This is a genomic window from Shewanella sp. Koi 1, assembly GCF_052907445.1.
In genome coordinates, this window is record NZ_JBREJM010000001.1 from 2,130,152 (window position 1) to 2,187,822 (window position 57,671).

The window sequence follows — 57,671 nt, forward strand, 5'->3', positions numbered from 1 at the left end:
ATACTCACATCAGGTAACTTACCAATATCTTCAGCAGAAATCGCTTCAACGATAGAAGAAGATGACATTTTTAAAGATTGGGATTCTTGCAAGCTACGGCGAATACCAGTCACCTGAATGACTTCTATATTTTCGTCTTTGGTTGCTGTCGATTGTGCAGTAGTATCATCTGCTGCGTAGGTGTGCATACTGGCGCCTGCAGCAACGAGTGCTAAGGTCAGCAAGCTGGGTTTAAATCGCATCATTTCTATCTTCCCCTTGAAGTCGCTTTTTACCGCTTATGTAGAGCGTTTTATCGTTATTACCGCATTGTTTATGCGGCCTTTTTTGGTATTTCGGCGCTTAATTGACTGCATAAGTGCTGCGTTTATGACCAAATTGTTATGCAACGGTGAAGATACTACTCCCGCTAATCTTGGGGTCACAATATTGTGCATACGTATTCAATAGGTCATTGGCCTGCCAAAACCGGCATTTCGGCCAAAAAAACTCCGATTTTATCTCTGGCTATTTCAACGCAACCTTATGTTAGTAAAGGGTTAATTTTATCTTTGTCAGACAAGTCTAATGATAGTCCGTTTTGCATACGTATGCAGGCGTATTGAACCTTATTTCCCTGTTCACGTATGCTCGTTGTCACTAATACAAGCCGTAGCGCCTTTACTCCGCAGTAACATGATTGTAACTGCTCATGTGAGAGTTTTTGGGTTAGCGCGCTGAAGAATAAGGATAAAGGGGCAATATGAGTGAGTTAACTTGGTGGCGTGGAGCCGTGATCTATCAAATCTATCCACGTAGCCTTTTGGATACTAATGGTGATGGCGTTGGCGATCTGCGCGGTATTATCACCAAGTTGGACTATATTGCCAGCCTGAATGTGGATGCCATTTGGATTTCGCCGTTCTTTAAATCGCCCATGGACGATTTTGGTTACGATATCAGTGACTATCGTGAGGTCGATCCCTTATTTGGTTCGATGCAGGATTTCGATGAGCTGATTGAAAAAGCCCATCAACGCGGCATTAAGGTCATTATCGACCAAGTGCTAAGCCATACCTCAGATCAGCATGCTTGGTTTTGTGAGAGCCGCGAGAGCCGCACCAATCCTAAGGCCGATTGGTATGTGTGGGCCGATCCTAAGGAAGATGGAACGGCGCCAAACAACTGGTTAGCGATTTTCGGTGGTTGCGCCTGGGAGTGGGAACCGCGCAGACAACAATATTATCTGCACAACTTTTTACGCAGTCAGCCCGATATAAACTTCCATAATCCTGAAGTGCGTCAAGCCGTGTTAGATAATGTGGAGTTTTGGTTGAAGAAGGGCGTCGATGGTTTCCGCTTAGATGCCATTACCTTCTGTTATCACGATGAGCAGCTGCGGGATAATCCGGCAAAACCTAAGGATAAACGCCAAGGTCGCGGATTCAGTGAAGATAATCCCTATGCCTATCAGTACCATTACTACAATAATGATCGTCCGCAAACAATTCTATTTATTGAAGAATTGCGCCAGTTGATCAATCGCTATCCGGGCGCTGTGACCTTAGGCGAAGTCTCTGCTGAGGATTCTCTCGCGGTGATGGCTGCCTATACCAAGGGTGAAGACCGCTTACATATGGCCTACAGTTTTGAGCTGCTGACCGATGACTATAGCGCCGCTTATATTCGCCAAACCGTCGAAGCACTGGAAGCGAGTATTGGTGATGGTTGGCCTTGTTGGGCGATTGGTAACCACGATGTGCAGCGCGTCGCCAGCCGTTGGGGACGGGGCAAGCAAACCCACGACATGGTGAAAATGCTTAATGCCATGCTCAGCTCACTTCGCGGCAGTGTTTGTAGTTACCAAGGAGAAGAGCTTGGCTTAACCGAGGCGCCAATTGAATACCATGAATTGCAGGATCCCTTCGGTAAAACTTTCTGGCCAATGTTTAAGGGCCGTGATGGTTGCCGTACTCCGATGCCGTGGGAACAGCACGCCGATTTTAGCGGCTTTAGCCAAGTGACACCTTGGTTGCCTGTGGCGGATGCACACAGAGCACTAGCGGTCGATGTGCAGGAGGCCGATCCCGCTTCAATGCTGCAGGGCTATCGTCAGTTCCTCGCGTGGCGCAAAGGCTATCCTATTTTAATCGAAGGGGAGATTGAGTTCCTCGACGCGCCAGAACCCTTATTGGTATTTGTGCGCACGCTCGGTGAGCAAAAGTTACTGGTGTGCTTCAATCTGTTAGATCAGGAAATTGAATGGTCACTGAAGGAGCTCAACCTACAGCAAGAAATTACCGGTCACGGGTTGAAAACTGCGCAAAGGGTCGCCGACACATTGACATTTTCGGCCTACGCCTGCTTTTATGCGCTGTTGAACTAGTTTTCAACCGCGCATAACATCACTTCGGATGGGCAGCACAAATTCATTGTGACTGCCTGTCGTGGAACGAAAACGCCTAAGGGACATTCCCTTTAGATAATAAAAACATGATTAGAGAGCACAACTATGGCGTCATCTATAAACACCAGCAGCCACACGAGCAGCGTGAGTGAGGCGAGAAACGGTAATTATCGTTTTGCGTTAGTCTCATTGACCTCACTGTTTTTTATGTGGGGCTTTATTACTTGTCTGAACGATATTCTGATCCCCCATCTTAAGGCGGTGTTTTCACTCAATTACACCCAAGCGATGTTGATCCAGTTCTGTTTCTTTGGCGCTTATTTTCTGGTGTCGATCCCGGCGGGGCAGTTAGTGAAACGACTCGGTTATCAAAAAGGCATAGTCACAGGGTTAGTGATTGCGAGTATCGGCTGTGGTTTGTTCTATCCCGCCGCGTCCTTTGCGACCTACGGATTGTTCCTCGGTGCGCTGTTTGTCTTGGCCGCAGGGATCACGATTTTACAAGTGGCGGCTAACCCCTATGTTAACGCGCTAGGTAGCAGCCAGACGGCATCGAGCCGCTTAAACCTGACGCAAGCCTTTAACGCGCTAGGGACTACAGTTGCGCCATTTTTTGGCTCGATTTTGATTTTGTCCGTTGCAGCCACGGCATCCTCTGAATTAGCGCAAGCCAATGCCGAGGCGGAAGTGGTTAAGTTGCCTTATTTACTGTTAGCGACTGCGCTTGCAGTACTGGCGGTGATTTTCGCTAAGTTAGATTTGCCAGTGATCCGTGAACACAGCGAAGCCGCTGCGGGCGAAGTACAAACCCATTTAGGCAAGACCAGTGCGCTGCAAAGCACCCATTTAGTGTTAGGTGCGGTGGGGATTTTTGTTTATGTGGGCGCAGAAGTGTCGATTGGTAGCTTCTTAGTTAACTTCCTTGGCGAATCACACATCGTCGGCATGCCAGAAGAGCAAGCGGCCCATTACATCGCCTATTACTGGGGCGGCGCTATGGTCGGACGCTTTATCGGCTCGGCGGTAATGCAAAAAATTCCTGCTGGCACAGTGCTGGCTTTCAATGCCTTGATGGCGGCATTGTTGGTGCTGGTGGCGATCACTAGCAGCGGCACGCTGGCGATGTGGGCGATTTTGGGCGTGGGATTATTTAACTCGATTATGTTCCCCACAATTTTCAGCTTAGCGCTGCGTGACCTAGGTCCGCACACGTCGCAGGGTAGCGGTATTCTCTGTTTAGCCATTGTGGGTGGTGCGATTGTGCCATTATTACAAGGCGTGTTAGCCGATAACTTAGGCATTCAATTGGCCTTTATTCTGCCAGTAGTGTGCTACGGTTTTATCCTGTTCTATGGAGCGAAAGGCTCTAAGATGTAACGGCTTTGACCGATTCGATAAAAGCGATCCCCATGGATCGCTTTTTTATTGGACTTTTTTGCCTCTAAAAGGCAACTGGGCATCAGTTTACTTGCGTATTAGTGCCTGACCTCCTATGATCCCCCGGTTTTATTACTCACGGTGACCTGTAAATGTTGAATTCTCCGCTTTCTGCCAGCTCGAATGAATTAGTGATCAGTATCTTAGCTATGGTACTGAGCGAAGGAAAACCCTTAGACCGGGCCTATTCTCAGCATTTTTCGGGGTTAAAGTTAGTACCCGCCGAACAGGCGCGTATTGCCACTGTGACGGGCGATATTTTGCGCCGGTTAAATCTGTATTGTTTCTTAGCCGAAATTAAGCCAGAAGAAATGGAGCGTTTAGGCTCCAAGCTGCTTAATGTGTGGCATTTATTCCACAAGCTAGAACTGCCTAAAATGCAGTATTCCTTGCCTGTCGATGCCGAGCGTTTAGCCGAGCGTATCGAGCAGGCGCAGCGCCAACCCGTACTTTGGGACGGTTGCCCAGAATGGCTAGATGCTATGGGTCAAGCCCAACTTGGTGCATCTTGGGAGAAGGAGCGCGCCGCCTTAAGCACTCCGCCAAAACGTTTCCTGCGGGTCAATGGTCTTAAAGTGAGTCGTGATGAGCTAGCGCAAAAACTGGCGGCCGAGTTTGTCACTACCCAAGCGGTGGAGGGCGTTGATTCTGCCCTTGAAGTGACCTCTGATTCTGCGCTGTTTCGCACGAACTGCTTTAAAGACGGTCTATTTGAGCAGCAAGATGCGGGCTCACAACGTGTGGCCGCCGCGCTTGATGCCAAACCGGGAATGCGAGTGATCGATGCCTGCGCGGGAGCGGGGGGCAAGACCCTACATATCGCCGCTCAGATGCAGGGCAAAGGCCGTTTATTGGCGATGGATGTGGAGCAATGGAAACTCGACAACCTCAAGGAACGCGCCCGCCGTAATGGTGCCCACAATATCGAAACCCGATTAATTGTCGGCTCAAAAACCATCAAACGCTTAAAACTCAGTGCCGATCGTGTGCTGCTCGATGTACCTTGCTCTGGCCTTGGGGTATTAAAGCGCAATCCCGATGCCAAATGGCGTGATACCGCCGAGCGTTTGCCAGTACTGATGGAACTGCAAAAGCATATCTTAAGCAGCTATAGCCGCATGGTGAAGGTTGGTGGCATTGTGGTATACGCGACCTGCTCAATTTTTCCCTGTGAAAACCGTGGCCAAGTGGATGCTTTCTTAGCGGAAAACCCCAATTTCCGTTTACTCGAAGATGAAACCATCAGTCCCGCCGAAACGGGTTTCGATGGCTTTTATTTAGCAAAACTTGAGCGAATTCAAGAATAAACCCGCATTTTATCTCGCCACTAAAGCACGTTTTCATCCATCATTGAAAAGTTGCTTTAGTGCGACTAAATACCTAAAATTCACCCCTGATTTACAAAGATTGTTCATCTTAGTAAGGTCGTTAACTTAAGCGCTAAATGACTAAGGGATGTATGGACGAAGGAATTGCGGTTACGGGCAGTATCGGCGAGATTAATGCTCAGTTTAATCAAAGCGTTAGCTTAGAATGCTATAACGGCATCTTGTCTATGCTGCTCAATGGTGCTCCATTAGCAGAAATCCTCCATGCTTTAGTGTTAAAAATTGAAGATCAGCGTTTAGGCACGCATGCCTCCGTATTGCTACTGAGCGAAGACGGCAAAAAGCTGCTCACGGGGGCTGCGCCACATTTACCCGATAGTTATAACCAAGCCATTCATGGGGTCGAAATTGGTCCTGGGGTTGGCTCCTGTGGTACCGCGGCGTTTACTGGTCAACGGGTGATTGTCGATGACATTGAACATCATCCCTATTGGGCACTGTATAAAGAGTTTGCATTAGCCCACGGGCTTAGGGCTTGTTGGTCTGAACCCATCAAAGATACTCAAGGCAAGGTCCTAGGTAGTTTTGCCATGTATTATGAGGAGGTTAAATCGCCGACTGCCGCGGATTTAACCTTGATAGCCGAGGCGGCGAGACTGGCGAGTTTAGCGGTAGAGCGCAGTCGGTCACTCGAGTTTCAGCGCCTTGCGGTGAAAATATTTGATCGCCTACCTCTGTCGTTAGTCATCACCAATGCCAGCCATTCCGTGCTCTATGCTAACGATGCATTCACCCAGATGGTTTATCCTGAAACCACTGATATTCATGATTTTTGCCCCGAACACTTTTTCTCTCCCTCTGAGCCCCACGAAATCGATTCGCTGTTTCAACATCTGTCCGAGGGCAAAATGTGGCAGGGTGAGTTGATTGGCCTGCGCAATAACGGTGAAACCTTTTACCTCGATTTAACCGTGACCGTGTTTCGTGAGCCCCATAGCAACGAGAATGGTTTTGCTTGGTTATTTTCTGATATCAGTGAGCGTAAAAAGGCAGCGCAGTTAATTAAGTATCAAGCCAACAATGATTCCCTCACTGGGCTGGCAAACCGTAATGCCTTGTTTAGACAAATCCAAGAGCTGATCTCCGCCGACAGCTTAACCCCGGGTTTCAGCTTTATGCTGATGGATTTGGACAACTTTAAACAAGTGAACGATACCTACGGCCACGACAAAGGGGATGCGCTGCTGGTGCAGGTCGTGGAGCAGATTAAGACCTGTTTGAATGATCAAGCGGTATTCTCACGCCTTGGGGGCGATGAGTTTGCGCTGCTGCTGCCGGGCCTTGTGACACAAAGAGAATTATCACAACTGGCGGAGAAAATTAATCAGCAGGTTTATCGCCGTTATGAGCTGTCCCAAGATAAAGGGGTGTATAGCTCTGTGAGTATTGGGATTGCGCGCTTTCCCGAGGATGCGCTGGATTTGGAGCAGCTGTTGAACTGCGCCGATCAGGCCATGTATATCTCCAAGGCGAATGGCCGTAACCGCTATCATTTTTTCACCGAGCAAATGCAGCAGAATGCCGAGCGCATTGCGAATTTACATACACTGCTGAAACAAGCCTTAGAGCAAGAAGCCTTCGAGCTGTATTTTCAGCCGATTGTGGATGCGACAACTGGGCTGGTTTTGCGCGCCGAAGTACTACTGCGATGGCAGCACGAGGGGCAGTTTATTTCCCCCGATGAGTTTATTCCTATCGCCGAGAACAGCGGTTTAATCGTTAATATTGGTCGCTATGTACGCAAATCCGTGATGCAAACCATCATCGACATGCAAGCATTGGGCTGGCCAATCAATTTAGCGGTGAACGTATCGACCTTCGAGTTTTGGTCCCACGAGTTGCAGGATGCGTTTTGCGACTCCTTCGCCGATATTATCGAAGAGCTGGGGTTAATTGAGTTTCCCTACGAGCTTATCACCTTAGAAATCACCGAATCGTTGCTGATGAAACAGCATGTGCATTTAATCCAAGTGCTGAACGAGTTACGCGGCCGAGGCATTAAAATCTCCCTCGATGATTTTGGTACTGGCTATTCCTCTTTATCCTATTTGGCGAATTTCCCGATCGATCAAATCAAAATCGATAAGAGTTTTATCGATAGGTTGGATGAAGGGGAGCGCCACCTCGCATTGATTGAGGCGATTGTGCGTTTAAGTCATGCGCTGAATTTGAGTGTGACGGCAGAAGGGGTCGAAACCGAGGCGCAGCTTAAGGTGATGATGGAAAACCATATTCAAGAAATTCAAGGCTATATCTTTTATAAGCCCATGCCCAAGGCGGCATTTTTTGAGTTACTTGCCGAGCAAGCTGCGGCCCATCACCATTCATGATGAGTTCAAACTAACCTCAAAAAAGAAGAGCGCCATAGGCGCTCTTTGTTTATCACTTAGCCGCTAACTGGCCGTTAATCACCAAACTTAAGTATTCGGTAAAATCATGCCCATGGTTTTGTAACATCTTAGGGAACATCGAAATCGGCGTCGAACCCGGGAAGGTATTGATTTCGTTGAGCAGGATTTCATTATCTTGGGTTAAGAAAAAGTCGATACGTGACAGATGGCGCAGCTTCATGCCCTTAAAGGCTTTAATCGCATAGGCGCGGATCTGCTCGCTGATGTCAGTTGGTACGTTTTGCGCGACCACATCGGTGCGGGCCTTACTGCTCTTGGCGTATTTTTCATCGAAGGTGTAGAAGGTATTGCTATCGCAGATGATTTCGCCCGGCAGAGTCGCAACCACTTCGCCTTGATACTCATAAACGGCGACTTCAAGCTCACGGGCTTTAATGGTTTTTTCGACAATCACATAGGGTGCATAACCAAAGGCATCTTTTAACACGCCTGCGACTTTGCTGCTGTCATCGACTTTATAGCAACCCACAGAAGAACCTTGAGATGCGGCTTTGACGAAAATCGAACCCCAGTTTTCGAGCGCGGCTTGGGTTTGGGCAATCGCTTCATCATCGTATTGATTTAAGAAGATATAAGGTGTGTTAGGAATGCCTAAGGCACTGAACCACATCTTAGCGGTGATCTTGTTAAAACAGTTGCTGCTGGCTTCGGATTCGCAACCAAAGTAGGGCAGTTGGATAAGGTTAAAGTACGACTGAATGTCGCCTGTCTCGCCCGGATAGCCGTGAATACAAGGGATCACATAATCCACAGGCCAAGGCGCCTTGGTCTCATCACGGAAGCGGATTTCGCGGTTATTGGTCAGCTCACAGTCATCGCCAGCGGCGGTTTGGTATTGGCCAAACTTGTCCAGTACTACGCGCAGTACATTAAACTGCTCGGATTTTGCTAATGAGGTTTCAAAATAATTAGCCGACAGTAGGGAAATATCGTGTTCCGCACTTCCACCGCCGCACAGCAAAAGTAAATTGATTTTTGACATTGTGATTCCTCGATTGAGCAAAATGCTGTTGAGTTGCCTTTTGCAACTCGCTTACTAACGACAACTTGGTGGCTTCCTGCCACAGGGCTGTTATTCGCGACTCGCACATAAGTTAGCCGCAGCCATCTTAGATTTCTTGCCCCCTAAAGTGCAAGGACTCAGGCAAAGGAGTTTGACCGAGTGATGAATTTTAACGCATTTTTTATTGGGCAATAAAAAACGCGCCGAGGCGCGTTTTAAAGGATCTGTCTTTTAACGGACAAATTAGAAGTTCGCAGTGCGTGGCGCGCGTGGGAATGGGATCACGTCACGGATGTTCGATACGCCCGTCACGTAAGACACTAAACGCTCGAAGCCCAGACCGAAACCTGCGTGTGGCACTGTACCGTAACGGCGCAGATCGCGGTACCACCAGTAATCTTCTTTGTTCAGATCCATTTCTTCTAAACGCATATCCAGTACGTCTAAACGCTCTTCACGTTGCGAACCACCGATGATTTCACCTATGCCTGGGGCTAATACGTCCATCGCGGCAACGGTTTTACCGTCTTCGTTGAGGCGCATGTAGAAGGCTTTGATATCTTTTGGATAGTTCTTCACAACCACAGGGGCTTTGAAGTGCTCTTCGGCCAGATAACGCTCGTGCTCAGAGGATAAGTCGATACCCCAAGACACAGGGAATTCGAACTCACGACCACATTTTTGCAGGATCTCAACCGCATCGGTGTAATCCACTTGGGCGAAATCACTCGATACGAAAGATTGCAGACGCTCAATCACGGTTTTATCCACGTGCTGGGCGAAGAATTGTAAATCGTCCATACGCTCAGCTAATACGGCGTTAAAGGCGTATTTCAGCATGCCTTCGGCAAGGCTTGCGATATCGCTTAAGGTCGCGAAGGCCACTTCAGGCTCAACCATCCAGAATTCCGCTAAGTGGCGGCTGGTGTTTGAGTTTTCAGCACGGAACGTCGGGCCAAAGGTATAGATTTTTGACAGGGCACAGGCGTAGGTTTCGCCGTTCAACTGGCCCGATACGGTTAAGAATGCCTCTTTACCGAAGAAGTCTTTGTCATAGTCTACTTTGCCATCGCTGGTGCGTGGCAGGTTTTCCATATCCAGTGTGGAGACTCGGAACATTTCACCCGCGCCTTCACAGTCTGATGCGGTGATCAGCGGTGTAGACACCCACACGAAACCATTTTCGTGGTAGAAACGGTGAATCGCTTGAGACAAACAGTTACGTACGCGGGCAACGGCACCAATGATGTTGGTACGTGGGCGTAAGTGGGCCAGTTCGCGTAAATGCTCAATAGAGTGACGCTTAGCCGCCATTGGGTAAGTGTCTGGATCTTCAACCCAACCCGTCACTTCAACTTGAGTGACTTGCAGCTCGTAGGCTTGGCCAGCGCCAGGAGATTCCACAATCTCACCGGTTACGATCACAGAGCAGCCAGCTGTCAGCTTTAACACTTCGTTGTCGTAATTTTCTAAGCTATTTGGCACAACACCTTGGATAGGATTAAAGCAGGAGCCGTCATAGACAGCTAAAAAAGAGATGCCAGCTTTCGAGTCACGACGGGTTCTGACCCAGCCACGGACTGTGACTGTCGAACCAACTGCGTGCTCACCTTTAAATACAGAAGCGACCGATGCAATGCTCATTGTTGCTTAGTTCTCCAACGAAACGTTTTATATGAAAATTTTTGGAGGTTTATATTACCTTGCTGGTGGCTTTTCTCAAGCTGAAAAAGGTATCCTGAGGTTAATATTACTAATATTGAGTGATAGGGTGCCTTAAAACTTGGGAGGCGGTATGCGGAAAGTCAAAATATTTCAGATGATCCTCGCCACATTATCCATTCTGGGTTGGACCTTGGCGGTGTACGCGCTGATGGTGTTTGGCGAGGCTCGCCCCGAACGAGAGGTCGGATCCTACTTGAGTCGCGGTGAAACCTTCAGACATTATTGGGACCCAAGCGAAACCGAATTACTGCAATACATCATTTGGGGTTGCGGTGCGATAAGCCTGATAAGTCTGGCGTTTAATTACTATGTCGCCCACCACAGCAAACTGGGTTATTGGTTTAATATTCCCTTGCTGCTGCTAACCTCGTTAGTGGCGGGCTTATATGTGCATTTTGTGATTTGAATTATCCAAATGAGCAATGCGGGTTTACAGCATCTCCTCGGGAAGACTCAAATGCCGACAGAGGTGATCGATAATCGCCGCCGTCGCGCCCCAGATAAAACGTTGCTGATACGGAATAAAATGCACGCTGTAATAACGCCCTTGGCGTAAAAACTGTTTGCGGTGGCGATTTTGCGGTTCGATAAAAAAGCTTAAGGGCACGGTAAAGCAATCGGCGACTTCACCGGGATCGAGCCTTAAGGCAAAATCCTGCTTAATCATGCCCACCACTGGGGTGATTTCAAAACCGGTAAAGGTGTTATGGGCGGGGAAAGTGCCTATCACTTCAACATTTTCCCGGCAAAGACCAATTTCTTCTTCCGCTTCCCGCAGCGCAGCCGTAATGGCACTGCTGTCACTGGGTTCAATCTTGCCGCCAGGAAAGCTAATTTGCCCAGGGTGCGCCCTAAGGTGCATCGGCCTTTGGGTTAAAATCAGATTGAGCTCGCCCTGGATTTCCTGCAAGGGAATAAGTACCGCAGCTTTACGCAACCCTAGGTGAGGGATAGCCGCCGGATCTTGCGTGGCTAAAGGATGCAGATTAAATCTGAGTCTAAATTCCGCTTGATCCATAGGCTTCCTATTCGTTTCCTGACGCTTATTGAGGGCTATCGAGTAAGGGTAAGATGCGGCTTATCTTATCGAAGCTTTCTTGGTACTCGGCATCGACATTGGAGTCCGCGACAATACCGCCGCCCGCCCAGCAATAGAGTTTACCTTGCTCTGCCACAATAGTGCGGATGGTGATACTGGTATCCATTTGCCCATCTTGGCTGATATACCCCATGGAGCCACAATACAGACTGCGGCGTGAGGGTTCCAGCTCTTCAATAATTTCCATGGCGCGGATTTTAGGCGCTCCGGTAATCGAGCCGCCAGGAAAGGCCGCCCGCAGCAAGTCACAGGCGTGGTATTGTGGGTCGAGTTTGGCGGTGATGGTACTGACTAAATGGTGCACCGCAGGAAAGCTTTCGACGGCAAATAGATGTGGCACTTGCACAGTGCCGGGCGCCGCGACTTTACCTATGTCATTGCGCAGTAAATCCACAATCATCACGTTTTCGGCGCGATCCTTGGGCGAATGGGCAAGGGCTTGCGCTGCTTGCTTATCTAGCATCGGGTCGCTATGGCGCGGCAGCGTGCCTTTAATCGGTTTGGTTTGAATGTCGTCACCGCGCAGCTGAATAAAACGCTCGGGCGAAATCGATAAAATCGCGTTGGCATCAAGCCGCATAAAGGCGGAGAAGGGCGCCTGATTGGCACTTCGTAATTTGCAGTAAGCACGCCATTCATCACCTTGATACTCTGCACTAAAGCGCTGGGTTAAATTAATTTGATAGCAATCGCCGCTATGCAGATACGCCTGTACTTGATTAAATTTTGCAGTGTACTGGGCTTTGGTCAGCTGCGCCGACCAAGGGCTTGTGAGACGAAATTCGGCCTGTTTTGTGGTATTGGCTATTTTAGATTCAATTATTTTCAATTGAGTATCGAGGGCGGCATCCCCTAAATAGTGCACCATAAACCAGCTTTGCTGCTGATAATCGAAAATCAATGCCCAGTCGTAAAAGCCAATATTCATCTCGCCGAGGTGAATATCCTGCGCCGCAGTGCAGGGGAGCTGTTCAATTCGGCGGCCTAAGTCATAACTCAAGCTGCCCATGGCGCCGCCACTAAAGGGCAAATCGCAGGCAAAAGAGTGTGGATACCAATGGCGCAGCAGCTGTTTGACCAGGGTAAAAGGGTCATCCTGCGGGCTGAGGTGAGTCGGTTTGGTTAATTCAGGCTGATGAACTTGAATGTCAGTCAGCTCGCCTTGGGTGATGAGGGTGGCAATGGGATCTGCGCAAATCATATCGAATTTAGCGTCCTGATGGGGCGCATTGGCTGAATCGAGCAGTATCGCCCAAGGTTCTGCCGCAAAGTGTTCGAAGATTGCTGCTGTGCTGAAAGTCCAGTCAAGTTGGCGTACTGCCAGCGGTAATGCCGCCCTATTTGCCATCAATTAACCCTATCTAAAAATGTGATGTAGCCCAAAAAGATGGGAAAGAGTATCATATTGGCCCAGAAAGAATTACACAAAAAACAAGTAAGGCCCTAAAGGCTGCTGGAGCGCACCTACTATGTCATCTCACCATGAAACGTCTGAAAATGTAGTGATTAAACAAGCCGACTTTATTGAAAGTGTGGCCGATGCCCTGCAATACATCTCCTATTATCATCCCAAAGATTTTGTTGATGCCATGAGCGAAGCTTATGAGCGTGAGCAAAGTGCGGCGGCGAAGGATGCGATTGCGCAAATTTTGATTAACTCGCGTATGTCTGCCGAAGGTAAACGCCCACTGTGTCAAGACACGGGTATTGTGACCACCTTCGTTAAGATTGGTATGGGGGTTAAGTGGGACAAAACCGATATGACCGTGCAACAAATGGTCGATGAAGGTGTGCGTCGTGCTTATACCAATCCAGATAACCCACTGCGTGCATCGATTGTGGCTGATCCTGCTGGTAGCCGTAAAAACACCAAAGACAACACGCCATCTGTAGTGCATATCGATATGGTGCCAGGCAATCATATTGAAGTCGCTATCGCGGCCAAGGGCGGCGGCAGTGAAAACAAAGCCAAGATGGTGATGTTAAACCCATCTGATGATATCGCCGCTTGGGTTGAAAAAACGCTGCCAACCATGGGTGCGGGCTGGTGTCCTCCAGGTATGCTCGGCATCGGTATTGGCGGCACCGCTGAAAAAGCCGCGGTGCTGGCGAAAGAAGCCCTGATGGAAAGCGTGGATATCCATGAGTTAATGGCGCGCGGTGCAGAAACCAGCGAAGAAAAACTGCGTTTAGACATTTTCGAGCGTGCTAACAACCTCGGTATTGGTGCGCAGGGTCTTGGCGGTTTAACCACAGTGTTAGACGTGAAAATCAAATCTGCACCTACTCATGCAGCATCAAAACCTGTGGTGATGATCCCGAACTGCGCGGCAACTCGCCACGTACACTTCCATTTAGATGGTACGGGCCCTGCTGATCTTGCACCACCATCACTGAGCGACTGGCCAGAAATCACCCGCGAAGTGGGCAGCGATGTGCGCCGTGTTAACTTAGACACAGTCACTCAAGCCGATATCGAGCAGTGGAAGAGCGGTGAAACCATTCTGTTAAGCGGTAAAATGCTCACCGGCCGTGATGCTGCCCATAAACGTATCCAAAGCCTGATTGAAAGCGGCGAAGGTTTACCAGAAGGCGTCGACTTTACTGGCAAGTTTATCTACTACGTGGGCCCAGTTGACCCAGTAGGTAACGAAGTCGTGGGTCCTGCTGGCCCAACAACTGCGACTCGTATGGACAAGTTCACCGATCTGATGCTGGATAAAACTGGCCTGATGGGCATGATTGGTAAGGCTGAACGTGGTCCTGCGACCGTTGAGTCTATCAAGAAGCACAAAGCTGTGTACCTGATGGCAGTGGGCGGTGCGGCTTACTTAGTGTCGAAAGCCATTAAGAAATCCCGCGTGGTGGCCTTTGCCGATTTAGGTATGGAAGCAATTTACGAGTTTGACGTACAAGATATGCCAGTGACTGTAGCGGTGGATTCAAACGGCGTGAATGCCCATGAAACTGGCCCTGCGATTTGGAAAGTGAATATCGCTAACGCCAAAGCCTAAGCAAATGGCCTAAGCGAATGTCCTTCTTGCAAAAATGTCGCTTTTTTAAGCGGGATTTGAGCGGGAAAGGGCGGCGAGTGGCGCTCAATGACGCCATTCGATGCTGACTGACAATTTGTCACAAAAAAATACGCTCAAGTACGCCTTTTGGCTTGCTTGAGCGTTTTTGTTTCGTTAGTGTGGCAAACTTATCTTCACAAAGACGATTGATGATCGTTTTGACCGTTCATTCGGTACAACTACCGAATGTATTTAACAAAAGATGGATATAACAATGAAAATAGCTCCTCTCCTATTGGCGCTTGGCGCGGCAGGTTTGGCCTGTTCAGCCCACGCGGCCGATCCTAAGCCTTTTACTGTGCAACAGCTGGTTAAACTCAACAAATTGCATTCAGCCGCGGTGTCCCACGATGGCACAAAATTGGTCTACGGCCTGAAAACCGTTAATGACAAGGGAGAGGCGAGCTCAGATTTATATATTCTCGATTTGACGCAAGCGGACGCTAAACCGATGCAGATCACTTCTGCTGCCGGTACTGAGCACGATGTCAGCTTCGCAAACGATGACAAATCGATTTATTTCCTCGCCAGCCGCAGTGGTTCAAGCCAACTGTTCCAACTGCCATTAACGGGCGGTGAAGCGCAGCAAGTTTCTGATCTGCCATTGGATATTGATGGTTACAAACTCTCTAACGATGGTAAGCAAATCGTGCTTAGCATGCGTGTATTCCCAGAGTGTAAAGACTTAGCTTGTTCAAAAGACAAATTTAAGGCCGAAGAAGAGCGTAAATCGACGGGCCGTGAATACAAACAGTTGATGGTGCGTCACTGGGATACTTGGGAAGATCATGCCCGTAACCACTTATTTGTGGGGGCCCTTAACGGCGAGAAGCTGACCAAAGTGGTGGACATCACCCAAGGTTTAGACACAGAAACCCCACCTAAGCCATTCTCAGGTATGGAAGAAGTGACCTTCACTCCTGATGGCAAATATGTGGTGTACAGCGCCAAAGCGCCAAGCAAAGATCAAGCTTGGACGACAAACTACGATCTGTGGCAGGTGAGTGTAAACGGTGGCAAAGCCACTAACTTAACCGCCGATAACATCGCTTGGGACGCTCAACCAACATTCTCCAGCGATGGTCGTTACATGGCGTACCTCGCGATGACTAAACCCGGCTTCGAAGCTGACCGTTACCGCATTATGCTGCGTGATACCAGCACTGGGCAGTCGAAGGAAGTGGCACCGCTGTGGGACAGAAGCCCAAGCTCGCTGATGTTTGCACCGGACAACCGTACTCTGTATGTGACGGCACAAGACATTGGCCAAGTGTCTATTTTCAAAGTGAATACTCAGTTTGGTGATGTGCAGTCTGTCTACAGTGACGGCAGCAATAGCCTGATTGCGATCGCCGACGATCAACTGATCTTCGACAGCAAAACCTTAGTTGAGCCGGGCGATCTGTATCGCATCAACACCGACGGCCAAGGCCTGAAACGTCTGACTGAAGTCAACAAAGACAAACTGGCCGAAATCAAATTCGGTGAATTCCAACAATTTAGCTTTAAAGGTTGGAACAACGAAGATGTTTACGGTTACTGGATCAAACCTGCCAACTACCAAGAAGGCAAAAAGTATCCGATTGCATACCTAGTCCACGGTGGTCCGCAGGGGTCATTTGGTAACGCCTTCAGTGGTCGTTGGAACGCCCAGTTATGGGCTGGCGCGGGTTATGGCGTTGTGATGGTGGACTTCCACGGTTCAACCGGTTACGGCCAAGCCTTTACCGATTCTATCAGCCAAGATTGGGGCGGTAAGCCATTAGAAGACTTACAAAAAGGTTTGGCAGCGGTGAGCCAACAACAAAAATGGCTCGATCCACAAAATGCCTGTGCTTTGGGTGGCTCTTACGGCGGCTACATGATGAACTGGATCCAAGGCAACTGGAACGATGGCTTTAAGTGCCTCGTTAACCACGCGGGTCTGTTCGATATGCGCTCTATGTACTATGTGACCGAAGAAGTATGGTTCCCAGAGCATGAGTTTGGCGGCACTTACTCAGATAACAAAGCCTTATATGAGAAGTTCAACCCAGTAAACTATGTGGAAAACTGGAAGACGCCAATGCTTGTTATCCATGGCGAGAAGGACTTCCGCGTGCCTTATGGCCAAGGTTTAGCCTCATTTAGCTATATGCAACGCAAGGGAATTCCATCAGAGCTGCTGATTTTCCCTGATGAAAACCACTGGATCTTAAAGCCAGAAAACCTCGAACAATGGTACGCGAACGTGTTCCGTTGGATGGACAGCTGGACGAAAAAGTAACCGAGGATGATGGACTTAAATCCACTGGATATTAAGTCCCGTTAACCAGTTGCCAAAGCCAGAAACCTGTTCTGGCTTTTTAATACTAGGATTGTGAATCTAAGTCAGTTACACACTGGACTTATCAAGGAATGAAGATGCTGATCAGAGCGGCGACGACAACAGATATTGAGGCGATAAGCGCATTAATCACGCAGCTTACACGAGTTTATATCGCTCCCACGTGCACTGATGTGGGCGCTGAAACCTTAGTCAACGCCATGTCTGTTGAGTCAGTGGCTCATTATTTTGCCTTAGGTTATCAATATCATGTTGCAATTAATGAGACTGGCGAACTTGTCGGTGTGGTGGGGATGAAGGATAACAGTCATCTTTATCATCTATTTGTGGCGGATATTGCCAAGGGGCAAGGCCTGTCGCGTCAGCTGTGGGAGCTTGCCAAAGCTGAGTGTCTTGCTAAGGGAAATCCAGGCACTTTTACCGTTAACTCGGCGGTGAATGCGCTGCCTGTTTATCAGCACTTTGGCTTTGTTGCACAAGGTGATATTCGCGAGCGCGGTGGGATCCGCGATATTCCAATGCAACTCGTGCTTTGATGTATAGCGATCTTTAACCATAAGACCAAAACATAAAATCAGAAGAAGAGAACCTATGGCGAATGTGAGTTTTTACCCAATCGGGACTGTCGGTGAAAAATGGGGCGATGAAGAAAAGGCCGCATGGTTTGCTAGCACGCAAATTAAACGTTCTTACCAAGACAATGTTGTCACGCCACTAAAGGCGATGGCGTCACAACTGACCGAATTAGGGCTGAGTGTGGTGCAATATGGCGCCTTATCGATTGACTCTGCGCGTTATCCCTTGTTTGCGGTTAAATCTGCTACGTTCGATCCGAACAAGAAAACCGTCTTAGTCACAGGTGGCGTACACGGCTACGAAACCAGTGGTGTGCATGGCGCCATGGCTTTTTTGGCTAACAACGCGGCTTACTATGCGAACCGGGTAAACTTAGTGGTGGCAGTGTGCGTGAGCCCTTGGGGTTATGAGACCATTAATCGCTGGAACCCGAAAGCTATCGATCCAAACCGCTCGTTTTACGCTAATAGTCCAGCAGAAGAGTCGGCAGCACTGATGGCACTGGTGGCAAGCGTCCCACAAGGTTTTGATGTGCATGTGGATTTACATGAAACCACCGACTCGGATGAAGATGAATTTCGTCCAGCCTTGGCCGCGCGTGATGGCAAAGACTTTATCCCCGGCACCATTCCAGATGGATTTTACGCCGTAGGCGATACCGAAAATCCGCAGGATGCCTTCCAAAAGGCGATTATCGACGGGGTGAGCAAAGTCACTCACATCGCGCCCGCCGATGAAAAGGGCGAGATTATCGGCTCGACTGTGGTGCAACACGGGGTGATCAACTACCCATTGAAAGCACTAGGTTTATGCAGCAGTGTGACGGGCTGTATTTATAACACCACCACAGAAGTGTATCCCGACAGCCCATCGGCCACGCCCGCAGAGTGCAACTTAGCCCAAGTCGCAGCAATCACCAGTGCCATCGACTATGTGTTAGCGTTGAACTAATTGAGTTTGTTTGATACTTGGCTTGAACAATTGTAACGCTAGCATGGCGTGAACAATTGATTTTTCTTAAGTTTCATCAATAAAAAAGCCCTCAAACGAGGGCTTTTTTATGGTCGTTATCAACCGCTGTTGCACTGTACTAATGGTTACTTTAGTGGATACATTTTAATCGTATATGTACCACCATATACATTTCTAAATCTGGCAGATTCTTATATTCAAGAATAGTTTATCCAATAACTTGTACGCTGAGCGGATACACATATCGCTTTGGATTTACCGTACCGCACAGATAATTCAAGGTGAGGATTGTTAAAATCATTCATCAACAGTAAGTTAGTGATACTTGATGGAGAGGTTTAAACGATTAATTGGCGTTAGTGGCGATTGCCAAACAGCGGTTCACATAAAGGAGTTGTGATGAGAAAGATAAAACAAGTGGCGTTACTGAGTCTACTCTTGTTGGGAGGCTGCGCTTCCTACACTACGCCCGGTGGCAGTGTGGTTATTGGTAGTTTGGCGGAATCGGATATTAATACGCTGATGTCAGTCCAAGCGGCTGCCACATTCCCCGCACATATTGCTGTTGCACGTATTCAGGCGCCGGGTTATGCATCCTATCGTTTAAGCAGTTTTGGGACTGGGCGTTACAGTGTGGTGACAACCCGTGAAGTCGAAACAGAAGCCGATTTTACTCAGCTAGCCAAAATGCCGCAGGTGGCAGGGATTGCACCGTTAAACCGTATTTTATTGCCGGAGCAGTTAGATTCTATCAAATCACTGCGGGAAGCCGCGGCAAGGCTCAAGGCGGATATCTTACTTATTTATACCTTCGATACCTCTTTCCATGCGGGTGAGCAGCAATTTGCGCCGTTAAATGTCATTTCCCTTGGGCTATTAAAGAATAAAGAAGTGAGTGTGACGACAACCGTATCGGCGGCTCTGTTTGATGTGCGCACCGAATATTTGTATGGATTAGCGGAGTCGACGGCTAAGGAGAGTCGAAACGCGTCGGTATGGAGCACCTCTGATGCAGTCGATGATTTGCGTAGGGTGACCGAAAAACAGGCGTTTTCGCAGCTTATTCCTGAAATTGAAAAAACATGGGCAGGAGTGATTGCCGAATATTCGAATTCATCAATGAAGGTGACGAACTAAACTTTGATGCGTTTTCAGATAAACAAATGCCGCGCTTAATCGTTTAGGTTTGAACGGTTAAGCGCGGCATGACAGTGTTAAATCGTTAAGTCGATTATCAGCTTGAGTGGATTAACACTCAACAATGTTCACTGCGAGGCCGCCTTTGGCGGTTTCTTTGTATTTACTGCGCATATCTTTACCTGTATCCATCATGGTTTTTATCACTTTATCCAGTGATACCTTGTGGTTACCGTCGCCGCGCAGCGCCATGCGTGATGCGTTAATCGCCTTGATTGCACCCATCGCATTACGTTCAATACAAGGAACTTGTACTAGGCCGCCTACGGGATCGCAGGTCAAGCCTAAGTTATGTTCCATGCCAATTTCAGCCGCGTTTTCAACATGCTCGACTGTGCCGCCCATGATCTCGGTCAATGCGCCGGCCGCCATTGAGCAGGCTACGCCAACTTCGCCCTGACAGCCGACTTCTGCGCCCGAAATCGAGGCATTTTTCTTGTACAAAATACCAATCGCAGCAGCGGTTAACAGGTAACGGGCGCAAACATCGATATCGACTTCTTGCACGAAGGTATCGTAGTAGCACAGCACGGCAGGGATAATGCCCGCGGCGCCGTTTGTTGGTGCGGTGACAACGCGATCGCCGGCAGCGTTTTGCTCGTTAACCGAGAGGGCGAATAAATCGACCCAATCCATTGCGGTTAACGGATCGACGTTGTTACGGCCTTCTGCTTTGAGACGACGATAGAGTGCAGGTGCGCGGCGACGCAGCTTTAAACCGCCAGGCAGAATACCTTCCTTCTGATAACCCCGTTCGATACAGGTTTTCATGGTTTGCCAGATATTCCACAGTTTTGCTTTGACTTCTTCTTCGCTGGCGAGGCTAAGCTCGTTGGCCATCATCAGGGAAGAAATGCTCAGGCCATGCTCAGTACATAAATCAAGTAATTGGGCGCTGCTATTAAAATCGTAAGGTGCTGATTCAATTTGCGATGCTGGTGAGGCATTGCGCTGATGGATTTCATCTTCGTCTAAGATAAACCCGCCACCGACAGAGTAGTAAGTGCGTTCAAAAATACATTCGCCTTTGCTGTAGGCATACAGTGTCATGGCGTTGGCATGGGCGGGGAGCGTTTTACGTCTGTGGTAGGTAATGCCGTCTTCACGGGTAAACTTAACTACTTTGCCGCAGCTCAGGGTGAGGGTCTCGTTTTTAGACACTTGCTCAAGAATGCCATCGATGCTGTCGGTGTCGACGGTTTCTGGATCTTCACCCATTAAGCCTAAAATAACGGCTTTCCCCGTGCCGTGGCCTTTACCGGTTTGGCCGAGTGAGCCAAACAGTTCTGCTCTTAATTCATCCACTTGGGCAATCTGGCCCGAATCAGCAAGGTGCTGCATAAAAATTTTGCCCGCTTTCATTGGGCCAACAGTGTGTGAACTCGAAGGGCCAATGCCGATCTTGAACATATCGAATACGCTAATCATGATTGAAGTCCTGTTGTGTCTCGATTTTTATTTTAGTCTGTGCGTGGAAGATCTTTGCAGTTACCGCGCCAATACGCTGGTTTTTATGTCGTAAACTCTGGCAAACTGCAGGCATCAACCACACAAAATGTGCTTGTGTGATACGTTTAAGGTCAGTATCCCACAGTTTAGTATTAAGATTCACATTAGTTTTTTTGATTAGAAAGACTTCGGATAAGCTGAGCTTAATTAGCTTATGGTGAATGTCGAATTTATCGGCAACATAATTGCTTTGTGGCAAAGTCTGACGGCGAATGGCTCGCTTTTCGGGGATTTTTGTGAACCCAGTGGTCAGTATCGCTATGGTTATTTTTTGAGTATGAATAAGAATTTTTAGGGAGAAATATGAGTTATCTAATGTTGGATCTGCTGTCTTTAGACGTTAGCGAAGCTGAAGCCGAGATGCTGCGCCATCCGCAGGTGGGTGGTTTGATCCTGTTTTCCCGCAATTTTTCCAGCCGTGAGCAGTTAATTCGCTTAGTGCAACAGATCCGCCAAATTCGTCCCGAGATTTTGATTGCCGTTGACCATGAGGGCGGGCGAGTACAGCGTTTCCGTGAAGGCTTTACCCTGATCCCGGCCATGGGTGATATTTTGCCAGCGGCTAAGGGCGATATGGTTCTCGCTAAACGTTGGGCCTGTGAATTAGGCTTTTTAATGGCTATCGAATTACTCGCCTGTGATATCGACTTAAGCTTTGCGCCCGTGCTCGATCTTAATGGCATTAGCCAAGTGATCGGTAAACGTAGTTTTAGTGCAAAGCCCGAGGAAGTGATTGCATTAGCGCAGAGTTTTATTGAGGGTATGGCCGAGGCGGGCATGGGCGCTGTGGGTAAACATTTCCCCGGTCATGGTAGCGTGGCGGCGGACTCCCATATCGCGCAACCTATCGATGAACGTGAAGCCGAGGCGATTTTTAATCAAGATATTTTGCCGTTTAAAGAGTTGATTGCTAAGGGGCAATTATCGGGCATTATGCCAGCCCATGTCATTTATCCTAAAGTTGACCCTAATCCTGCGGGCTTTTCAAGCTACTGGTTAAAGCAGATCCTACGCAAAGAGCTGGGCTTTGAAGGAGTAATTTTCTCCGACGATCTGGGGATGAAAGGCGCTGCCTTTGCAGGGGATTATTTAGGCCGCGCTGAAGCTGCCTTGGATGCGGGTTGCGATATGATTTTGGTCTGCAACGATAATCCGGGCGTTATGTCACTGTTAAATGGCTTTGTGTGGCCCGCCGCGGCGCCACAACATCCGGCGAGTTTACTCAAACCCAATGCTGCGCAGACAGCTATCGCATTAGAAAACGCTAGCCGTTGGGAAAATGCCAAGCAGCTGGCTGAGCAAATCCAGCTCGCACAACAGGCAAAAGTTTGATGTAGCGCAAGGTTCTGCAATGAATATTTGCTAGGGTTAGTAGCATGCGCCGTGTTTGGCAGATTGTTAAAAGGTCTCAATATGATTTTTTATCTTCATGGATTCGATGCAACTAGCCCTGGTAATCACGAAAAAATGCGTCAGTTGCAGTTTATTGACCCTGATGTGCGGCTTATCAGCTACAGCACTTTGCATCCCAAGCATGATATGCAGCATTTATTGAAAGAAGTCGCCAAGCAAATGCAGTATTGCGACGATCCCGCACCGTTAATGGTCGGGGTCGGCCTAGGGGCGTATTGGGCAGAGCGAATTGGCTTTTTAAACGGATTAAAGTCAGTGTTAATCAATCCCAATCTTCATCCCGAAGAGACGATGCAAGGGAAAATTGACCGCCCGGAAGAGTATGCCGATATCGCCAATAAGTGTGTCTCTGAATTCAGGTTGAAGAATACCCACAGAGCCATGTGTATTTTGTCTCGTGTGGATGAAGTGCTCGACAGTGAGGCGACGGCCGAGGCGCTTAAGCCTTATTACACCATCGAATGGGATGAGACGCAGCCCCATAAATTTCCGCAGTTAGCCGCCCATTTACCTAAGATAAAAGCTTTTAAGTTGGGTTAAATCGTTATTCGCTTATCTTTTCGTTAAAGAGGCTTATCGCGGAATATTCTGGCGATAAGCGCTTTTGCATCTGTTTATGTTTTCCCCTTCAAGAAGCATCCTATTTTCAAGCTGTTGGTGTTTGGTTACCTCGTATGAGTGAAGCCAGACCTGCGATGAAGTTATGCTGTTATTTGGAATTGTAGACGGTATATATGGTTGGTTTAGCTGGTTATTTCAGCAAAAAGCATTAAATAGACTCTGTTTGTATGGCTTTATCTATCATTTTGTTGAAATTAATCATGAATTGTGTAAAGTAGCCCCTCTTAATAGTTTGTTACAAAATGCTACAAACTTTTATGCCAATTTGTCCATTCATGGATAACCTTTTGCGTATGTCGCCCGACACAGCTAACAGCGGTCTCGTTAGCTGTTTTTTTATGCTTGTTTTTTACTCTTAAATCCATTACTTAGCAAAACTCTCCCTCATCGCAGCTGAAAACTCGGCTATGCTTAGGCTGGAATCGTTTTTACGTGAGCGACGCAAAGACGCATGATAATAGCCGCATGATAATAACCGCATGCTAATAACAAGGCTCACCTTACAGGGGAGGCGCAATGAAACGGGTGCTTATTCAATTAACGGGAAAAGTGCAGGGCGTGGGCTGCAGACATGCGACCCTAACAAAGGCTCGTACGCTTGGTGTCACAGGTTATGTGACTAACTGCGCCGATGGTAGTGTTGAAATTCTTGCCCAGGGCAGTGATCCTGCGGTGGATAGTCTTATCGCCTGGTGTGAGGTCGGAGTACCTTGTACCGATGGACTGAGGGTGACGGTGAATGAAGACCAAGGTGATGATATTTATTTGGATTTCTCGATAGTACGCTAATTTTTTACGCTTTTCGGCGTCACCTGAATGGCTGTTCACCCCTTAGGCAATAAAAAACCTTAGGTAATAAAAAACCTTAGGCAGTAAAGAATCCACCTTCTGAAGAAGGTGGCTTTGTTTTAACCCCCTAAAAGGGGGCCTTTATTCAAGAGCAAGTTGACCCTGCTCTTGCCGCTCTACTTTCTCTTGATGCCTAACGTATCTACGGATTATTTCCTCGTTAATTCCAATCGAATCGACGAAGTATCCTCTCTGCCAAAAATGATTTCCCCAACGTTTATTCTTACGTAGGTAAGGAAATTTACTGAATATTTTCAACGCTATCTTACCTTTTAACGCCCCCATTAAATTCGATATAGATATCTTCGGAGGTACCTTCACCACTAAATGGACATGGTCAACTTGAACATTTAGCTCCATGACTATGCACCCCATTTGATGGCAATAAACCTGAATGCATCGATAAACCTCTTTTCCGACATTACCTTTCAATATCCGAAAGCGGTACTTTGGTGTCCAGACTATATGATATTGACATCGCCAGAACACATGCGATGCTTGCTCGTATCTACTCATGTTATTTGCCTCTTTTGACTTCGCTAAAAATCAAAGATGCATTTAACATGGGTAGGTATACAGGCAAAGCCTCAAATGATGATAACCACCTACTGAAGTAGGTGGTTTTGGGCTAAAAATAAAAAAGCGGTATGCATTGCATGACCGCTTTTTTATTCGAGCAGGGCTAATAGGTTTTAAGCGTTAGGTTGCGCCATCTTACGGATTTGGATCACCATGCCCATTTCAGGATGATCGAGATAATGGATCTCATCACTTTTCACTCGACGATTTTGCTCCAACGGAATAGACATTAAGTAAGGCGTCATCACTTTAGCTGGGGCTACGGCAGTACTTGTTGCTGTGTTCATGCTCGCTTCATCGGCTGCCACAGGCATCAATTTGCGGCCTTCTTTACGCAAATTGAGCGCGGTTTCGATATACAGATAATGGCTAAGATAAATATTGAGCGTGCCATCGAGTTGCCACACGGGAGAGGGCAGTAGTGGCGTAGATGTTTCAGCCATCATGCCGTTAGCACCTAGCATTGAGGTGGCCATGGCTTGCTGCACAATTTGACGACCATCGAAGTGATAACTGGCGGAATAATCTTTACCCGCAAACAGGCGAATGGGCACTGAGCCACTCTTACCCATCATAGGTTGTTGCCACGTCATATGCAGTAAGCTGCGGTTACCACGTTCTCTCGATAGGCTATTGATGATGCTTGCAAATTGGCCTTGGCTGCTGGCGAGTAATACTGGGCCACTGCCTTGAGACGCGTAGGCTTGGCTACCACTGCCGATTTCCGATGGGATCACACTCGGGTAGCGATAGCTGGTCACCGCATTTGAGCTTGCAGTGCTTGGGCCTGAAATGGCTAAGGCGCCGCCGTTACTCATCCCGGGAGTGGCGTCCGTATTCGTACCTGTGCTCATGTTTTCAGCGCAATGGCTATTAGCATCGGCGTCATACACTAAGGTGCAGGGTGCGGATTCATTGCTCATGGAGACCACAGCTTGACCCACAACCGGTGAGATCAGATCGATAGCGCGGTTGGTTTTGGTCTCAATTGGCGCCATCGGCCATTGTTCAGTCGACTGGCTTTGGCGTTCAAAAATATAGACTTCAACCTCGAACCAAGCTTCAGCACGGGCAAGTGAACTGTGTGAAAGTGCAATAAGTGTAGCGATAGAGACCGCGAGTTGACGTAACACTATTTATCTCCAAGACGATGTTGCGATAGTTGTTCGAGCAAGAGTTTGACCAAAGCGAGCCTATCTTTTGCCGTTTCGGCATTGAGGATGAACTTTAACTTATTCGGCCCATCCATTCGATAGATTTGTGGCTGACTTTGCAGTAATCCGATGATAAAGCCGGGATCAATCACATGATCATCACTAAATTCGATGCTGCCGCCCTTGGCATGTACCTCAATTTTAGTCGCGCCCAGCCGAGTTGCCTGATGTTTATATAACGTCATTTCCATCAGGTTTTTGGTGGCCTCGGGTAGCAGACCGAAGCGGTCGATAAGCTCAACCTTGAGTTCATCTAAAGCTTCTTCACTGTCACAACTGGCGATGCGCTTATAGAGTGACAGGCGAATATTCACATCACCAACATAGTCTTCGGGCAATAGCGCAGGGATCCTTAGCTCCATCTCACATTGCTGATTGAGCATTTGCGCCAGCGATGGCTCTTTACCCTGTTTGAGCGCCTTGACCGCCGATTCCAACATTTCCATGTAGAGACTAAAGCCAATTTTAGAAATATGACCGCTCTGCTCATCGCCCAATAACTCGCCCGCGCCGCGAATTTCTAAGTCTTGGGTCGCGAGCATAAAGCCAGCGCCTAAATCCTCTAGGGCGTCGATGGCTTCGAGACGTTTGCGGGCATCACTGGTCATGCGTTTAGGATGCGGCGTCATCAAATACGCATAGGCTTGATGGTGAGAGCGTCCGACGCGGCCACGCAGTTGGTGCAACTGGGCTAAGCCGAAGGTGTCGGCGCGTTCGATAATAATCGTGTTAGCACTAGGGACGTCGATACCGGTTTCGATAATAGTGGTACAGACTAACACGTTGAATCTTTGGTGATAAAAGTCCGACATCACCCGCTCAAGATCCCGTTCACGCATTTGGCCATGGGCCACAACCACCCGCGCTTCGGGTAGCAGGGTACTAATATCTTGGGCGCATTTCTCAATGGTTTCGACATTGTTGTGCAAATAATACACTTGGCCACCACGGAGGATTTCACGCAGTATGGCCTCACGCACGGTGGCGGGATCGGATTCGCGCACAAAGGTCTTCACCGCCAAGCGCTTAGCGGGAGGAGTCGCAATAATTGATAGGTCGCGCATCCCCGACATCGCCATGTTTAAGGTGCGGGGGATCGGAGTGGCTGTGAGGGTCAAAATATCCACGTTGGCACGTAGCGCCTTGATTTTCTCTTTTTGTCTTACGCCGAATCTGTGTTCTTCATCGATGATAAGCAGGCCTAAGTTTTCAAATTTTGCCTCGGATTGCAGCAGCTTATGGGTGCCAATGACGATATCGACTTTGCCTTCTTCGAGTAGTTTCAGCACTTGGGTCTGCTCTTTGGCGGTTCTAAAGCGGGACATCACCTCAATTACGACGGGCCAGTCGGCAAATCTGTCCTTAAAGTTTTCGTAGTGCTGCTGGGCGAGTAGCGTGGTGGGCACTAGCACAACTACCTGTTTACCCGCATTCACCGCCACAAAGGCGGCGCGCATCGCGACTTCAGTCTTACCAAAGCCCACGTCACCGCAGACGAGGCGGTCCATGGCGACGGGGGATTGCATATCGGCAAGTACGGCATGAATTGCGCTTTCCTGATCGACGGTTTCTTCAAAGGGGAAACCTTGGGCAAATTGCGCATACTCTTCATCGTTGATGTCGCAGCTTTCGCCGGGACGTGCTTGACGGCGAGCGTAGACATCGAGCAGCTCGGCAGCCACATCGCGGATTTTCTCAATCGCTTTGTTTTTTGCCTTGGCCCAAGTGTCGTTACCGAGTTTATTGAGGTGAGCCTCACCATCGGCGCCGACGCTGTAGCGGCTGATCATGTGCAGGTTAGACACGGGCACATAGAGTTTATCGCCGCCCGAGTATTCCAGCTGTAGGTATTCGGCCACTAATCCGCCGGTATCTAAGGTGACTAAGCCTTGATACAGCGCCACACCGTGCTCTAAGTGTACAATCGGCTGACCGACTTTGAGCTCGGCTAAGTTTTTGATCAGGGTATCGTTGCTGATCTGGCGTTGTTTTTCGCGGCGGCGCTGCTGGGAAATGCGATGACCAAAGAGTTCGGTTTCGCAGATGATGCTGACGGCGGTTTGCTTTCCTAGCCCGAGTAAACAACCACGGGAGAGGGGAGAAACGATTAAACCCAGTTTGGCATCACTTTGAATAAACTCATCGAAATGGCTGAATAACACCGGTTTTAACTGGATTTTACCTAAGAGTTCGAGCAAGGCTTCGCGGCGGCCTTCCGATTCGGCACTAAACAACATCCGCGGCGCACGCTCGGCGTAATCTTGCAGCGCAATCAGTGGTTGCTTTAACTTGTGATTAGCGCTTACCTCGGGCAATACACTGGCATCAATTTGTACTGCGCCAGCGACGGCATCGGGTTGCGGCGTAATAAACTGATAGCGAGGCAGCGGCTTAAAGGCGGCAAATAATTCTTCTATCAGTAAATACAGCTCTTTGGGTGCCAACAGCGGCCGCAATGGGTCGACCCGTCTGTCCTCATAACGGGTTTCCACCTCTTGCAAATGAGCACGGGCGGACTTTTCGATATCGCCTAGGGTGACTAACTGAGTGTCCTTCGGCAGGTAATCGAACAGTGTCGCAACCTCATCGAAAAACAGGGGCAGATAGTTCTCAATGCCGGCGGGCATCAAATTGCGGCTCACCAGTTGATAAACTGATTCAGGCTCTTTGACTATGACCTCAAAGCGTCGGCGATAACGTTGCCTAAAACCTTCGATGGCGCTGCTGTCGGTAGGGAATTCCTTGGCGGGTAATAGGCGCACCGCATCGACTGGAGTGGATGAGCGTTGGGTTTCAGGATCGAAATGGCGAATGGTCTCGACTTCATCATCGAACAGTTCGATACGCAGCGGCATATTCACGCCGGTGGGGAAGATATCGAGAATCGAGCCACGAATGGCAAACTCGCCATGTTCGTAAACCTGTTCGACCAAGTGATAACCCGTGTCAGTTAACTGTTGGCGCACATCATGCAGCTGATATTTATCGCCTTTTTTAAGCACAAACACATTAGAGCTTAAATAGGATTTTGGTGGCAGGCGCATCATCAGCGTTGTCACTGGCACTATCACTACGCTGTGCTCGGCTTGGGTGATTTGCGACAGGGTTTCTAAACGCTGGGAAATCAAATCCTGATGGGGCGAAAAACTGTCGTAGGGCAGGGTTTCACGGTCAGGGAACAGTCGCACCTTAATCGCACTTTTAGCCAACAAATAGTTGAGCTCTAACTCGATACTCAATGCCGTCGGCGTATCACTGGTCACAATCAGTGTTGTGCCCTTGTGTTGGCGAACTAGGCTGGCAAGGGTAACGGCTTGACCAACCCCGGCGAGACACGACAGGGTTTGCATTTGAGTTCCATTTTTGACAACGGGCGGTGTTAGGGCTGAAATTTGTGTCATTGGCGTGGGATAAACTGATTCATTCACAATAAGTTGCGTTCATTGTAGTGACTTGGGCGCTAGGGTGCCAGCAAAAACGCTAGCCTTTATTGGCGCTCGTCACGGGCCTGTTTACGCAGTTTAAGTTGTTTTTGTTGCACATTGAGGCTCGCTTTGACCAGTTGCTCGACATCTGCATCCAGTATTTGACTAAACTCGAGGTCAACGAGATAGGGCAATGCGGCGTTGGGGCTCTGTACTTGCCCATCGGATTGGCCTTCCTGCGAAACTAAACAGGCCGTGACCTTGGCAAAACATAAAATGGCGACCAATTCTTCGTGGATAAATAAGGTCACTTTATATTGGCGGCCAAGGGGGAGGGCCTCACTGCTCATCAGGCGAATACCACTGCCACCAAACTGACAACCGCTAAACTTCTCGCCTTCTTGCACTTCTTTTTCGAGCACATGCTGCAGGACTAAATCGACCTTGCGAGATTGGAGTTTGAGAAAGTCCACCACTACCTTGGCTTCGTTGTCTAAATGCCGCAGTTGCAGCAGGCAACTGGCCTCGAGGGCTTTGACTTCGCTCAGTAGCTGGATCCCTAAGGATTGCATTGATCTTAAAGCCATTTCACTGGGTAGTGGCTGGTTTTCGTCCCAAAGGCTTAAGTAAGCGGTGAAGGGATGAGGCACACTAAAATACGGATTGGTGTCAGTGAACAAGGCTTGCCTCTTTATTTATAGGACCTAAACCCCTATTATCGTGCCCATCTTTATGATTTAGCAAGTTCAGCACACAGGACGCAGCCCTCTTTCAATGGATCTTCGATTTCCTCTCTACGTTGGTTACCGTTATTGGCGGGCCAGAAAAGCAAACGCCTTTGCTTCTTTTATTACCTTATTTGCCGTTTCGGGCATTTTTTTAGGGGTGGCGGCCTTAATTGTGGTCAGTTCGGTGATGAATGGCCTCGAAGGACAATTAAAACAGCGCATTCTAGGCGCCGTCCCCCAATTAACCGTGGTGACTGAGGCGCCCTTAAGCGATTGGACCATTCCAGCGGACAAACTTAAAGCCTTGCCGGGCGTGCAGGGCGTGACGCCGAGTGTGTCGACTCAAGCCATGGTGCAGTCGGCGGCGAATATCCGCGCCGTGCAAGTCTTTGGGGTGTTTCCAGAGCTTGCCGAAAAACTCTCTATGGTGGCGCAGCATACTTATTCGGGCGCGTTTAACGAGCTAACTAGCGGCCAATATAAGGTCATCTTAGGCAGCGAGCTTGCGCGCCAATTAAAGGTGAGCCCGGGTGATACCGTGCGCCTGTTAAGTGGCGATGGGGTAGTGTATTCGCCGCTCGGCCCAGTCCCGAGCCAACGTAAGTTTTTAGTGTCTGCCGTGTTTGAGATGGGCTCACAGGTGGATGCGGGCGTTGCCTATATTCATTATCAAGATGCCAAACGTTTAATGCGTCAACCGAGCGATGAAATCAATCAATTAAGACTGTATTTGAGCGATCCTTTTATGGCGCCAGCACTGGCTAAGGATGTAAAGCAGGTTCTTACTCAGCAGGGCATTGAGGCGACGACCAGTGATTGGCGCGACACCTATGGTCATCTGTTTAGTGCCGTGAAGATGGAGAAAAACATGATGTCGCTTATGTTGAGCCTGATTGTGGCCGTAGCGGCGTTTAATATAGTGTCAGCGCTGGTGATGATGGTGGTGGATAAAACCACCGACGTGGCGGTACTCAAAACCCAAGGCTTACGTACCTCGGCGGTGATGGGCATTTTTGTGGTGCAAGGTTTATTGAATGCGGTATTAGGTTTAGTGCTGGGGCTGGTGGTCGGCATACTGCTCACCCTTAATTTGAATGGCATTATGGCGACCCTAGGGATTTCCATTTTAGGCACTGGGCAAGTGCTGCCGGTTAAATTGGAGCTGGAGCAATTGTCGATGATTATTGTCGGCACTTTAGTCGTGACCTTAGTGGCGACCCTTTACCCCGCATTGCGAGCGGCACGGGTGCAACCTGCCACGGCGCTGCGTTACGAATAGCTGCGATGTAACAAATTACAACGTCGCTCCCATGATGAGAGACGTGTTTGGACATGGGGTTTATCCATGTCATTTAGAATCAATAGCGAGAATCTCAATGCAAGACGTGTTACTGCAAGTGCAGGCGGTGAGTAAAAGTTATCACGATGGCGATGTGACCACTCAAGTGCTGTCTGAGGTAGATTTACAGGTATTTAAGGGCGAGCAACTGGCGATTGTCGGTACCTCTGGCTCGGGCAAGAGTACGCTGCTGCATATTATGGGCACCTTAGATAAACCTTCTGCCGGCAAAGTATTGTTAGCGGGTGAGGATTTATATCAGGTGAGCAGTGCCCGTCAGGCGCAGATCCGCAACCAAGATTTAGGTTTTATCTATCAGTTTCATCACCTTTTGCCTGAATTTAGTGCGCTGGAAAACGTCGCTATGCCAGCGTTTATTCAAGGCAGAGATCGCGCTCAGGCGCAGTCCGATGCAAAAGTGTTGCTCGAAAGAGTAGGGCTTGGGCACAGAATGAGCCATATTCCCGCCGAGCTTTCGGGCGGCGAGCGTCAACGGGTGGCAATTGCCCGGGCGCTGATCAACAAACCCAAACTCGTACTGGCCGATGAACCGACGGGCAACCTCGATGCCAAGAGCGGCGAGGCGGTGTATGAGCTGATCCGCGAATTAGCCAATCAACTCGGAACGGCGTTTGTGGTGGTGACCCACGATCCCAAATTGGCGGCGCGGATGGACAGACAACTCACCATGAAGAATGGTTATCTGCAAGCTGTTGCGGAACATGCCCAATGAAAGGACCATTAGCCCTCTCCATTGGTTGGCGTTTTTATCGTGCGCGCCAATCCAATAGTTTTATTAGCTTTATCTCCTTTGCATCGACCGCGGGCATTGCGCTAGGGGTTGCAGTGCTGATTGTGGTGCTCTCGGCGATGAATGGCTTTGAGCGTGAGTTAGAGCAGCGTCTGTTAGGCGTGATCTCCCAAGCCGATGTGGTTGGCGTGAATGAGCCGATTGCCGACTGGCGTGCGGTTGAGCAAACCGCCATGCAGATTGAAGGCATTACGGCGGCGGCACCTTTTATTCGGATGCAAGGATTAGTGCAAAAGCCCGGTGGTTTTCAGGGGCTTGCCGTTGTGGGAATCGACCCTGAGCAAGAAGCAAAAGTCTCGACCCTCTCGCAATTTATGTCGAAAGAGACTTGGCAAGGCTTGAGCGAGGAAGACAATCACATCGTTCTCGGGGAGAGTCTGCTGAAAAAGTTAGGCCTCGAAGTTGGCGATACCCTCGCTCTGTATGTGCAAGATCTTGATCCTGAACATGCCGGCAGTTTACGGGCGGCCAAGAGCCATCGTTTTGTGGTGTCGGGTGTGTACCGTTTAGGCGGCGAGCTTGAGTTAACCACGGCGTATATTCCGATGCGCTATGCGGCGAATATCCTGAATTTACATCAAGGTGTCACTGGCGTGCGGATCAGTGTGGCGCAGGTGTTTGATGCGCCAGCGAAAATTCGCGAGTTGGGTTATGCCTTAAACCAGTCAGTTTATATCAGTGATTGGACGCGTACCCAAGGGCATTTATACCAAGATATTCAATTGGTTCGCACCATTATGTATCTCGTTTTGGTGTTAGTGATTGGTGTGGCCTGTTTCAATATAGTCTCAACGCTAGTCATGGCGGTGCGGGATAAAGCCAGTGAAATCGCCATTCTGATGACCATGGGGCTAAGCCGTCTCTCAGTGATGGGGATTTTTATGGTGCAAGGCGCGTTAAATGGCCTTGTGGGCTGTGCTCTTGGCGGCGTGATCGGGATTGCGACCGCGGTGAATCTCAGTGGTATTGCCCGTGGTATTGAGCAGCTGCTTGGTATTCAACTCCTGTCTGCCGATGTGTATTTTGTGGATTTCCTGCCGTCAGAGCTACATATGACGGATGCTGGTTTAGTGATTGCTACGGCGTTTGTGATGAGTCTTATCGCAACTCTGTATCCCGCGTGGAAGGCGAGCCAGATTGGCCCTGCGCAAGCATTGGCGGGTAGATAGAAAGTCTTGAGCCGATAAGCGCTTAGCCAAAGCGCGGAATAGCTAAAACAGAATAACGAAAGCAGCAAACAAAAAGGCCAGTGAATTCACTGGCCTTTTTAATATGCGTTACGCTTGAAAGGGCGTGATTAACGCTTTAAACCTTCGTTCAGCAAAGGACGCATGGTTTTCACTAACTCAGTGGTCACTTTCGGTGAACCCGCAACGATGTTGCCAGAGATCAGGTAGTTATGACCGCCAGTGAAATCGGTGACTGTGCCACCCGCTTCGCGGCAGATTAAGTCGCCAGCGGCGATATCCCATGGCTTTAAACCGATTTCGAAGAAACCGTCTAAACGGCCAGCCGCCACATAGGCTAAATCTAATGCGGCAGAACCTGCACGGCGTAAGTCAGAACACTGACCGAACACTTCGCCAAAGATTGCCATGTAGCTTTCGGTGTGTTGACGGGCTTTGAATGGGAAACCTGTACCGATAATGGTTGGAGCCAGTTCAGTCACGTTAGTTACGCGGATACGGAAATCGTTTAATTTGGCGCCTTTACCACGGATAGCGGTAAATAGTTCTTCACGCACAGGATCGTACACTACGGCAACTTCAGTTTTGCCTTTGTGTTGCAGTGCGATAGAAACCGCGAAGTGGGGAATGCCTCTAACGAAGTTGTTAGTGCCATCCAGAGGATCGACTATCCATACATAGTCTTTATTTTCGCCACGGTTTTCGCCTTTTTCTTCACCCACGATGGTGTGATCAGGGTAAGATTTGCGAATTTGATAGGTAATGGCGGCTTCTGCTTCCTTATCTACACTGGTAACAAAATCGTTGACACCTTTAGCACTGACTTCAACTCGGTCAAGTTCAGTGTAGGCGCGCATAATAGTTTGGCCGGCCGCGCGGGCAGCGCGAACAGCAATCGTCAGCATCGGATGCATTGCAATCCCCTGGATGTTAAAGAACGTTAAAAATAGCGGGCGGCATTATACTCGATTTGAATGTTATATCAAATACCGATTTTCATATAAGCATTCACGCACGCCTGTGATAGTATTCGCTCCCTGTGTTTTGTGAATTAAATTAAGTCGTTTCATGCTAAGTAATATTCGTGTGATTTTAGTGGGGACATCGCACCCCGGCAATATTGGCTCGACCGCCAGAGCGATGAAGACCATGGGGTTATCGACCCTGTATCTTGCCGAACCAAGATGTGAAGTAGATGGTCAGTCCATTGCCTTGGCGGCTGGTGCGTCTGACATCTTAAAGCATTTGGTGAAAGTGGATTCCTTAGAAGAAGCCATCGCCGATTGCAGTTTAGTGATTGCCACCAGTGCTCGCAGTCGTACCTTAGATTGGCCAATGCTCGATCCGTGTGAAGCGGGGCAAAAGCTGGTCACTGAGGGCTTATCAGGACCTGTTGCCATTGTCTTTGGCCGTGAAAATCATGGTTTGACCAATGAAGAATTGCAGCAATGTACATATCATGTGGCTATTCCTGCTAATCCTGAATACAGCTCGTTGAATTTAGCGCAAGCAGTGCAGATCATTTGTTATGAGACGCGTGTGGCACACTTAGCGCAAACTGAGGCGCCGCAAGTGGAGGAAGAGTATCCGCTTTCTGCCGATCTTGAGCGTTTCTTTGTGCACTTAGAAAGCACCTTATCATCGACAGGTTTTATTATTAAAAACCACCCCGGCCAAGTGATGACTAAGTTACGTCGTCTGTTTAGCCGTGCACGTATCGAAAGCCAAGAGATGAATATTCTTCGAGGCATTCTAACTTCGATAGATAAAGTGGTGGGTAACAAACAAAAATAGCCAAAACACATTTGGCATATAACGCTAATCGCGAAGGATTGAAGCATGGGTGTGATAGCTAGGCTAAAAGAAGACATTGAATCTATATATCACCGTGATCCTGCGGCGCGCAGCGCCTTTGAGATCTTGGTCAACTATCCTGGCATGCACGCCATTTGGCTGCACCGGATAAGCCATAAGTTATGGAAGCGTGATTGGCGCTTAATGGCCCGTTGTTTATCGACTTTTTCGCGCTGGCTGACGGGAGTGGAGATCCATCCGGGTGCCACCATTGGTGATCGTTTCTTTATCGACCATGGTATGGGCGTGGTGATCGGTGAAACCGCCGAGATTGGTGATGACTGTACTTTGTATCACGGCGTGACACTCGGCGGCACCACTTGGCAAGCGGGTAAACGCCATCCCACACTAGGCAATAACGTGGTCGTGGGCGCAGGGGCTAAGATTTTAGGTCCTATCACTATGCATGATGGGGCGCGTGTCGGCTCTAACTCTGTGGTGGTGAAAGATGTGCCTAAGGACACGACTGTAGTCGGGATCCCTGGGCGCGTAGTGGCTACTCCCTCGCCACAATCGAAAGAGAAGTCTGAGCGTCGCAGCGCCATGGCCAAGAAATATGGTTTCGATGCGTATGCTGTGTCTCCTGACAATCCGGATCCCGTCGCGAACGCTATCGGTCAAATGCTGGACCACATGCATTTAATGGACTCAAAAGTGCAGGAATTGTGTCAAGCCATTCAGCGTTTAGGTGGCGATGTATGCACCGAAAGATTGCCAGAGCTGAATGTGGGTGAGTTTAACGACGCCGAAAAAGCCGCCGCCGACAAGCGCCAGAGTGCACTCGACGAGTTTGACCCCAGCATTTAACTGAGGCGTGTGGCGTAGTGGCGTGTAGATGTTAATCCACACGCTTTGCCACCGATGATTGCAGTTCAATTACTACTGTGGTTGCACGGTTTTTAAACAGAGTGGACCTAGGTGGCTAGCTTTCATTCCAAGAGAGTGCGTTAGATCCCGATATGGGGGCGATTAGGACGATTAATTGCCCCTTTAGCATTGAATCTTAGGGCAGAAAAAGGTTAAATACCCCACCAAGATGAAAGGGTATTGGTTCACTGCACGCTTATATACCTGAGTGTTTTACTAGGTTTTATACTTGACTGAAATACTCAGGTATGTTGAAATAACCCCATACCTGTTTGGGAGCTATGGTAGTTATGAAACTTACATCTAAAGGTCGTTATGCAGTAACCGCAATGCTCGATGTGGCCATCCACTCGGCTTCGGGACCGGTTCCCTTAGCGGATATCTCTGAAAGACAAGGGATTTCGCTTTCCTATCTGGAACAACTCTTCGCAAAGTTACGTAAACATGGCCTAGTGGCTAGTGTCCGAGGTCCAGGTGGTGGTTATCGCTTAGGCCTCGAAGCTAATGATATTTCTGTTGGCATGGTTGTCCATGCCGTGGACGAGTCTGTCGATGCGACTCGTTGTCAAGGATTAGGCAATTGCCAGAGTGGAACTCGCTGCTTAACGCACTCGCTCTGGGGCGATTTAAGCAAACAAATTTCAGATTTTTTAGATGGTATCAGTCTTGCTGGCTTAATGCAGAAACGAGATGTGCAGTTTATCTCGCTTAAGCAAGACACTATGCAAAAGGAGCAAAGAGTCAGCTTATAGGCTTTTTGTTATACGATAAAAATTATTTTTGTACGTTGTATGTAGCCTCGGCAGAGACTGCTAAGTACGGAGTGTGTTATGAAGCTTCCTATCTATTTAGATTATGCCGCCACCACGCCAGTTGATCCGCGAGTCGCGGAAAAAATGTTCCAATACATGACGATGGATGGCATCTTCGGTAACCCAGCATCACGTTCTCACCGTTATGGCTGGCAAGCGGAAGAAGCGGTGGATGTGGCGCGCAGCCAAGTGGCTGATTTGATCAATGCCGATCACCGTGAAATCGTGTTTACCTCAGGTGCAACTGAATCAAACAACCTGGCGATCAAAGGCGTAGCGCATTTCTACAATAAGAAAGGCAAGCACATCATCACCAGCAAGACTGAACATAAAGCGGTACTCGATACCTGCCGTCAGCTTGAGCGTGAAGGTTTTGAAGTCACTTACTTAGAGCCAGATGCCAACGGCATCATTCCGATGGAACGTTTAGAAGCGGCGATGCGCGATGACACCATTCTTGTCAGCATCATGCATGTGAATAACGAAATCGGCGTGATCCATGATGTAGATGCCATCGGCGAATTATGCCGCTCAAAAGGCATTATCTTCCATATGGATGCTGCACAAAGCGCGGGCAAATTACCTATCGATGTACAAACGACTAAGGTTGACCTGATCTCTATTTCTGGCCACAAAATGTATGGTCCAAAAGGGATTGGTGCTCTGTACGTTCGCCGTAAGCCACGTATTCGCTTAGAAGCCCAAATGCACGGCGGTGGTCATGAGCGTGGTATGCGCAGTGGTACACTGGCGACTCACCAAATAGTTGGTTTAGGTGAAGCGGCGGCGATTGCAAAAGCTGAAATGGCAACGGACAACGCCCGTATCGCTAAGCTGCGTGACAAGTTATGGAATGGCATCAAGCACATCGAAGAGACGTATGTAAACGGCGATATGACTCACCGTGTGAGCGGTAGCCTGAACGTCAGCTTCAACTATGTTGAAGGTGAGTCGCTGATGATGGCATTAAAAGATTTAGCGGTTTCATCGGGTTCTGCCTGTACGTCAGCCAGTCTCGAGCCAAGCTACGTGTTACGTGCGCTCGGTTTAAATGATGAAATGGCGCATAGCTCAATTCGTTTCTCAATCGGTCGTTTTACCACCGAAGAAGAAATCGACCACGCTATCGAAACTATTACACAATCTATTGATAAATTAAGAGAAATGTCTCCATTGTGGGAGATGTTCAAAGATGGCATCGACCTGAATCAGGTGCAGTGGGCACATCATTAATTCGACCATTTACAATAGATAATTTTGGAGCAGTACCATGGCTTACAGTGAAAAAGTGATAGATCATTATGAGAACCCACGTAACGTTGGTTCTTTCGACAAGAACGATCCTTCAGTCGTGACCGGTATGGTGGGAGCACCTGCCTGTGGTGACGTGATGAAGTTACAGCTGAAAATCGGCGCAGACGGCATCATCGAAGACGCTAAGTTCAAAACCTACGGTTGTGGCAGCGCGATTGCGTCTAGCTCACTGGTAACCGAGTGGGTGAAAGGCAAGACTATCGAGCAAGCGGCTGCCATCAAAAACACCGATATCGCGGAAGAATTGGCCTTGCCACCAGTGAAAATCCACTGTTCCATTTTGGCAGAAGATGCCATTAAAGCGGCGATCGACGAGTACAAATCGAAACAAGCTAAGTAACATCTGGAGTTAAGATGGCGATTACAATGACCCCAGCGGCAACTGAGCGTGTCAGATCTTTCTTAGCGAATCGAGGCAAGGGCATCGGCCTGCGCCTCGGCTTAAAGACCTCTGGCTGTTCGGGTATGGCTTATGTGCTTGAGTTTGTTGATGCGCTGAATGATGACGATGAAGTGTATGATATTGATGGTGTTAAAATCATTATCGATGCGAAAAGCTTCATCTATCTACAGGGCATTGAGTTGGATTTTGTTAAAGAAGGCCTGAACGAAGGTTTCCAATTTAACAATCCTAACGCAAAAGGTGAGTGCGGTTGCGGTGAGAGTTTCACTGTTTAATTGCCGAATTGACGCATGAATTATTTCGAGCTGTTTAAGTTTTCCCCTGCCTTCGATATTGACACCGCTGTGCTTGCAGAACGCTACCGCGAACTGCAACGGGCGGTGCATCCCGATAAGTTTGCCAACGATACCGAGCAACAACGCTTATTGTCGGTGCAACGCACTGCGCAAGTGAATGACGGTTATCAAACCCTAAAAGATCCTATCCGCCGTGCCGAGCATATGCTGTCGCTACGTGGTATCGATTTAAGCCACGAAACCACTACAGTGAAAGACACTGCATTTTTGATGCAGCAGATGGAATGGCGCGAGGCGTTAGAAGACATTCGCGATAGCGCCGATCCTCAAGAAAGCATTGATGAGTTATACGACTCTTTCGCGGCCTACCGAACAAAGTTGACGAAATTGCTCACCGCACAGCTAAGCAGTGACAGTGAAGAAGATGCCTTGTTAGCGGCAGATCAAGTACGCAAGCTTAAATTTATGGCAAAATTACACGATGAGCTGACGCGTATCGAAGACGCGCTGCTCGATTAATTTTCCCTATTGCAGTTATTTAGCCGATTCAGACGGGTCTGAGTCGGCGTTACTAAGTTGGATACATATGGCCCTTTTGCAGATTGCAGAGCCCGGACAAAGCGCCGCGCCGCACCAACATAGACTTGCCGTTGGCATCGATTTAGGTACCACTAATTCCCTCGTGGCCGCAGTTCGCAGCGGCGTAACGGCGACCTTACCCGATGAATATGGACAGCATTCTTTACCTTCTATCGTCCGTTACACTCAAGATGGCATTGAAGTCGGTCAGGTGGCGGCGTTAAGTTCTGCGCAGGATCCAAAAAACACTATCGTATCGGTCAAGCGCTTTATGGGCCGCAGCCTCACGGATATTCAATCTGGTGAGCAAGCGTTCCCATACCAGTTTGAAGCCAGTGAAAACGGTTTACCGCTGTTTGTTACGCCTCAAGGGCAAGTGAATCCGGTGCAAGTGTCGGCGGAGATTTTACGTCCTCTGGTTGAACGCGCCGAGAAAACCCTTGGTGGCGAACTGCAGGGTGTCGTGATCACTGTGCCGGCGTATTTCGATGATGCGCAGCGTCAAGGGACTAAAGATGCCGCGTCTTTGCTCGGTGTTAAAGTATTGCGCCTGCTAAACGAGCCTACTGCGGCGGCAATCGCCTACGGGTTAGATTCTAAGCAAGAAGGTGTGATCGCGATTTACGATCTCGGCGGCGGTACCTTTGATATCTCTATTCTGCGTTTAAATCGCGGCGTTTTTGAAGTGCTGGCCACGGGCGGCGATTCGGCGCTGGGCGGCGATGACTTTGACCATCTGTTGCAGGCACATATGCAGCAAGTATGGCAATTGACGAACCTTGATCCGCAGCTAAGCCGTCAGTTATTGATTGAAGCGCGCCGCGTGAAAGAAGCCTTAACCGATGCGAGTGACGTCGAAGCGAGCCTGACACTTGCCGATGGCACTGTGCTCAAGCAAGTCGTGACCAAAGCTGAATTTGATAACTTAATCAGCGCATTAGTGAAGAAAACCATCGCCAGCTGTCGTCGTACCCTCCGTGATGCGGGCGTAACGGCTGATGAAGTGTTAGAAACCGTGATGGTAGGTGGTTCAACCCGCGTGCCATTAGTGCGTGAACAGGTTGAAGCCTTTTTCGGTAAGGCGCCATTAACCTCTATCGACCCAGATCGCGTAGTTGCGATTGGCGCGGCGATTCAGGCCGATATTCTGGTCGGTAACAAACCCGAGTCTGAATTATTACTGCTCGATGTGATCCCCTTGTCATTAGGGATTGAAACCATGGGCGGTTTAGTGGAAAAAGTGGTTTCTCGTAACACCACGATTCCAGTGGCCCGCGCCCAAGAGTTTACCACCTTTAAGGATGGTCAAACGGCGATGGCCTTCCATGTGGTGCAGGGCGAGCGTGAGTTAGTCGATGATTGTCGCTCACTCGCACGCTTTACGCTTAAAGGTATTCCCCCGTTAGCGGCGGGCGCAGCCCATATTCGTGTGACCTTCCAAGTCGATGCCGATGGGTTGCTCAGCGTCACCGCGATGGAGAAATCCACCGGCGTGCAATCGAGTATTCAAGTGAAGCCTTCGTTTGGTTTATCGGATACAGAGATCGCGACTATGCTCAAGGACTCGATGAAGCATGCGAAGGAAGACATTAGTCGTCGTATGCTGGCCGAGCAGCAAGTAGAGGCGGCAAGGGTACTTGAGTCGTTAAATGCGGCGCTTGCAAAAGATGGCGACCTGCTAACAAGTGATGAGCGTCAGCAGATTGATTCAGTCATGGCGCAACTTGCCGAAATTGCCCGTGGTGATGATGCCGATGCGATTAAGCAAGCGATTGAAGTCCTTGATGAACATACTCAGGATTTCGCCGCGAAGCGTATGGACAATTCTATTCGAGTGGCCTTTAAGGGTCAGTCAATTGACAACATATAGGTGATGTGATGCCCCAGTTAGTCTTTCTTCCCCATGCTGAGTTATGTCCCGATGGCGCAGTGTTGGAAGCCAAAGTAGGTGAAACGATTCTCGATGTGGCGCTGCGTAACGGCATCAATATTGAGCATGCCTGTGAAAAATCCTGCGCCTGCACTACATGCCATTGCATCGTGCGTGAAGGTTTTGATGAGTTAGAGTCAAGCGATGAGCTTGAAGATGATATGCTCGATAAGGCATGGGGACTTGAGCCTGAGAGCCGCTTGTCTTGCCAAGCCAAAGTTGTCGATAGCGATCTGGTGATTGAAATTCCGAAGTACACTGTGAATATGGTGAGCGAAGGTTAATCAACCCGATGCGATGATATCGTCAAAAACCAGTCCATGTGACTGGTTTTTGGCTTCTGGCGCCCAGCATTTGCGCAAGCAATAATTGCCATGATTGATTTATCCTAATCCGAGCGTATGATGCGCTCAAAATGAAATGGTTGTCGGAGACCAAAATGAGAATCGCGATCCTATCGCAAGGGCCTGAGCTATATTCCACAAAGCGACTCGTTGAGGCTGCGACATTACGTGGTCACGAAGTCAAAGTGATCAACCCGCTCGAATGCTATATGAACATCAATATGCGTCAGTCGAGCATCCATATTGGTGGAGAAGAATTGCCGCCTTTTGATGCGGTGATCCCGCGTATTGGTGCATCTATTACGTTTTATGGCTCAGCTGTGCTGCGCCAGTTTGAGATGATGGGCGTGTATGCGCTCAATGATTCCGTCGGCATTTCGCGCTCCCGCGATAAGTTACGGTCGATGCAGTTGATGTCACGCCGTGGTATCGGTTTGCCAATTACTGGCTTTGCCAATAAGCCGAGCGATATTCCAGATCTTATCGACATGGTGGGCGGCGCGCCGTTAGTGATCAAGTTGCTTGAGGGCACGCAGGGCATTGGGGTGGTGTTAGCCGAAACCCGTAAAGCGGCTGAGAGCGTGATTGAAGCTTTTATGGGATTAAAAGCCAACATCATGGTGCAGGAATACATTAAAGAAGCCAATGGCGCCGACATTCGCTGCTTTGTGTTGGGTGATAAAGTGATTGCAGCGATGAAACGTCAAGCCATGCCTGGAGAGTTTCGCTCAAACTTACACCGTGGCGGCACCGCAAGTTTAGTTAAACTGACCCCTGAAGAGCGTTCAGTCGCAATTCGTGCAGCCAAGACCATGGGCCTCAATGTGGCGGGTGTCGATTTACTGCGTTCAAATCATGGCCCTGTGGTGATGGAAGTAAACTCCTCGCCAGGCCTCGAAGGGATTGAAGGCGCCACCGCAAAAGATGTTGCCGGTGCCATTATTGAGTTTGTTGAAAAGAACGCCCTCAAGGCAAAAAAGCCCACTCAAGCGTAGAGTTAACGCGTTCTTAAGCTACACTCAGGAGAGCAAGGTTTAGCTGCAGATGGCACAAGGGGGAGCAGATGTCGTTAAAGTGGATTGACTCATTAGATATCGCCTTAGAATTGCTGGAGAAGCATTCTGAGGTTGACCCCCACAAGCTGCATTTTACTCAGTTATATGAGTGGGTATTAGCCCTCGATGATTTTGATGACGATCCTAAGCATTGTAATGAGCGGATATTAGAAGCCATTCAGCAATGCTGGATTGAAGAGAAATAACCATCGCCCCATGGGGCATCTTGTCCCGCAAAAACCGTACTTACGTGACAATTGTCACATTTAGTGATCACTAAAAGGGGATTTTTGTAGGAGTTTGATCGGCATCAAATTCATTTTAAGTGAATGACGTACCTTGTTATGTATCAGTTAAGTGGTTAAGCGCTTAATGTTATTCTGGCTACGCAAGGATGTTTACATGAAACTTTTGTTTGCTTTGTTATTCACACTGTTACCCGCCTTGGCATGGGCTCATCCTGGTCATGGTGGCGTTGGTATCTTCCATCATTTGCTCGATTTAGCCTCTGCCATTATTTTGGTCGCGTTGATTGCGTGGGCGAGCATTTGGGCAAAAAATAAAAAATAACCCCTGAGTCTTTGGCAAATATGCCAATTTAGTTGTGTTGTTATCCTTTCGCCAGTCCAGTCGAATGACAGGTCTGGCGTTTTTGTGTGATCAATCTGGTTACAAATCCAGCCAATGTGCGCAATATCTCAGACTTATTTGCTTTAAAGATAGGATTTGTTTTTTAAATTTCGTATAATCCGCGCGAATTTTTCAAACTTGCTGACAAAGGAAGCTTGTTATGGCGATCGAACGCACATTTTCTATCATTAAGCCTGATGCAGTTGCTAAAAACCACATCGGTGCAATCTACAACCGTTTTGAAACTGCTGGTCTGAAGATCGTTGCAGCTAAAATGTTACACCTGACTAAAGAACAAGCTGAAGGTTTCTATGCTGAGCATAGCGAGCGTGGCTTCTTCGGTGCTCTGGTTGCTTTCATGACTTCTGGCCCAATCATGGTTCAAGTATTAGAAGGCGAAAACGCTGTTTTAGCTCACCGCGAAATTTTAGGTGCAACTAACCCAGCTCAAGCGGCTCCTGGTACTATCCGTGCTGATTTCGCTCAAAGCATCGACGAAAACGCAGCTCACGGTTCTGATTCTTTAGAATCAGCAGCACGTGAAATTGCTTACTTCTTCAGTGCTGAAGAACTGTGTCCACGTACTCGTTAATCTGAGTGCCAGACCGAAGAAGGGAGCCTAAGGGCTCCTTTTTTATTGGCGGCATTTTGCTCATTACGGCAAAGATAAAGTGTTTAATGCTAGTAACAGATTATTTTTATTCAGTTTTTAAAAAATTTTAAAAACCTTACTTGAAATCCGCTTTCCTATCCTTATATCTATTGCAGGATCGCTCGATGAGGATCCCAATCGATTCTGTGCCGCTAGGACAGAAGTTAATTTAGGCGAGGTAAATGCGTTTTCAATTGAAAAACGTTCGCCACTTTCCATATTGCTTAAGACAAGGATATGAATATGCGTACTTATGATTTAACTCCTCTTTACCGTAGTGCTATTGGTTTTGATCGTTTAGCCCAGATGGCAGAACATGCTGCCGCGAATAATGGCAACTCAGGTTATCCTCCATATAACATTGAACTCCTTGGCGAAAATCGTTATCGCATTACTATGGCCGTGGCCGGGTTCTCGATGGAAGAGCTTGAGATCAGTAGCGAAGGTGAGAAATTACTGGTTAAAGGCAATAAGGCCGAGAGCCAAACCGAGCGTAAATACCTATACCAAGGTATTGCCGAGCGCGGGTTTGAACGTACCTTCCAACTGGCGGATTATGTGACCGTATTGGGTGCCAGTTTAGAGAATGGTTTATTGAACATTGATTTAGTGCGTGAAATCCCAGAAGCGTTAAAACCACGCAAGATTGAAATCACCACCTCGCGCCTATTAGATGGTCAATCCTAATCCAGAATCGCACGGATAGAGAAGGGGAGCTTAGTGCTCCCCTTATTGTTATCTCACCAATTAAAATCCCATGAGGTCTATGTCAAAGCCTTGCGATGGCAAGCTCACATAGGGTTAATGGGGCTATGCTCTCATTGCTTTCTCGCCGCGGGCCAGACCCACAACGCCCGAGCGCGATACTTCAACGACTTTGGTCACTTCACCCATGGAGTGAATAAAGGCATCGAGTTTCTCGGTCGTGCCCACCAATTGAATGGTGTAGAGATTGGCGGTGACATCGACAATCTGCCCACGGAAGATATCGGCGGTGCGCTTAATTTCTTCCCGTAATTCCCCTTGGGCGCGGACTTTAACCAGTGCCAACTCCCGCTCAATATAAGCCGATTCGGTGACATTCGACACCTTAAGCACATCGACTAACTTGTGCAGCTGTTTCTCGATTTGCTCTAGCACTTTCTCGTCGGCTACTACGGTAATATTGAGGCGCGATAAGGTGTTATCATCGGTTGGTGCCACAGTTAAACTTTCGATGTTGTAGCCGCGCTGGGAAAACAGGCCGACAACACGGGATAGGGCGCCGGATTGGTTTTCGAGTAATACAGATATAATTCGACGCATTAGCATTTCTCCGTTTTGCTTAACCACATTTCATTCATCGCGCCGCCGCGGATAAGCATTGGATACACGTGCTCAGTCTCATCCACCATAATGTCGATAAATACCAGTCTGTCTTTCATGGCAAGGGCTTCGGCCATCTTAGACTCAAGCTCAGCAGGATCGCTAATCGTCATGCCAACATGGCCATAGGCTTCGGCAATTTTGGCAAAGTTGGGGACCGAATCCATATAGGAATGGGAATGGCGACCCGAGTAGATCATATCCTGCCACTGTTTCACCATGCCAAGGAAACGGTTGTTTAAGTTGATAATTTTAACCGGCGTATCGTATTGCAGAGCGGTTGAAAGCTCTTGAATATTCATCTGAATCGAACCATCGCCCGTGACGCACACAACGGTTTCGTCCGGCATTGCCATTTTGACTCCCATAGCAGCGGGTAAGCCAAAGCCCATGGTGCCAAGGCCACCGGAGTTAATCCAATGACGAGGTTTATCAAAGGGATAATAGAGCGCGGCAAACATTTGATGCTGGCCTACATCCGAGGCGACATAGGCCTCACCATTAGTGAGTTTGTAAAGGGTTTCAATTACTTGCTGTGGTTTTATCCGGTTGCTTTCCTTATCGTATGCCAAGCAGTTGCGGTTACGCCACACAGTGATTTCTTGCCACCATTGATTAATTGCCTCGCTATCGTTGCTCTCCTTCGACTCCTCGAGCAGGGCTAGCATGCTGTCTAATACGATATCGGCAGAGCCAACGATGGGGATATCCACTCGTACGGTTTTTGAAATCGATGAAGGGTCGATATCAATATGTAAGATGGTGGCATTAGGGCAGTATTTTTCGATGTTGTTGGTGGTTCTATCATCGAAACGCACACCAATCCCGAAGATAAGATCGCAGTTATGCATGGTCATGTTGGCTTCATAACGACCGTGCATCCCCAGCATTCCTAAGTTGTTTTTATGGGTGCCAGGGAAGGCGCCAAGCCCCATCAAGGTGCTGACAACGGGGATATTTAACTTTTCCGCTAGGGCTAAGATTTGCTTTTCACTGCTTGAGATAATGGCGCCGCCACCCACATAAAGCACAGGTTTTTTCGCGGCGAGTAATGCCTGTAATCCACGGCGAATTTGACCTTTATGGCCCGATGTCGTTGGATTATAGGAGCGCATTTTAATGCTCTCGGGATAAATATAGTCGTGCAGTAATGCTGGATTGAGGCAATCCTTTGGCAAGTCGACAACCACGGGGCCGGGGCGACCCGTGGAGGCAATATAAAAGGCTTTTTTAATGATCTCAGGAATTTGAGTGGGATCTTGTACTAAAAAGCTGTGTTTGACGACTGGGCGTGAAATCCCAATCATGTCGCATTCTTGGAACGCATCGTTACCGATTAAATTGCTCGGTACTTGGCCAGATAACACCACTAATGGAATTGAATCCATATAGGCGGTGGCGATGCCGGTAATAGCATTGGTGGCACCTGGGCCTGAGGTCACGAGTACCACGCCCACTTTACCCGTGGCACGGGCATAACCATCGGCCATATGCACGGCGGCTTGTTCGTGACGAACCAGAATATGTTCAATACCGGGGATAAGGTGCAGGGCGTCGTAGATATCTAACACTGAGCCGCCAGGGTAACCAAATATGTGCTTTACACCTTCATCGATAAGGGATCGCACAATCATGCTGGCGCCGGATAACTTCTCCATGTGAAACTCCTATTGCATAGTACCGTTACGGTAAACAGTATCTTGTTACAGCGACGGTAATCGCTCTAAAAATAAGCCTGAAGGGTAATTCAGACTCCGATTGCTGAGCTTGAAATCATCGATTTCAAGCGCTCATCCCTTTGGATGCAGCAGCTGTTGCAATGAACAGAATTTCATCATATTCAAAAAAGAACACATTTCAAGGCTTTTATGTAAAAAATAACCAACTTGAAACAATTTCATGTTTAGGCGCGATAAACCCTCATGAAACGGGAGTTTTTGTGTGGGGTCATTTTATTTAATTAGTTTAATTAGAATGGGTTAGCTGATTTACAATGAAAAACGGCACCCAAGGTACTATATATTACCTAAGTGCCGTTTATTTAGAGAACGCTTAATCTGTTACAAATCAACTACAAAAGTGAGGCAAACCATAATTGCTTGGTTTAGGTGGCATAAAGATGCCATCACTCCTTCGGCTTAGCTTGATGAGTCGAACGGTTAAATTGACAGAATCCCACCAACAATACCGCCGTCAGCATTAATGCCGAGAAGGGCACTGCGGTGCCATTATAAAACAGCGCGAGTAATGGCCCGGCTAAGGCGCCGCAGCCAAATCGTAAGGTGCCAATTACCGCCGTGGCCGTGCCCGTTTCCTGCTTAAACTTCATCAGAACAATGGCATCGGCGTTGACCGACATGATACCAAGACTGCCCATAAGTGGGATAAGCATCAACACGGTGAAGTGATAACTGAGCCCCAGTAAATTCACCCCCAGTAAACCGACCGCCGCCAGCGCACCGAAGAAGGTCGATACGTGCAGCATTCTTAGCGAGCCATAACGGCCCACAATTCGGGTATTGATAATATTTGCTAGCATCAGCGCGCCCACATTGGTACTAAAGAGTAGGGCAAATAAGGATTTGTCTAAGGAGAAAACCTCCATATAGACAAAGGGCGATGCGGTTAAATAACAGAAAAACGCAAAGGAGGTGAGTACACCGCTGGCAATATTTAATTTAACGCCGGGACGTGAAAACACCGTCGCATAAGCCCCTAAAAAGGATTTTTGACTCCGGCTACTCTGATCTTTATCGCTGGGCATTCTCAACAGAGTAATGACCAACAACAGCAACAACATGGCATAGGCCGATTGGATAAAGAAGATCAAATGCCATTCACCAAGCTCGAGGATAAGGCTGCCGATGCTTGGGGCTAATAATGGCGCTAACATCATGATTAAACTGACATAAGACATGCCTTTAGCCGTGTTTTCACCATAGACTTCTTTGATATACCCAGGGACAACCACAGTGGCCGCTGCGCCGATAAAGGCTTGTAAAAAGCGCAGGCCTAAAAACACTTCAATCTGTTCGGCTAAGCCGAGCAATAGGCTGACTAACATAAAGCCTGAGATGCCCATTATTACCAAAGGGCGACGGCCAATACGGTCGGCAAGGGGGCCAAAACACAGCATGCCGAGGGCATAGCCTCCTAAGTAAACACTCAAGGATTGTTGGACTAGGGTGATATCGGTATGAAAACTCTGGGCAAGTGTTGCCATAGCGGGCAAATACATGTCGATCGCGAGCGGCGTGATCGCGACGATGGCGGCGAGCATAGGGATCAGCAGTGCCAAGTGGGGAATGCTGCTCGGTTTAGTCGGATAGCTTGACGGTTGTGGGTCCACAGTTACCTCGGGTGGCGAAAGAAGGCGATATTATGTGTTATGTCACTCGAAACCAAAATTGTAGGGTAACAATTTTGCCTAATGGCGACTCATTTTGCCTCAATTACCATAGCGTAATTTCGCCATGAAGATTGGAGGAGTATAGGGAAGAAATGAGTGGCCGGCGAAGAGTCTCTCAACCGTCATAGGCACAGTTGATTTAAGTCCTCGGCTTTGTATCGAGTCTAAGGATATTAAGGCATAACATAGTAAAACGCTCAGGCAAATAAGCCAATCTCGATGACGATATCTTTACACTTAAATTGTAACCAAAATGGATTTTATGTCCTTGTATTGCATTGATGTGCTCAGGCACGCCTTAGCGTCATTCATTCGACTGAGATTGTCACTCCAGTGTCATCTGTATGTCATCTAACCGTCTTGAATGCGGATTAGTTTAATGGGCTTTAGCTTAACCCTACGACTAATAACAACACATTCAGGAATGATGCAATGAACACAAAACGACTGCCGCTGGCCGGTGCGATACTGGCAAGTTTACTCCTTGGTGCCTGTAATGGTGATGACGGTACCAATGGTGAGCAGGGGGAGAACGGCTTAAATTCATTAGTTAACGTGACTGCACTCGCTATAGGTGATGCAAACTGTCCCGCTGGTGGTCAACGCATCGATACAGGGCTCGATACAAATCGTAATGGCCAGTTGGAAGAGACTGAAATCGATGCGGCGCAAACCCAATTTATTTGCCAACCCCAATCTGCGGGAGTGTCGGCGGAGCTGATCGGCCGTCATCAAACAGGCACTTATGGCCTGAGCGCTGCTGAAATTGTTGAATACCACAGTGCTTCTCAGCGAATTTTTGTTGTTAATGCGAAAAGCGGTAAGGTCGACATTATCGACGCTAACTTGCTCAGCAACGCTGCTAAGGCAACTGCGCCATTAGCCTTGAATAATCTTGATAAGCTAGCTGAGCTGGATGTCGCCAAGGATGTGGGCTTGAGTTTTATGGGCAGCGTTAACAGTGTCAGTATTTCTGGTAACTTGTTAGCGGCGGCCATTGAGCGCGGCGATGCAGCCGGCAATAAGACTCAAGCCAATGGCTATGTGGCTTTCTACCAACTCAATGGCAATGAGACACCGCAGTATCTTAGCGCGGTTGAAGTCGGTGCATTACCGGATAACGTCGTCTTTAGTCATGATGGCAAAACGGTACTCGTTGCGAATGAAGGTGAACCAAATCAAGATTATAGTATCGACCCTGAAGGCAGTGTGGCCATTATCGCCATTACGGATGGTAAACCCGCAGCAACGGCGACGCGAGTGACATTCACCGAGTTTAATCAGGGCAATGCTCGCTACAATGAAATCACTAAGGACATTAAAATTAATGGCCCTATGGCCACTGTCGCGCAGGACTTAGAGCCTGAGTATATCAGTGTCAGCCCCGATAACAGCCGTGCCTTTGTGAGCTTGCAGGAGAACAATGCCATCGCAGTGATTGATATCGCCAATGCCAAAGTAGCAAAGATTTTACCCTTAGGACTGAAGGATTATGGTCTTGATGTGAATAAAATTGATGCAAGTGACAAGGACGATATGGTTAACCTTCAGGCCTATGCGGGCGTGTATGGCATGTATCAACCCGATACCGTAGCGAGTTACCGTTGGAATAATACTGACTTTATTGTCACCGCTAACGAAGGGGATTCCCGCGATTATGCTGGGTTTTCGGAGGAAGCCCGCGCCGGTGACTTAACCTTAGATCCTAATCATCCACAATTTGCCGCCGCAAAAGATAAGACCCAATTAGCCCGTTTGAAAGTGACTAAGAGTATGGGTGATGACGATAACGACGGCGATTACGACAAAATCGTGAGCTTCGGCGCGCGTTCTTTCTCAATCTGGACAGCCGATGGTCAACAGGTGTTTGACAGTGGCAGCGATTTTGAGCGGATCACCGCAGCCTTGTTAGGCAATAACTTCAACAATAACAATGAAGAAAACAAAGGCGATAGTCGTAGTGACGATAAAGGCCCTGAGCCAGAAGCCTTAGCTTTAGGCAAAATTGGTCAAAAACTCTATGCCTTTATCGGGCTTGAACGTACCTCTGGCTTTATGATTTACGACGTGACGAATCCCTTCGACGTGCATTTTGTGGATTATGTGGTAAACCGTGATTTTGAGGCAGATTTCAGCATAGATACGGACACAGGCGAAGTGAAAGGCGATGCCAGTTTAGCGGGAGATTTAGGGCCAGAAGGCATGAAGTTTGTGAGTGCAGAGAAGAGCCCTAATGGTCAGCCTCTGTTGATCATTGGTAATGAAGTCAGTGGTACAACCAGCGTGTACCAAATCAAGGTGCAATAGCCATAGCTTGTGTTCAAGCTGCCATAACGTTAAATTCCAACGCAAGAAATGCTTGTGATCAAGCTAGAAACGCCAGAGCATCACTCTGGCGTTTCTTTTTGGCCGCTTTCTAACGCGAAAATGAACTGCTATACGACCGAATAGGCGTGTTGCTTGAGTGCGTTAAAGGTGGATTCGATGCAGTCGAGCGCAAGCTGGAATTGGGTATCGTTTTCGGCGCCACCTAAACTTAATCGGATAAAGTTGTCATGGCAGTTAAAGTCATCCCCATTACGGATCAGCACGCCTTTTGCCGCTAAGGCGGTCACCAGATGATGGGCTTTAATGTCTTCGGGTAACTGGATCCAGCCATTTAAACCCCGCCAGCGTTGAGTTAACCCCAGCTTGTCACCTAATGCTATGCATTGCTGCTGACGCTCGCGAATAATCGCATCGCGATTGGCCGTGATGTGCCCGCGCTTGATAAGCTGACAGGCGAGCTCCACATTGAGCGGCGAAACCATCCAACATTGGCTATGAATGGCGAGGCGCAATGGCGCGATAAGCGGCTCGGGCACTAAAATAAAACCTTGCCTTAAGCCCCCTGAAAACAGCTTAGACAGGCTTGAAATGTAAATGACCCTCGGCACATTCAGCGTCTGAGCTAACTGCCAAAGCGGAGGATGCCATTCCTCGGGGAGACAATAATTCACATCATCTTCAATGATATAAAACTGGTACTGCTCCGCGAGTGCCAACAGTTTTTCTCTCTGTTGCTCACTGTATTGAATACAGGTGGGGTTTTGATTGTTGAGGGTTAAGTACACCAGTTTAGGTTGATGGATTTGTACTAAGGCCTCGAATCTTGCCAGATCGACCCCGTCAGAGGTTAACGGTACGCCAATACTATTGATACCCAATTGTTTAGCGCAAATACGCACTCCGGGATAGCTGTACTGCTCGTGCAGGAGTACCTCGCCCTTGGCCAGGAAAGCATTAAGGCAGGCAAAAATGGCCTGTTGCCCACCATGGGTAAAGATCAATTGCTCTGGGTGTTGCTCAATGCCGCGTTGCGCAAGCCAGTGGTGAAATATCTGTTGATGCTGATCTAAGGGGCTGGCGCGATAGCCAAGGAGTTGACTCAGTTTAGCCGGATCCTTAGCCAGTTGGCTTAGGCAATCACTCAGCGTACTTATTTGATCCGTCAGCGGTTGCTGACAAGTCGCCATATTGAGCTGCAAATGATTAAGCTCTGGCACGGGAGAGGCGTTGACATAAGTACCATCACCGATACGCGCTTCGACATAACCGCGTTGCTCCGCTAGAGCATAGGCCCGAGTGACAGTGCCTATGGTCACCCCTAGTGCATCGGCTAAACGCCGCTGTGGCGGAAGTTTCGTGCCATGGGGAAGGGCCTTGCACAAAATGCCTTGCTCGATCGCACTGACCAGACGTTGATATTTAGGACCTGTAAATGCCTCTAGATCTGGCGTCCAAATTGTACCCATGACAATAAATCCATTGATCTCCATAAAGCTATCTATATTATTAATTGTCTCGTTTATTGTCAAATATTGTATGCGTACAATTTAAGGTGTTCATGGATATTCAACTTGTCAATGATCCACAACTCTGGGCATTAATGGCCTCAGCAGCACTCTTTTGTGCAACCATGACCATGACTCCCGGGCCGAATAATATTTTACTCGCCAGCTCAGGTGCCCATTTCGGGGTGATGCGCACTATTCCACATATCGCGGGGATCCGCTTAGGCTCGACTTCTTTGCATCTGTCGGTATTACTCGGCCTTGGTGCTTTGTTTGAGACGTTTCCGATGTTGCACCAAGCGTTGAAATACGCGGCATTGCTGTATTTACTGCATCTTGCCTATCGATTAGTGACCTCTCCCGTAAAGGCGGCGCAATTGGATGAAGGGCGTAAGCCGATGAGTTTGATGGAGGCGGCGCTGTTTCAGTGGATTAATCCCAAATCCTGGATGTCGACCATTACCCTTTGCAGCGCGTTTACCTTAGGGGGCGATGGTTTTTGGCTCAGTGCGGTATTGGGCGTGCTGGTATTTAATCTGGTGGGATTTCCCGCATCCTTTACTTGGGTGTTTGTCGGCGCGGCTATCAGTAAAAAGCTCAATACGGATAAACGTCGACGCCATTTTAACTGGTTTATGGGCAGTTTATTGTTGGTGTCCTTACCTATGATCCTGCGATAAAGTGACCTAATTGCGCTAAAACCTTAAATATTCTGGGATACTGACTCGCGTAAGGATTGGCTTTATGCCATAACCAACATAATATTGGTGGCTTTTTTAGGTAACGGCCTTTTGGGGATCCCAATGAGGCTTAGTTATACTTAGCCACCGCAAGTTAGTTCTTAACTTGGGAGTGAGTATATGGAGGTTACTGCGTGAAGTTTCCCAGTTTAGTATCGTTAATGCCCGGTTTGGCGCAGATGCTGCAGTATGAGAAGCAATGGCTCAAGGATGATGTGAGGGCGGGATTATCGGTGGCGGCGGTCGCTTTACCTGTTGCTATTGCTTACGCCCAATTAACCGGCGTCAATGCCGCTGTCGGTTTATACTCCTGTGTGCTGCCCATGTTGGTGTATGCACTGTTTGGCACTTCTAGACAATTAATTGTTGGCCCCGATGCCGCCACCTGCGCCGTGATTGCCGCCGTGGTGACGCCGCTTGCCGCTGGCGACAGCATGAAACACTGGCAACTGGTGATGACCATGACGGCGATGACAGGCTTTTGGTGTTTAATCGCCAGCCGTTTTCGCCTTGGCGTATTAGCGGACTTTCTCTCCAAACCTATTCTGATGGGGCTGCTCAATGGTGTGGCGATCACCATTATTGTCGGTCAATTCTCGAAAATTTTTGGTTTCACCTTCGATGAGCGTTACTTGATTGAACGCTTATCTGGCGCACCTTCTTATTTAACCAAAACCCACTGGCCCACCTTGCTGATGGGAGTAGTGACCTTAGCGACTTATGCCTTAGTGAAACGTTATCGTCCCCAATGGCCTGCTTCAATGTGTGCGATGGCGATGGCGGCATTTTTAGTCTGGGCCTTTAACTTAACCAGCTTAGATATCAATGTGGTGGGTGAGGTGAGCGCGGGCTTGCCATCATTCCAAGCACCAGCGTTCGATATCGGTATTGCCCGTGAACTGGTGGTGCCCGCACTCAACTTAGCCATGGTGAGCTTTGTGAGCATGATGCTGACGGCGCGCAGTTTTGCGGCGAAAAATGGCTACGATATCGATGCGGATAAAGAGTTTCGCGCCCTCGGGATTGCGAACATCGCTTCAGCCTTATCCCAAGGTTTTGCGGTCAGCGGTGCCGATTCGCGCACTGCGGTGAACGATGCAAACGGCGGCAAGAGCCAGTTGGTGTCCATCATTGCGGCGGTATTAATTGCATTAGTCGCACTGTTTTTTACCGCACCACTGAAATATATCCCCAGTTCTGCGCTCGGCGTGGTGCTTGTGATTGCTTCGATTTCATTGATTGATTTAAAGGCGCTGTGGAACCTGCGCGTAAGAGACCGCTCCGCCTTTTTACTCGCCTGCACGACCTTGTTTTCGGTGCTGTTTATTGGGGTTATTCCTGGCATTACCTTGGCGGTATTACTGGGTCTATTCCAGTTTTTAGCCACAGTGATGCGTCCAACCGACCAAGTACTCGGGCTTGACCAAAAAGGGGTTATTCGCAGTGTGGATGATTCGGGTAAGGCCAAATCTGTGCCCGGCGTGTTTATTTATCGTTTCAACTCGCCGTTAACCTACTTTAATGCCACTTACTTTAAACGTCGGTTACTGGAGAAGTTTATCCGTGAACCAGAGCCCGTTGATTGCATCATCATCGATGCCGTCCCGTGTTTTACTCACTTAGATTTGAGTGTGATGGCCATGCTTGCGGATTTACACCAATTATTGAAGAAGCGCGGCATACGGTTAGTGTTAGCAGGGCGCAAACGGCAGATGCTCGGCTGGTTTGAACAGGCGGGAATGCAGTCCGGCGAGGGTGGCATTTTGATCCGACCCGATTTATATCTGGCGCTGAAAATGAACCAAAGCTACAAACAAGCGTTAGCCGAAGGGCAGGCGCCGGTGATCAAAAAAGCGCCTGAGGATGATGTGTTATTGCATAGTCATTTGTAGTGAATCATGTGTAATGGCTGGTGTTGATCACACGGTTATATTCTGAAGATAACGAAAAAGCGCGGCATAGTCCGCGCTTTTTTATCTCAACTTAACATTGGCACCTTAACGCTAAGCGTGATAAGGATAATGCTTAGTCTTTTTGCAATTTATCGAGGGGAATAAAACCGTGGTAGGCGTAGTAGCCGACGGGGCCTAACAATAAGCTGAGTAAACACCAGAACCATTTCGCATTGGTGCTGAGCTTGGCTTGACTCTTAAAGACTCTACGCGCAAACAGGCAATGGAGTAGAAACAAGCCTAAGAGCATTGCAATGATGTTAATATCCGTATTTTCCAAGTAGCTGATCCCTGTCATTCATCCTGATGATTTAGCCTAAAATGTTAAAAACGATTAAGTTAGTTTACCTAAGCGCTACGTGCTTTACGCGAACATTTTACCGATTGCTATTGGGTATATAAAAAATAAACGTTAATTCTTATTCACTTATAGACGTTCCTAACAAGTAAACTGGCGGATTGTCAGCTTGCCAGATCACATATTTTTCCATTGCTTGCAGAAATATTTCACTGCTGGTGAGCATCGTTAACCAGTTCATCAGGCATGGAAACTCCACACTCAGATCCCGTTTAGTATCCACCGCCGTAAATTGGCGAATAAAAGGCACAATCGCAAAATCTGCAAGGCTTAACGCTGGGCCGATAAGATAGGGATGTTGCTCAAGCTGTGCTTCGAGTCGCTCAAGAAAAGTGCTGGCCTTGGCGAAATAATCCGCCTGAGTGAATTCAGGATAACGGTCAGCATATTTGTACTTATCCAGCCAAGGTTTAAATTCAACATCATTCTGTGCAATAAGCTCAGCAATTAAGCTTTGCGCTGACGCCGTCTGTCCGAGTAATTGCCGCGCCGCTGGCGAGTCAGTCTTGGTCAATGCCCAGCGCATAATCTCCAAGCTCTCGGCAATCACCTCACCAGTGGGGAGTTGCAATACTGGCACTGTTCCCTTGGGAGATATGGCTAACATCGGTGCAGGTTTGGCTTTAAGGGTGATTTCCCGAACCTCGACCTGGCATTGGCCGAGCAATAGGCCAAGTCGAGCGCGCATGGCATAAGGACAACGGCGAAAACTGTAGAGTATGGGTAAAGGCATAGTCTTGTTCCTTAAAACAATCATAAAAGCGATTTCGCCACAGCAGGGGAAAAGTCGGCAATAGTAGTGACTTTAAAACAGAAATACTGCGTTTATTACTGATTTTTCCACCATTTGCCTTGTAAATAAACAATGACCTTGGTTTTTGTCAGTGTTTATCTGACTGTGACTCAGGTAGAATTTCGGCCGATTTTTGCGACCCAGCCTAGGCTTAGGCTGGCTATTAGTTAATGCACTGGAAATTAAGTTCCAGCCAGCAGTTGAGGGTGTTATGTCTAACGTTGTTGTTTGTGCTTTATATAAGTTTGTTTCATTACCGCATTTTGAGTCGCTGCGTGAGCCACTCCTGTCCATGATGGAACAGGCCGAGATTAAAGGCACATTACTGCTGGCAAATGAAGGGATTAATGGCACTGTAGCCGGCTCTCAAGCCGCTATCGATGCACTGCTGGCTTGGCTGAATAACCAAAATGGCCTTGAAAATATCGTTTACAAGTTATCCTTTGACGATGAAATGCCTTTCTACCGCACTAAAGTTAAGCTGAAAAAAGAAATCGTTACCATGGGCGTTGAAGGTATCGATCCGCTTAAAGTGGTCGGCACCTATGTTAAACCGCAGGACTGGAACGCGCTGATTTCCGATCCAGAAGTCATCCTAGTCGATACTCGTAACGACTACGAAGTGCAAATTGGAACCTTTAAAAATGCCATTAATCCTGTGACTGAAACCTTCAGAGAATTCCCTGAGTATGTGAAGCAGAATCTCGATCCTGCCAAGCATAAGAAAGTCGCGATGTTCTGTACTGGCGGTATTCGCTGCGAAAAATCGACTGCTTATTTAAAAGAGCAAGGCTTTGAAGAGGTCTATCACCTCGAAGGCGGTATCCTTAAATACCTCGAAGAAGTGAAACAAGAAGAAAGCCTGTGGGAAGGCGAATGTTTCGTCTTCGATAACCGCGTGGCCGTTGACCATGACTTGAAGAAAGGCCAATACGATCAATGTAATGCTTGTCGTATGCCGATCACTGAAGCCGAAAAATTAAGTCCAGCCTATGTGCAAGGCGTTAGCTGCCCACATTGTATCGATAAAATTTCAGACGAGCAGCGTAAGCGTTTTGTTGAACGTGAGCGCCAAGTAAACTTAGCGAAATCACGTAACGAAGCACACATTGGTAGCGATGTGAATCAAGTGATTGAAGCCCGCCGTCAAAAGAAAGAAGCACTGCGCCAGCAATCGGCTGAAAAGAACAAAGCTAAACAATAAAGTGCTAGCTGA

At 48.3% G+C, this 57,671-nt stretch carries 51 protein-coding genes (1 of these 51 cut by a window edge); 34 read left to right on the top strand and 17 right to left on the bottom strand.

The genetic code is table 11. The annotated features are described in order from the left end of the window. Positions 1–245: the beginning of a TonB-dependent receptor gene (locus ACUZ8J_RS09430; protein ID WP_446693673.1), read on the bottom strand. It extends 2,485 nt beyond the left edge of the window; the window shows 245 of its 2,730 coding nt (coding positions 1–245); the start codon lies at positions 243–245; its stop codon lies beyond the left edge, outside the window. Between the two features lie 497 nt (positions 246–742). On the opposite strand from ACUZ8J_RS09430, the gene ACUZ8J_RS09435 reads away from it, so the two are divergent. The 4 genes from ACUZ8J_RS09435 (at position 743) to ACUZ8J_RS09450 (ending at position 7,541) form a co-directional block, all read left to right on the top strand. Then, entirely contained in the window at positions 743–2,365 is a 1,623-nt protein-coding gene (locus tag ACUZ8J_RS09435; protein ID WP_446693674.1) for an alpha-glucosidase, read from the top strand. Between the two features lie 126 nt (positions 2,366–2,491). Beyond that, a complete protein-coding gene (locus ACUZ8J_RS09440) occupies positions 2,492–3,763 on the top strand; it encodes a sugar MFS transporter (protein WP_446693675.1) in 1,272 nt (423 codons plus the stop codon). 152 nt (positions 3,764–3,915) lie between these two features. Continuing rightward, positions 3,916–5,130, top strand: a complete 1,215-nt coding sequence (locus ACUZ8J_RS09445; RefSeq protein ID WP_374919492.1) for an RsmB/NOP family class I SAM-dependent RNA methyltransferase — start codon at positions 3,916–3,918, stop codon at positions 5,128–5,130. Positions 5,131–5,282: 152 nt separating this feature from the next. Beyond that, positions 5,283–7,541 (top strand): bifunctional diguanylate cyclase/phosphodiesterase, encoded by a 2,259-nt coding sequence (locus ACUZ8J_RS09450; RefSeq protein WP_446693676.1) that lies wholly within the window; start codon positions 5,283–5,285, stop codon positions 7,539–7,541. Positions 7,542–7,593: 52 nt separating this feature from the next. On the opposite strand, the gene ACUZ8J_RS09455 is transcribed toward ACUZ8J_RS09450, so the two are convergent. Continuing rightward, positions 7,594–8,604, bottom strand: coding sequence for a D-alanine--D-alanine ligase (locus tag ACUZ8J_RS09455; RefSeq protein WP_011622892.1), 1,011 nt, complete (start codon positions 8,602–8,604; stop codon positions 7,594–7,596). 264 nt (positions 8,605–8,868) lie between these two features. Next, complete coding sequence (gene asnS, locus ACUZ8J_RS09460; protein WP_240293340.1) at positions 8,869–10,269, bottom strand: asparagine--tRNA ligase; 1,401 nt, start codon at positions 10,267–10,269, stop codon at positions 8,869–8,871. Positions 10,270–10,420: 151 nt separating this feature from the next. On the opposite strand from asnS, the gene ACUZ8J_RS09465 reads away from it, so the two are divergent. After that, positions 10,421–10,756 (top strand): hypothetical protein, encoded by a 336-nt coding sequence (locus ACUZ8J_RS09465; protein ID WP_011622890.1) that lies wholly within the window; start codon positions 10,421–10,423, stop codon positions 10,754–10,756. 24 nt (positions 10,757–10,780) lie between these two features. Here the strand turns inward: ACUZ8J_RS09465 and ACUZ8J_RS09470 are convergent, their stop codons facing one another. Together ACUZ8J_RS09470 and pabB are read right to left on the bottom strand one after the other, a co-directional pair. Next, positions 10,781–11,368, bottom strand: a complete 588-nt coding sequence (locus ACUZ8J_RS09470; RefSeq protein ID WP_089067674.1) for a CoA pyrophosphatase — start codon at positions 11,366–11,368, stop codon at positions 10,781–10,783. A 25-nt stretch (positions 11,369–11,393) separates the two neighbouring features. Next, positions 11,394–12,797, bottom strand: a complete 1,404-nt coding sequence (pabB, locus tag ACUZ8J_RS09475; protein WP_446693677.1) for an aminodeoxychorismate synthase component I — start codon at positions 12,795–12,797, stop codon at positions 11,394–11,396. 121 nt (positions 12,798–12,918) lie between these two features. Here pabB and ACUZ8J_RS09480 point away from each other — a divergent pair, with 121 nt between their 5' ends. The 5 genes from ACUZ8J_RS09480 (at position 12,919) to ACUZ8J_RS09500 (ending at position 19,534) form a co-directional block, all read left to right on the top strand. Beyond that, positions 12,919–14,463 (top strand): fumarate hydratase, encoded by a 1,545-nt coding sequence (locus tag ACUZ8J_RS09480; RefSeq protein WP_089067676.1) that lies wholly within the window; start codon positions 12,919–12,921, stop codon positions 14,461–14,463. A 274-nt stretch (positions 14,464–14,737) separates the two neighbouring features. After that, entirely contained in the window at positions 14,738–16,789 is a 2,052-nt protein-coding gene (locus tag ACUZ8J_RS09485) for a dipeptidyl-peptidase 5 (protein WP_164717957.1), read from the top strand. 137 nt (positions 16,790–16,926) lie between these two features. Then, on the top strand, positions 16,927–17,385 hold the full coding sequence (locus tag ACUZ8J_RS09490; RefSeq protein WP_446693678.1) for a GNAT family N-acetyltransferase: 459 nt from the start codon (positions 16,927–16,929) through the stop codon (positions 17,383–17,385). Between the two features lie 55 nt (positions 17,386–17,440). Continuing rightward, the gene (locus ACUZ8J_RS09495) at positions 17,441–18,376 is read left to right on the top strand and encodes a M14 family metallopeptidase (protein WP_446693679.1); all 936 of its coding nucleotides are present in this window, start codon (positions 17,441–17,443) and stop codon (positions 18,374–18,376) included. A gap of 420 nt (positions 18,377–18,796) precedes the next feature. Further along, the gene (locus ACUZ8J_RS09500) at positions 18,797–19,534 is read left to right on the top strand and encodes a hypothetical protein (RefSeq protein WP_446693680.1); all 738 of its coding nucleotides are present in this window, start codon (positions 18,797–18,799) and stop codon (positions 19,532–19,534) included. Between the two features lie 111 nt (positions 19,535–19,645). On the opposite strand, the gene ACUZ8J_RS09505 is transcribed toward ACUZ8J_RS09500, so the two are convergent. Beyond that, positions 19,646–21,022 carry an L-serine ammonia-lyase gene (locus ACUZ8J_RS09505; RefSeq protein ID WP_011717230.1) on the bottom strand — a complete coding sequence of 459 codons (1,377 nt, stop codon included), beginning with the start codon at positions 21,020–21,022 and terminating at the stop codon, positions 19,646–19,648. A 384-nt stretch (positions 21,023–21,406) separates the two neighbouring features. Here ACUZ8J_RS09505 and nagZ point away from each other — a divergent pair, with 384 nt between their 5' ends. The 3 genes from nagZ to ACUZ8J_RS09520 all read left to right on the top strand — a co-directional run bounded on the left by nagZ (position 21,407) and on the right by ACUZ8J_RS09520 (position 23,926). Next, entirely contained in the window at positions 21,407–22,435 is a 1,029-nt protein-coding gene (nagZ, locus tag ACUZ8J_RS09510; RefSeq protein WP_446693681.1) for a beta-N-acetylhexosaminidase, read from the top strand. Between the two features lie 81 nt (positions 22,436–22,516). Next, positions 22,517–23,056 carry an alpha/beta hydrolase YcfP gene (gene ycfP / locus ACUZ8J_RS09515; protein WP_446693682.1) on the top strand — a complete coding sequence of 180 codons (540 nt, stop codon included), beginning with the start codon at positions 22,517–22,519 and terminating at the stop codon, positions 23,054–23,056. Positions 23,057–23,653: 597 nt separating this feature from the next. Beyond that, entirely contained in the window at positions 23,654–23,926 is a 273-nt protein-coding gene (locus ACUZ8J_RS09520; RefSeq protein ID WP_011622502.1) for an acylphosphatase, read from the top strand. A gap of 141 nt (positions 23,927–24,067) precedes the next feature. Here ACUZ8J_RS09520 and tnpA read toward each other — a convergent pair whose 3' ends face one another. From tnpA to ACUZ8J_RS09540, 4 genes are all read right to left on the bottom strand, one after another. Next, the gene (tnpA, locus tag ACUZ8J_RS09525) at positions 24,068–24,502 is read right to left on the bottom strand and encodes an IS200/IS605 family transposase (RefSeq protein ID WP_446693683.1); all 435 of its coding nucleotides are present in this window, start codon (positions 24,500–24,502) and stop codon (positions 24,068–24,070) included. A gap of 176 nt (positions 24,503–24,678) precedes the next feature. Further along, entirely contained in the window at positions 24,679–25,698 is a 1,020-nt protein-coding gene (locus ACUZ8J_RS09530; protein ID WP_446693684.1) for a peptidoglycan binding protein CsiV, read from the bottom strand. After that, positions 25,698–29,180 (bottom strand): transcription-repair coupling factor, encoded by a 3,483-nt coding sequence (gene mfd / locus ACUZ8J_RS09535; RefSeq protein ID WP_446694926.1) that lies wholly within the window; start codon positions 29,178–29,180, stop codon positions 25,698–25,700. The genes ACUZ8J_RS09530 and mfd overlap by 1 nt, the downstream gene beginning before the upstream one ends. A gap of 86 nt (positions 29,181–29,266) precedes the next feature. Beyond that, entirely contained in the window at positions 29,267–29,884 is a 618-nt protein-coding gene (locus ACUZ8J_RS09540) for a hypothetical protein (protein ID WP_011622505.1), read from the bottom strand. Between the two features lie 94 nt (positions 29,885–29,978). Between ACUZ8J_RS09540 and ACUZ8J_RS09545 the strand changes: the two genes are divergently transcribed. The 3 genes from ACUZ8J_RS09545 (at position 29,979) to lolE (ending at position 33,251) form a co-directional block, all read left to right on the top strand. Continuing rightward, positions 29,979–31,211 (top strand): lipoprotein-releasing ABC transporter permease subunit, encoded by a 1,233-nt coding sequence (locus tag ACUZ8J_RS09545; protein ID WP_446693685.1) that lies wholly within the window; start codon positions 29,979–29,981, stop codon positions 31,209–31,211. A gap of 97 nt (positions 31,212–31,308) precedes the next feature. Beyond that, positions 31,309–32,004, top strand: a complete 696-nt coding sequence (lolD, locus tag ACUZ8J_RS09550; RefSeq protein WP_374919199.1) for a lipoprotein-releasing ABC transporter ATP-binding protein LolD — start codon at positions 31,309–31,311, stop codon at positions 32,002–32,004. Beyond that, positions 32,001–33,251: a lipoprotein-releasing ABC transporter permease subunit LolE gene (lolE, locus tag ACUZ8J_RS09555; RefSeq protein ID WP_446693686.1), complete on the top strand. Its 1,251-nt coding sequence runs from the start codon at positions 32,001–32,003 to the stop codon at positions 33,249–33,251. The genes lolD and lolE overlap by 4 nt, the downstream gene beginning before the upstream one ends. Positions 33,252–33,379: 128 nt before the next feature. Here lolE and suhB read toward each other — a convergent pair whose 3' ends face one another. Further along, complete coding sequence (gene suhB / locus ACUZ8J_RS09560; RefSeq protein ID WP_011622509.1) at positions 33,380–34,183, bottom strand: inositol-1-monophosphatase; 804 nt, start codon at positions 34,181–34,183, stop codon at positions 33,380–33,382. A gap of 154 nt (positions 34,184–34,337) precedes the next feature. Here suhB and trmJ point away from each other — a divergent pair, with 154 nt between their 5' ends. The 14 genes from trmJ to ACUZ8J_RS09630 all read left to right on the top strand — a co-directional run bounded on the left by trmJ (position 34,338) and on the right by ACUZ8J_RS09630 (position 44,692). Continuing rightward, positions 34,338–35,063, top strand: a complete 726-nt coding sequence (gene trmJ / locus ACUZ8J_RS09565; RefSeq protein ID WP_446693687.1) for a tRNA (cytosine(32)/uridine(32)-2'-O)-methyltransferase TrmJ — start codon at positions 34,338–34,340, stop codon at positions 35,061–35,063. A 45-nt stretch (positions 35,064–35,108) separates the two neighbouring features. Next, positions 35,109–35,930, top strand: coding sequence for a serine O-acetyltransferase (gene cysE / locus ACUZ8J_RS09570; RefSeq protein WP_011626050.1), 822 nt, complete (start codon positions 35,109–35,111; stop codon positions 35,928–35,930). Positions 35,931–36,280: 350 nt separating this feature from the next. Further along, the gene (gene iscR / locus ACUZ8J_RS09575) at positions 36,281–36,742 is read left to right on the top strand and encodes a Fe-S cluster assembly transcriptional regulator IscR (protein WP_006081858.1); all 462 of its coding nucleotides are present in this window, start codon (positions 36,281–36,283) and stop codon (positions 36,740–36,742) included. Between the two features lie 78 nt (positions 36,743–36,820). Next, the gene (locus ACUZ8J_RS09580; protein WP_086903271.1) at positions 36,821–38,035 is read left to right on the top strand and encodes an IscS subfamily cysteine desulfurase; all 1,215 of its coding nucleotides are present in this window, start codon (positions 36,821–36,823) and stop codon (positions 38,033–38,035) included. Positions 38,036–38,072: 37 nt separating this feature from the next. Then, positions 38,073–38,456, top strand: a complete 384-nt coding sequence (iscU, locus tag ACUZ8J_RS09585) for a Fe-S cluster assembly scaffold IscU (RefSeq protein WP_011072277.1) — start codon at positions 38,073–38,075, stop codon at positions 38,454–38,456. A 14-nt stretch (positions 38,457–38,470) separates the two neighbouring features. Further along, positions 38,471–38,794: an iron-sulfur cluster assembly protein IscA gene (gene iscA / locus ACUZ8J_RS09590; protein WP_011072278.1), complete on the top strand. Its 324-nt coding sequence runs from the start codon at positions 38,471–38,473 to the stop codon at positions 38,792–38,794. 15 nt (positions 38,795–38,809) lie between these two features. Beyond that, positions 38,810–39,334 (top strand): co-chaperone HscB, encoded by a 525-nt coding sequence (hscB, locus tag ACUZ8J_RS09595; RefSeq protein ID WP_086903272.1) that lies wholly within the window; start codon positions 38,810–38,812, stop codon positions 39,332–39,334. A gap of 67 nt (positions 39,335–39,401) precedes the next feature. Continuing rightward, entirely contained in the window at positions 39,402–41,264 is a 1,863-nt protein-coding gene (gene hscA, locus ACUZ8J_RS09600; RefSeq protein ID WP_446693688.1) for a Fe-S protein assembly chaperone HscA, read from the top strand. A gap of 8 nt (positions 41,265–41,272) precedes the next feature. Then, positions 41,273–41,608, top strand: a complete 336-nt coding sequence (gene fdx, locus ACUZ8J_RS09605; protein WP_446693689.1) for an ISC system 2Fe-2S type ferredoxin — start codon at positions 41,273–41,275, stop codon at positions 41,606–41,608. A 155-nt stretch (positions 41,609–41,763) separates the two neighbouring features. Continuing rightward, positions 41,764–42,663, top strand: a complete 900-nt coding sequence (gene rimK / locus ACUZ8J_RS09610) for a 30S ribosomal protein S6--L-glutamate ligase (RefSeq protein WP_011622516.1) — start codon at positions 41,764–41,766, stop codon at positions 42,661–42,663. Positions 42,664–42,731: 68 nt separating this feature from the next. Next, on the top strand, positions 42,732–42,929 hold the full coding sequence (gene iscX / locus ACUZ8J_RS09615; protein ID WP_011622517.1) for a Fe-S cluster assembly protein IscX: 198 nt from the start codon (positions 42,732–42,734) through the stop codon (positions 42,927–42,929). Between the two features lie 196 nt (positions 42,930–43,125). After that, the gene (locus tag ACUZ8J_RS09620) at positions 43,126–43,293 is read left to right on the top strand and encodes a hypothetical protein (RefSeq protein WP_446693690.1); all 168 of its coding nucleotides are present in this window, start codon (positions 43,126–43,128) and stop codon (positions 43,291–43,293) included. Between the two features lie 220 nt (positions 43,294–43,513). Continuing rightward, on the top strand, positions 43,514–43,945 hold the full coding sequence (ndk, locus tag ACUZ8J_RS09625; protein ID WP_011622518.1) for a nucleoside-diphosphate kinase: 432 nt from the start codon (positions 43,514–43,516) through the stop codon (positions 43,943–43,945). Positions 43,946–44,248: 303 nt separating this feature from the next. Next, positions 44,249–44,692, top strand: coding sequence for an Hsp20 family protein (locus ACUZ8J_RS09630; RefSeq protein WP_011622519.1), 444 nt, complete (start codon positions 44,249–44,251; stop codon positions 44,690–44,692). Between the two features lie 123 nt (positions 44,693–44,815). Here ACUZ8J_RS09630 and ilvN read toward each other — a convergent pair whose 3' ends face one another. The 3 genes from ilvN to ACUZ8J_RS09645 form a co-directional block, all read right to left on the bottom strand. Next, complete coding sequence (gene ilvN, locus ACUZ8J_RS09635) at positions 44,816–45,310, bottom strand: acetolactate synthase small subunit (RefSeq protein ID WP_011622520.1); 495 nt, start codon at positions 45,308–45,310, stop codon at positions 44,816–44,818. Further along, positions 45,310–47,028 (bottom strand): acetolactate synthase 3 large subunit, encoded by a 1,719-nt coding sequence (locus ACUZ8J_RS09640; RefSeq protein ID WP_446693691.1) that lies wholly within the window; start codon positions 47,026–47,028, stop codon positions 45,310–45,312. The genes ilvN and ACUZ8J_RS09640 overlap by 1 nt, the downstream gene beginning before the upstream one ends. A 467-nt stretch (positions 47,029–47,495) precedes the next feature. Then, positions 47,496–48,719, bottom strand: coding sequence for a multidrug effflux MFS transporter (locus ACUZ8J_RS09645; RefSeq protein WP_446693692.1), 1,224 nt, complete (start codon positions 48,717–48,719; stop codon positions 47,496–47,498). 492 nt (positions 48,720–49,211) lie between these two features. Between ACUZ8J_RS09645 and ACUZ8J_RS09650 the strand changes: the two genes are divergently transcribed. After that, positions 49,212–51,086 (top strand): choice-of-anchor I family protein, encoded by a 1,875-nt coding sequence (locus tag ACUZ8J_RS09650; protein ID WP_446693693.1) that lies wholly within the window; start codon positions 49,212–49,214, stop codon positions 51,084–51,086. Positions 51,087–51,214: 128 nt separating this feature from the next. On the opposite strand, the gene ACUZ8J_RS09655 is transcribed toward ACUZ8J_RS09650, so the two are convergent. Further along, positions 51,215–52,573, bottom strand: a complete 1,359-nt coding sequence (locus ACUZ8J_RS09655) for an aminotransferase-like domain-containing protein (RefSeq protein WP_446693694.1) — start codon at positions 52,571–52,573, stop codon at positions 51,215–51,217. 92 nt (positions 52,574–52,665) lie between these two features. Here ACUZ8J_RS09655 and ACUZ8J_RS09660 point away from each other — a divergent pair, with 92 nt between their 5' ends. Continuing rightward, positions 52,666–53,292 (top strand): LysE family translocator, encoded by a 627-nt coding sequence (locus ACUZ8J_RS09660; RefSeq protein WP_446693695.1) that lies wholly within the window; start codon positions 52,666–52,668, stop codon positions 53,290–53,292. A 194-nt stretch (positions 53,293–53,486) separates the two neighbouring features. After that, positions 53,487–55,244: a SulP family inorganic anion transporter gene (locus ACUZ8J_RS09665; RefSeq protein WP_446693696.1), complete on the top strand. Its 1,758-nt coding sequence runs from the start codon at positions 53,487–53,489 to the stop codon at positions 55,242–55,244. 133 nt (positions 55,245–55,377) lie between these two features. Here ACUZ8J_RS09665 and ACUZ8J_RS09670 read toward each other — a convergent pair whose 3' ends face one another. Together ACUZ8J_RS09670 and ACUZ8J_RS09675 are read right to left on the bottom strand one after the other, a co-directional pair. Next, a complete protein-coding gene (locus ACUZ8J_RS09670) occupies positions 55,378–55,602 on the bottom strand; it encodes a hypothetical protein (protein ID WP_086903277.1) in 225 nt (74 codons plus the stop codon). Positions 55,603–55,723: 121 nt separating this feature from the next. Continuing rightward, entirely contained in the window at positions 55,724–56,395 is a 672-nt protein-coding gene (locus tag ACUZ8J_RS09675; RefSeq protein WP_446693697.1) for a glutathione S-transferase, read from the bottom strand. 271 nt (positions 56,396–56,666) lie between these two features. Between ACUZ8J_RS09675 and trhO the strand changes: the two genes are divergently transcribed. Further along, on the top strand, positions 56,667–57,659 hold the full coding sequence (gene trhO / locus ACUZ8J_RS09680; RefSeq protein WP_088211707.1) for an oxygen-dependent tRNA uridine(34) hydroxylase TrhO: 993 nt from the start codon (positions 56,667–56,669) through the stop codon (positions 57,657–57,659). The last annotated feature ends 12 nt before the right edge of the window (positions 57,660–57,671 follow it).

Excerpts from the sequence above, each read along its gene's own strand:
- lolE (WP_446693686.1), top strand. The coding sequence starts at position 32,001 with ATGAAAGGACCATTAGCCCTCTCCATTGGTTGGCGTTTTTATCGTGCG.
- ACUZ8J_RS09440 (WP_446693675.1), top strand. The coding sequence starts at position 2,492 with ATGGCGTCATCTATAAACACCAGCAGCCACACGAGCAGCGTGAGTGAG.
- ACUZ8J_RS09500 (WP_446693680.1), top strand. The coding sequence starts at position 18,797 with ATGAGAAAGATAAAACAAGTGGCGTTACTGAGTCTACTCTTGTTGGGA.
- iscX (WP_011622517.1), top strand. The coding sequence starts at position 42,732 with ATGTCGTTAAAGTGGATTGACTCATTAGATATCGCCTTAGAATTGCTG.
- iscR (WP_006081858.1), top strand. The coding sequence starts at position 36,281 with ATGAAACTTACATCTAAAGGTCGTTATGCAGTAACCGCAATGCTCGAT.
- ACUZ8J_RS09470 (WP_089067674.1), bottom strand. The coding sequence starts at position 11,368 with ATGGATCAAGCGGAATTTAGACTCAGATTTAATCTGCATCCTTTAGCC.
- ACUZ8J_RS09465 (WP_011622890.1), top strand. The coding sequence starts at position 10,421 with ATGCGGAAAGTCAAAATATTTCAGATGATCCTCGCCACATTATCCATT.
- ACUZ8J_RS09545 (WP_446693685.1), top strand. The coding sequence starts at position 29,979 with ATGGATCTTCGATTTCCTCTCTACGTTGGTTACCGTTATTGGCGGGCC.
- rimK (WP_011622516.1), top strand. The coding sequence starts at position 41,764 with ATGAGAATCGCGATCCTATCGCAAGGGCCTGAGCTATATTCCACAAAG.
- ACUZ8J_RS09650 (WP_446693693.1), top strand. The coding sequence starts at position 49,212 with ATGAACACAAAACGACTGCCGCTGGCCGGTGCGATACTGGCAAGTTTA.
- ACUZ8J_RS09485 (WP_164717957.1), top strand. The coding sequence starts at position 14,738 with ATGAAAATAGCTCCTCTCCTATTGGCGCTTGGCGCGGCAGGTTTGGCC.
- ACUZ8J_RS09520 (WP_011622502.1), top strand. The coding sequence starts at position 23,654 with ATGAAACGGGTGCTTATTCAATTAACGGGAAAAGTGCAGGGCGTGGGC.
- cysE (WP_011626050.1), top strand. The coding sequence starts at position 35,109 with ATGGGTGTGATAGCTAGGCTAAAAGAAGACATTGAATCTATATATCAC.
- ACUZ8J_RS09675 (WP_446693697.1), bottom strand. The coding sequence starts at position 56,395 with ATGCCTTTACCCATACTCTACAGTTTTCGCCGTTGTCCTTATGCCATG.
- ACUZ8J_RS09640 (WP_446693691.1), bottom strand. The coding sequence starts at position 47,028 with ATGGAGAAGTTATCCGGCGCCAGCATGATTGTGCGATCCCTTATCGAT.
- ACUZ8J_RS09660 (WP_446693695.1), top strand. The coding sequence starts at position 52,666 with ATGGATATTCAACTTGTCAATGATCCACAACTCTGGGCATTAATGGCC.
- ndk (WP_011622518.1), top strand. The coding sequence starts at position 43,514 with ATGGCGATCGAACGCACATTTTCTATCATTAAGCCTGATGCAGTTGCT.
- nagZ (WP_446693681.1), top strand. The coding sequence starts at position 21,407 with ATGAGTTATCTAATGTTGGATCTGCTGTCTTTAGACGTTAGCGAAGCT.
- suhB (WP_011622509.1), bottom strand. The coding sequence starts at position 34,183 with ATGCATCCGATGCTGACGATTGCTGTTCGCGCTGCCCGCGCGGCCGGC.
- ACUZ8J_RS09670 (WP_086903277.1), bottom strand. The coding sequence starts at position 55,602 with ATGACAGGGATCAGCTACTTGGAAAATACGGATATTAACATCATTGCA.
- ACUZ8J_RS09455 (WP_011622892.1), bottom strand. The coding sequence starts at position 8,604 with ATGTCAAAAATCAATTTACTTTTGCTGTGCGGCGGTGGAAGTGCGGAA.
- ACUZ8J_RS09435 (WP_446693674.1), top strand. The coding sequence starts at position 743 with ATGAGTGAGTTAACTTGGTGGCGTGGAGCCGTGATCTATCAAATCTAT.
- fdx (WP_446693689.1), top strand. The coding sequence starts at position 41,273 with ATGCCCCAGTTAGTCTTTCTTCCCCATGCTGAGTTATGTCCCGATGGC.
- iscA (WP_011072278.1), top strand. The coding sequence starts at position 38,471 with ATGGCGATTACAATGACCCCAGCGGCAACTGAGCGTGTCAGATCTTTC.
- lolD (WP_374919199.1), top strand. The coding sequence starts at position 31,309 with ATGCAAGACGTGTTACTGCAAGTGCAGGCGGTGAGTAAAAGTTATCAC.
- ACUZ8J_RS09495 (WP_446693679.1), top strand. The coding sequence starts at position 17,441 with ATGGCGAATGTGAGTTTTTACCCAATCGGGACTGTCGGTGAAAAATGG.
- trhO (WP_088211707.1), top strand. The coding sequence starts at position 56,667 with ATGTCTAACGTTGTTGTTTGTGCTTTATATAAGTTTGTTTCATTACCG.
- trmJ (WP_446693687.1), top strand. The coding sequence starts at position 34,338 with ATGCTAAGTAATATTCGTGTGATTTTAGTGGGGACATCGCACCCCGGC.
- mfd (WP_446694926.1), bottom strand. The coding sequence starts at position 29,180 with ATGACACAAATTTCAGCCCTAACACCGCCCGTTGTCAAAAATGGAACT.
- ACUZ8J_RS09445 (WP_374919492.1), top strand. The coding sequence starts at position 3,916 with ATGTTGAATTCTCCGCTTTCTGCCAGCTCGAATGAATTAGTGATCAGT.
- ACUZ8J_RS09480 (WP_089067676.1), top strand. The coding sequence starts at position 12,919 with ATGTCATCTCACCATGAAACGTCTGAAAATGTAGTGATTAAACAAGCC.
- ACUZ8J_RS09655 (WP_446693694.1), bottom strand. The coding sequence starts at position 52,573 with ATGGGTACAATTTGGACGCCAGATCTAGAGGCATTTACAGGTCCTAAA.
- ilvN (WP_011622520.1), bottom strand. The coding sequence starts at position 45,310 with ATGCGTCGAATTATATCTGTATTACTCGAAAACCAATCCGGCGCCCTA.
- ACUZ8J_RS09620 (WP_446693690.1), top strand. The coding sequence starts at position 43,126 with ATGAAACTTTTGTTTGCTTTGTTATTCACACTGTTACCCGCCTTGGCA.
- hscA (WP_446693688.1), top strand. The coding sequence starts at position 39,402 with ATGGCCCTTTTGCAGATTGCAGAGCCCGGACAAAGCGCCGCGCCGCAC.
- asnS (WP_240293340.1), bottom strand. The coding sequence starts at position 10,269 with ATGAGCATTGCATCGGTCGCTTCTGTATTTAAAGGTGAGCACGCAGTT.
- pabB (WP_446693677.1), bottom strand. The coding sequence starts at position 12,797 with ATGGCAAATAGGGCGGCATTACCGCTGGCAGTACGCCAACTTGACTGG.
- ycfP (WP_446693682.1), top strand. The coding sequence starts at position 22,517 with ATGATTTTTTATCTTCATGGATTCGATGCAACTAGCCCTGGTAATCAC.
- ACUZ8J_RS09630 (WP_011622519.1), top strand. The coding sequence starts at position 44,249 with ATGCGTACTTATGATTTAACTCCTCTTTACCGTAGTGCTATTGGTTTT.
- tnpA (WP_446693683.1), bottom strand. The coding sequence starts at position 24,502 with ATGAGTAGATACGAGCAAGCATCGCATGTGTTCTGGCGATGTCAATAT.
- iscU (WP_011072277.1), top strand. The coding sequence starts at position 38,073 with ATGGCTTACAGTGAAAAAGTGATAGATCATTATGAGAACCCACGTAAC.
- ACUZ8J_RS09580 (WP_086903271.1), top strand. The coding sequence starts at position 36,821 with ATGAAGCTTCCTATCTATTTAGATTATGCCGCCACCACGCCAGTTGAT.
- ACUZ8J_RS09450 (WP_446693676.1), top strand. The coding sequence starts at position 5,283 with ATGGACGAAGGAATTGCGGTTACGGGCAGTATCGGCGAGATTAATGCT.
- hscB (WP_086903272.1), top strand. The coding sequence starts at position 38,810 with ATGAATTATTTCGAGCTGTTTAAGTTTTCCCCTGCCTTCGATATTGAC.
- ACUZ8J_RS09490 (WP_446693678.1), top strand. The coding sequence starts at position 16,927 with ATGCTGATCAGAGCGGCGACGACAACAGATATTGAGGCGATAAGCGCA.
- ACUZ8J_RS09505 (WP_011717230.1), bottom strand. The coding sequence starts at position 21,022 with ATGATTAGCGTATTCGATATGTTCAAGATCGGCATTGGCCCTTCGAGT.